Source organism: Sphingorhabdus sp. Alg239-R122, assembly GCF_900537065.1.
Taxonomy (GTDB): Bacteria; Pseudomonadota; Alphaproteobacteria; order Sphingomonadales; family Sphingomonadaceae; genus Alg239-R122.
On the sequence record NZ_UNRC01000007.1, the window covers coordinates 111512 to 155767 of the forward strand.

At 54.2% G+C, this 44256-nt stretch carries 44 protein-coding genes (1 of these 44 running past the window's edge); 27 read left to right on the plus strand and 17 right to left on the minus strand.

Annotated elements, in window-relative coordinates; all coding sequences use genetic code 11:
• On the minus strand, window positions 1–1108 hold the 5' portion of the coding sequence (locus G6Q15_RS08860; RefSeq protein WP_164117863.1) for a mechanosensitive ion channel domain-containing protein. Its footprint begins 254 nt before the window's first position; 1108 of the gene's 1362 nt are visible here — the first part of the coding sequence; it begins with the start codon at window positions 1106–1108; the stop codon falls past the left edge of the window.
• Window positions 1105–2313 (minus strand): cystathionine beta-lyase, encoded by a 1209-nt coding sequence (gene metC, locus G6Q15_RS08865; RefSeq protein ID WP_164117865.1) that lies wholly within the window; start codon window positions 2311–2313, stop codon window positions 1105–1107. The genes G6Q15_RS08860 and metC overlap by 4 nt, the downstream gene beginning before the upstream one ends.
• 174 nt (window positions 2314–2487) lie before the next feature.
• Here metC and dinB point away from each other — a divergent pair, with 174 nt between their 5' ends.
• Together dinB and G6Q15_RS08875 are read left to right on the plus strand one after the other, a co-directional pair.
• Complete coding sequence (gene dinB / locus G6Q15_RS08870; RefSeq protein ID WP_205518139.1) at window positions 2488–3609, plus strand: DNA polymerase IV; 1122 nt, start codon at window positions 2488–2490, stop codon at window positions 3607–3609.
• Window positions 3610–3736: 127 nt separating this feature from the next.
• Window positions 3737–5203 (plus strand): hypothetical protein, encoded by a 1467-nt coding sequence (locus G6Q15_RS08875; protein ID WP_164117869.1) that lies wholly within the window; start codon window positions 3737–3739, stop codon window positions 5201–5203.
• 27 nt (window positions 5204–5230) lie between these two features.
• On the opposite strand, the gene G6Q15_RS08880 is transcribed toward G6Q15_RS08875, so the two are convergent.
• The gene (locus tag G6Q15_RS08880) at window positions 5231–5710 is read right to left on the minus strand and encodes an NUDIX domain-containing protein (RefSeq protein WP_164117871.1); all 480 of its coding nucleotides are present in this window, start codon (window positions 5708–5710) and stop codon (window positions 5231–5233) included.
• Between the two features lie 62 nt (window positions 5711–5772).
• On the opposite strand from G6Q15_RS08880, the gene G6Q15_RS08885 reads away from it, so the two are divergent.
• Window positions 5773–6351 carry a DNA-3-methyladenine glycosylase I gene (locus G6Q15_RS08885; protein ID WP_164117873.1) on the plus strand — a complete coding sequence of 193 codons (579 nt, stop codon included), beginning with the start codon at window positions 5773–5775 and terminating at the stop codon, window positions 6349–6351.
• Here G6Q15_RS08885 and G6Q15_RS08890 read toward each other — a convergent pair.
• Entirely contained in the window at window positions 6348–6590 is a 243-nt protein-coding gene (locus G6Q15_RS08890) for a hypothetical protein (protein ID WP_164117875.1), read from the minus strand. The genes G6Q15_RS08885 and G6Q15_RS08890 overlap by 4 nt on opposite strands.
• A gap of 234 nt (window positions 6591–6824) precedes the next feature.
• Here G6Q15_RS08890 and ppk2 point away from each other — a divergent pair, with 234 nt between their 5' ends.
• Window positions 6825–7778: a polyphosphate kinase 2 gene (gene ppk2, locus G6Q15_RS08895; RefSeq protein WP_240330824.1), complete on the plus strand. Its 954-nt coding sequence runs from the start codon at window positions 6825–6827 to the stop codon at window positions 7776–7778.
• A gap of 18 nt (window positions 7779–7796) precedes the next feature.
• On the opposite strand, the gene gyrB is transcribed toward ppk2, so the two are convergent.
• Window positions 7797–10322: a DNA topoisomerase (ATP-hydrolyzing) subunit B gene (gene gyrB, locus G6Q15_RS08900; RefSeq protein ID WP_164117979.1), complete on the minus strand. Its 2526-nt coding sequence runs from the start codon at window positions 10320–10322 to the stop codon at window positions 7797–7799.
• 154 nt (window positions 10323–10476) lie between these two features.
• On the opposite strand from gyrB, the gene G6Q15_RS08905 reads away from it, so the two are divergent.
• The 5 genes from G6Q15_RS08905 (at window position 10477) to G6Q15_RS08925 (ending at window position 14445) form a co-directional block, all read left to right on the plus strand.
• Window positions 10477–10839: a cupin domain-containing protein gene (locus G6Q15_RS08905; RefSeq protein ID WP_164117877.1), complete on the plus strand. Its 363-nt coding sequence runs from the start codon at window positions 10477–10479 to the stop codon at window positions 10837–10839.
• Window positions 10840–11074: 235 nt separating this feature from the next.
• The gene (gene guaA, locus G6Q15_RS08910; protein ID WP_164117879.1) at window positions 11075–12679 is read left to right on the plus strand and encodes a glutamine-hydrolyzing GMP synthase; all 1605 of its coding nucleotides are present in this window, start codon (window positions 11075–11077) and stop codon (window positions 12677–12679) included.
• Between the two features lie 34 nt (window positions 12680–12713).
• Entirely contained in the window at window positions 12714–13106 is a 393-nt protein-coding gene (locus G6Q15_RS08915; RefSeq protein WP_164117881.1) for a VOC family protein, read from the plus strand.
• A 43-nt stretch (window positions 13107–13149) separates the two neighbouring features.
• Window positions 13150–13899 carry an endonuclease III gene (locus G6Q15_RS08920; protein ID WP_164117883.1) on the plus strand — a complete coding sequence of 250 codons (750 nt, stop codon included), beginning with the start codon at window positions 13150–13152 and terminating at the stop codon, window positions 13897–13899.
• 186 nt (window positions 13900–14085) lie between these two features.
• Window positions 14086–14445, plus strand: coding sequence for an ArsC family reductase (locus tag G6Q15_RS08925; protein ID WP_164117885.1), 360 nt, complete (start codon window positions 14086–14088; stop codon window positions 14443–14445).
• A gap of 49 nt (window positions 14446–14494) precedes the next feature.
• Here the strand turns inward: G6Q15_RS08925 and G6Q15_RS08930 are convergent, their stop codons facing one another.
• A complete protein-coding gene (locus tag G6Q15_RS08930) occupies window positions 14495–15316 on the minus strand; it encodes a hypothetical protein (protein WP_164117888.1) in 822 nt (273 codons plus the stop codon).
• Between the two features lie 103 nt (window positions 15317–15419).
• Between G6Q15_RS08930 and G6Q15_RS08935 the strand changes: the two genes are divergently transcribed.
• Window positions 15420–15947: a metal-dependent hydrolase gene (locus tag G6Q15_RS08935; protein WP_164117890.1), complete on the plus strand. Its 528-nt coding sequence runs from the start codon at window positions 15420–15422 to the stop codon at window positions 15945–15947.
• Here G6Q15_RS08935 and G6Q15_RS08940 read toward each other — a convergent pair whose 3' ends face one another.
• Together G6Q15_RS08940 and G6Q15_RS08945 are read right to left on the minus strand one after the other, a co-directional pair.
• The gene (locus tag G6Q15_RS08940) at window positions 15948–16274 is read right to left on the minus strand and encodes a TfoX/Sxy family protein (protein ID WP_164117892.1); all 327 of its coding nucleotides are present in this window, start codon (window positions 16272–16274) and stop codon (window positions 15948–15950) included.
• A 42-nt stretch (window positions 16275–16316) separates the two neighbouring features.
• The gene (locus G6Q15_RS08945; protein WP_164117894.1) at window positions 16317–17570 is read right to left on the minus strand and encodes a TCR/Tet family MFS transporter; all 1254 of its coding nucleotides are present in this window, start codon (window positions 17568–17570) and stop codon (window positions 16317–16319) included.
• 80 nt (window positions 17571–17650) lie between these two features.
• Here G6Q15_RS08945 and G6Q15_RS08950 point away from each other — a divergent pair, with 80 nt between their 5' ends.
• The 3 genes from G6Q15_RS08950 (at window position 17651) to G6Q15_RS08960 (ending at window position 20580) form a co-directional block, all read left to right on the plus strand.
• Window positions 17651–17938 (plus strand): DUF427 domain-containing protein, encoded by a 288-nt coding sequence (locus G6Q15_RS08950; protein WP_164117897.1) that lies wholly within the window; start codon window positions 17651–17653, stop codon window positions 17936–17938.
• Window positions 17939–18036: 98 nt separating this feature from the next.
• A complete protein-coding gene (locus G6Q15_RS08955; RefSeq protein WP_164117899.1) occupies window positions 18037–19479 on the plus strand; it encodes a sodium-dependent transporter in 1443 nt (480 codons plus the stop codon).
• Between the two features lie 66 nt (window positions 19480–19545).
• The gene (locus G6Q15_RS08960) at window positions 19546–20580 is read left to right on the plus strand and encodes a glycerophosphodiester phosphodiesterase (RefSeq protein WP_240330825.1); all 1035 of its coding nucleotides are present in this window, start codon (window positions 19546–19548) and stop codon (window positions 20578–20580) included.
• Here G6Q15_RS08960 and G6Q15_RS08965 read toward each other — a convergent pair whose 3' ends face one another.
• A complete protein-coding gene (locus G6Q15_RS08965; protein WP_164117902.1) occupies window positions 20581–21825 on the minus strand; it encodes a multidrug effflux MFS transporter in 1245 nt (414 codons plus the stop codon).
• Window positions 21826–21910: 85 nt separating this feature from the next.
• On the opposite strand from G6Q15_RS08965, the gene panB reads away from it, so the two are divergent.
• On the plus strand, window positions 21911–22777 hold the full coding sequence (panB, locus tag G6Q15_RS08970; RefSeq protein ID WP_164117904.1) for a 3-methyl-2-oxobutanoate hydroxymethyltransferase: 867 nt from the start codon (window positions 21911–21913) through the stop codon (window positions 22775–22777).
• Between the two features lie 19 nt (window positions 22778–22796).
• Here the strand turns inward: panB and G6Q15_RS08975 are convergent, their stop codons facing one another.
• Complete coding sequence (locus G6Q15_RS08975; RefSeq protein WP_164117906.1) at window positions 22797–22997, minus strand: hypothetical protein; 201 nt, start codon at window positions 22995–22997, stop codon at window positions 22797–22799.
• A 201-nt stretch (window positions 22998–23198) separates the two neighbouring features.
• Between G6Q15_RS08975 and G6Q15_RS08980 the strand changes: the two genes are divergently transcribed.
• Window positions 23199–24377 carry a CoA transferase gene (locus tag G6Q15_RS08980; protein WP_164117908.1) on the plus strand — a complete coding sequence of 393 codons (1179 nt, stop codon included), beginning with the start codon at window positions 23199–23201 and terminating at the stop codon, window positions 24375–24377.
• A gap of 28 nt (window positions 24378–24405) precedes the next feature.
• Here the strand turns inward: G6Q15_RS08980 and G6Q15_RS08985 are convergent, their stop codons facing one another.
• Together G6Q15_RS08985 and dksA are read right to left on the minus strand one after the other, a co-directional pair.
• The gene (locus G6Q15_RS08985) at window positions 24406–24759 is read right to left on the minus strand and encodes a PilZ domain-containing protein (protein WP_164117910.1); all 354 of its coding nucleotides are present in this window, start codon (window positions 24757–24759) and stop codon (window positions 24406–24408) included.
• Window positions 24760–24833: 74 nt separating this feature from the next.
• Window positions 24834–25298, minus strand: a complete 465-nt coding sequence (gene dksA / locus G6Q15_RS08990) for an RNA polymerase-binding protein DksA (protein WP_164117912.1) — start codon at window positions 25296–25298, stop codon at window positions 24834–24836.
• A 213-nt stretch (window positions 25299–25511) separates the two neighbouring features.
• On the opposite strand from dksA, the gene serS reads away from it, so the two are divergent.
• Genes serS through G6Q15_RS09005 form a run of 3 tightly spaced genes read left to right on the plus strand, consistent with a single transcriptional unit; the run spans window position 25512 to window position 29027 of the window.
• Window positions 25512–26807: a serine--tRNA ligase gene (gene serS / locus G6Q15_RS08995; RefSeq protein ID WP_164117915.1), complete on the plus strand. Its 1296-nt coding sequence runs from the start codon at window positions 25512–25514 to the stop codon at window positions 26805–26807.
• Between the two features lie 54 nt (window positions 26808–26861).
• Window positions 26862–27950, plus strand: coding sequence for a peptidoglycan DD-metalloendopeptidase family protein (locus G6Q15_RS09000; protein WP_240330826.1), 1089 nt, complete (start codon window positions 26862–26864; stop codon window positions 27948–27950).
• Window positions 27951–27974: 24 nt separating this feature from the next.
• Window positions 27975–29027, plus strand: a complete 1053-nt coding sequence (locus tag G6Q15_RS09005) for a potassium channel family protein (protein ID WP_164117917.1) — start codon at window positions 27975–27977, stop codon at window positions 29025–29027.
• A 24-nt stretch (window positions 29028–29051) separates the two neighbouring features.
• On the opposite strand, the gene G6Q15_RS09010 is transcribed toward G6Q15_RS09005, so the two are convergent.
• Complete coding sequence (locus tag G6Q15_RS09010) at window positions 29052–29465, minus strand: DUF1761 domain-containing protein (RefSeq protein WP_164117919.1); 414 nt, start codon at window positions 29463–29465, stop codon at window positions 29052–29054.
• Window positions 29466–29595: 130 nt separating this feature from the next.
• Here G6Q15_RS09010 and rimO point away from each other — a divergent pair, with 130 nt between their 5' ends.
• The 7 genes from rimO (at window position 29596) to argC (ending at window position 39334) form a co-directional block, all read left to right on the plus strand.
• Window positions 29596–30951, plus strand: coding sequence for a 30S ribosomal protein S12 methylthiotransferase RimO (gene rimO / locus G6Q15_RS09015; RefSeq protein WP_164117920.1), 1356 nt, complete (start codon window positions 29596–29598; stop codon window positions 30949–30951).
• A 91-nt stretch (window positions 30952–31042) separates the two neighbouring features.
• Window positions 31043–31381, plus strand: coding sequence for an MmcQ/YjbR family DNA-binding protein (locus G6Q15_RS09020; RefSeq protein ID WP_164117921.1), 339 nt, complete (start codon window positions 31043–31045; stop codon window positions 31379–31381).
• A gap of 147 nt (window positions 31382–31528) precedes the next feature.
• Window positions 31529–34246, plus strand: a complete 2718-nt coding sequence (locus G6Q15_RS09025; protein WP_164117923.1) for a TonB-dependent receptor — start codon at window positions 31529–31531, stop codon at window positions 34244–34246.
• Window positions 34247–34419: 173 nt separating this feature from the next.
• Window positions 34420–35937, plus strand: coding sequence for an NAD(P)/FAD-dependent oxidoreductase (locus tag G6Q15_RS09030; protein ID WP_164117925.1), 1518 nt, complete (start codon window positions 34420–34422; stop codon window positions 35935–35937).
• Window positions 35938–35999: 62 nt separating this feature from the next.
• The gene (locus tag G6Q15_RS09035) at window positions 36000–37391 is read left to right on the plus strand and encodes a leucyl aminopeptidase family protein (RefSeq protein WP_164117928.1); all 1392 of its coding nucleotides are present in this window, start codon (window positions 36000–36002) and stop codon (window positions 37389–37391) included.
• Between the two features lie 96 nt (window positions 37392–37487).
• Window positions 37488–38396, plus strand: coding sequence for a C40 family peptidase (locus G6Q15_RS09040; protein WP_240330827.1), 909 nt, complete (start codon window positions 37488–37490; stop codon window positions 38394–38396).
• A complete protein-coding gene (gene argC, locus G6Q15_RS09045) occupies window positions 38396–39334 on the plus strand; it encodes an N-acetyl-gamma-glutamyl-phosphate reductase (RefSeq protein WP_164117930.1) in 939 nt (312 codons plus the stop codon). The genes G6Q15_RS09040 and argC overlap by 1 nt, the downstream gene beginning before the upstream one ends.
• On the opposite strand, the gene G6Q15_RS09050 is transcribed toward argC, so the two are convergent.
• From G6Q15_RS09050 to cysQ, 3 genes are read right to left on the minus strand one after another with little or no spacing between them, the layout of a single operon-like run.
• Complete coding sequence (locus G6Q15_RS09050; protein WP_164117932.1) at window positions 39331–39780, minus strand: GNAT family N-acetyltransferase; 450 nt, start codon at window positions 39778–39780, stop codon at window positions 39331–39333. The genes argC and G6Q15_RS09050 overlap by 4 nt on opposite strands.
• Window positions 39781–39826: 46 nt before the next feature.
• Window positions 39827–41005, minus strand: a complete 1179-nt coding sequence (locus G6Q15_RS09055; RefSeq protein ID WP_164117934.1) for an acyl-CoA dehydrogenase — start codon at window positions 41003–41005, stop codon at window positions 39827–39829.
• Between the two features lie 18 nt (window positions 41006–41023).
• Complete coding sequence (cysQ, locus tag G6Q15_RS09060) at window positions 41024–41833, minus strand: 3'(2'),5'-bisphosphate nucleotidase CysQ (protein ID WP_164117935.1); 810 nt, start codon at window positions 41831–41833, stop codon at window positions 41024–41026.
• An 80-nt stretch (window positions 41834–41913) separates the two neighbouring features.
• Between cysQ and gloB the strand changes: the two genes are divergently transcribed.
• The gene (gene gloB, locus G6Q15_RS09065) at window positions 41914–42678 is read left to right on the plus strand and encodes a hydroxyacylglutathione hydrolase (RefSeq protein WP_164117938.1); all 765 of its coding nucleotides are present in this window, start codon (window positions 41914–41916) and stop codon (window positions 42676–42678) included.
• Window positions 42679–42793: 115 nt separating this feature from the next.
• Window positions 42794–42982: a hypothetical protein gene (locus tag G6Q15_RS09070; RefSeq protein WP_164117940.1), complete on the plus strand. Its 189-nt coding sequence runs from the start codon at window positions 42794–42796 to the stop codon at window positions 42980–42982.
• A gap of 18 nt (window positions 42983–43000) precedes the next feature.
• On the opposite strand, the gene G6Q15_RS09075 is transcribed toward G6Q15_RS09070, so the two are convergent.
• A partial coding sequence (locus G6Q15_RS09075) for an MFS transporter (RefSeq protein ID WP_164117942.1) occupies window positions 43001–44256 on the minus strand: 1256 nt, incomplete at its 5' end.

Here is a 44256-nt window from a genome sequence, read left to right on the forward strand (position 1 = left end):
TGTCGCCAAATTCGAGCATCCATACGACGGGGGCGGGGCGTTTGAGAACGCGTTTTGACTCGCGTACGGCCTGATACAAGAGTTCCTGCACCTTGCGCATGTCGCTGTTATAGGCAACGCCGACATCGATTTTCATGCGGACATTGGGGTCGGAATAGGACCAGTTTTCCACCTCGTTAATCATCAGGTTTTCGTTCGGGATCAGGTGTTCCTTGCCATCGCGGGTCAACACGGAGACGGCGCGTACGCCGATTTTATTGACCCAGCCAAAACTGTCGCCGACCACGATCACGTCACCCGGCTTGATCGACCGATCCATCAGCAGGATGATACCCGCGATCAGGTTACCGATCGTTTTTTGCATACCGAAACCGATGGCAAGGCCGAACGCGCCGGAAAAGAAAGCGAGGGCGGTAAGGTCGATGCCAAGCACGTCGATGCCGACGAAAAAGGCGATGATGACAATCACGATGGTCGCGATTTTCTGGCCCAGCAGTTTTTGTGTGGCGTCAAATTGCGAGGAACTGCTGATCGAATGGCTGACAATGCGTCCAACAATGCGCGCCACCGCGAAAAGCAATACGCCAGTAAAGATCACGGTAACGATTTTCAGCAGCGATATGCGGCCTTCGCCCAGATCAAAACCTACCTGGTCAAGTGCGACGGTGATTTCTTCTATGCTGCCGACACGGCTGGCCATGACAGCGAGCGCGACACCCACACCCATAAGGGTGCCCAACCAGTTGGGCATGCGCACACCGCGGATAAAATCATTGGTGAGCAGGCCTGACGCGATAGCCAGCGTGCTGGCGAAGATCACGTTGGCGATCAGTGTCCAATCCCATAATACCAGCACCAGTGCGATGATGACGACTTCGGTCAGCCGCCGCACCATGTCCCGGATGCGCCTGCGTGCAAGTTCGCTTTCATAACCTGCGCGTGTTTCCCATATTTCCGCCAGTTTGGGCGCAATTATACGGCTGAGCGTCCAGCCAAGCAGGATGCTGCCCAGCACGAGCGCGGCGGCGATGCCGGCCTCTGTATATTGCAGTTGAGTCTGGCTCTGTGCGAATTTTTCGGTAAAGTCAGTGATGAGCTCATTTATCATTGCGCCGCTACCTTAAACGCTTTCAGCCCCTCTGCAAGGTCGGCGATCAGGTCATCGGTATCTTCCAGCCCGATTTGCAGGCGGACCAGATATTGCTCATGCACGCCATAATCAGCGGGCGGCCATGCGCTGGCCGTGCGGTGCTGCTGCGGCGAAATCGGAATGGCCAGGCTTTCAAATCCGCCCCAGCTATAGCCGATGCCAAATAGTTCAAGTGTATCTATAAAAGCCGCGCGTGCGTCATCGCTGCCGCCGTTCAGGACGAAAGAAAACAGTCCTGATGCGCCTTTGAAATCGCGTTTCCATGTCTCATGGCCGGGGCAGTCTGGCATTGCAGGATGCAGCACGCGTGCCACTTCATCCTGCGTGTTCAGCCAATAGGCGATTTTGAGCGCAGACATTTCATGCTGACGCAGCCGCACGTCGAGCGTGCGTAACCCGCGTGCGGCAAGATAGGCATCATCAGGTGACACCACCTGACCCAGCTGCTGTGCGGTGCTGCGCAGGCGTTTCCAGTATTTTTCCGTCGCGGTGACGCTGCCCATCATCACATCGCTATGCCCTACAATATATTTTGTCGCGGCCAGAATTGTCATATCAACGCCTTTTTCGATCGCGGGAAAGAAAAACGGCGTCGCCCATGTATTGTCCAGCAGGGTGACAACTCCGCGCGCCTTTGCGGCCTCACAAATAGCGGGAATATCCTGTACCTCGAATGTCAGGCTGCCCGGGTTTTCCATCAGGATCGCGCGCGTTTTGTCGCAGATCAGACTGGCAATGCCCGCGCCTATCATCGGATCATAATAGCGTGTTTCCACGCCCATTCGCTTCAGGAAAGTTTCGGCAAAACCGCGGCTGGGATCATAGGCATTGTCGGTAATAAGCAGCACGTCACCGGGCCTGAGCACCGACAGCAGGGCGCAGGAAATAGCCGCCACGCCGGATGGATAGAGCATGGTGCCACACGCACCCGGTTCCATTTCGGTGAGCGCATCGGCCAGCGACCACTGTGTGGGTGACCCACGCCGGCCATAGAAAAACTGGCCATCCTCGTTGGTCTTTGGTCCTTCACGCAGCGCCGCAACATTGTCATATAAATGCGTGCTCGCGCGCCACACCGGTGGATTGACAATCGCGCCTGTCCATTCCTTTTTACGGCCAGCGGTGACGGATTGCGTGGCTGGTTTATCGCTTTTTTTGGTCAAACTTGGGTCCAGACTTTGGCATGCCTTTCGCCCTTCGACATGCTCAGGGTCTCAGGACAAACGAAATTTATTTACTGCGCTTATAGCCGCTTACCGTATGCTTGTCGAAGGGTCTGTAAGAGGGCAGGTCAAGATATCCTTGTTCCCGAGATGTTCCATGCCTATGGTGCCGCCATGTCTGACGAGGCAGAATCGGATGCGCTGCAGCGCAAGATTATCCATATCGATATGGATGCGTTCTTCGCGAGCGTGGAACAGCGCGACCATCCTGAACTGCGGGGCAAGCCTGTCGCCGTGGGCGGATCCTCCAAACGCGGTGTGGTTGCGGCGGCCAGTTATGAAGCGCGCAAGTTCGGCGTTAAATCGGCCATGCCGTCGGTTACCGCGCAGCGCCGCTGCCCCGACCTGATATTCGTGAAGCACCGGTTTGAAGTGTACCGCGAAGTCTCCCGGCAGATCCGTGAAATATTCGCGGAACATACCGATCTGATCGAACCATTGTCGCTTGATGAGGCCTATCTGGACGTGACCGATGACAAGCAGGACATTGGTTCGGCCACTCTGATTGCCGAGGCTATACGTGCGCGGATCAGGGAAGTGACACGGCTAACTGCCAGTGCAGGCGTGTCGTATAATAAGTTTATTGCCAAAATTGCGAGCGATCAGAACAAACCCGATGGCATCTGTGTGATCCCACCCAGACATGGTCCGGCCTTTGTCGCGAGCCTACCGGTGCGGCGCTTTCATGGTGTTGGCCCACGCACGGGGGAGAAAATGGCGCGGCTTGGTATTGAAACCGGCGCTGACCTGGCGGGCAAGAACGAGCAATGGTTATGCGAAAAATTTGGGTCATGGGGCGGCTATCTCTATCTGGCCGCGCGCGGGATCGACCACCGCGAAGTCAAACCCAACCGCATCCGCAAGTCGATTGGCGGAGAGCGCACCTATGGCGAGGACAAATGGACCGAGGCCGAACTGCGTGAAGCGCTGGATGCCGTGGTCGATATTGTCTGGGAGCGAATCGAAAAAAACGAGGCGCGCGGCCGCACCGTGACGCTGAAAATGAAATTTGCCGATTTTGTGCAGATCACCCGCGCGCGGTCACTGGATCGGTGGGTGAAAGACAAGCGGGAGTTTTCCGAAATCGGTCATGTTCTGCTGGGCGACCAGATCCCGGTGGAAAAAGGCGTGCGTTTGATGGGTATTACACTATCGGCACTCGAAGGTGTGGATGATGAAGAGGGTGAAGATGAAGTGGAAGAAACAACGCCCGTTCAACCGGCGTTTGAGTTTTAGCATTTAATTTATTGGTTCGCTCTGGCTGACAAGCCTGTTCAGCCTTCGCACAGGCTTGCGAGCGAGAGCGAACCAATAAAGACTCCTTACCTTGCCAATCTCGCCTAAATGTTCCTATTATGTTCCAATGTTTATTCTTGATGATTCGCACGCCATGGATGGCGAAGGGCTTGCGCTAGCCAGCCATGCATCGGGCATGCGGTTCCTGTTCGTTGATTTTAACGCCTATTTTGCGAGCGTCGAACAGCATGACGATCCATCCCTTCGCGGCAGGCCGGTGTTGGTCACACCGCTGGACTCCGAACATAGCGGGGCGATTGCGGCGAGTTATGAGGCCAAGGCCTATGGCATCAAGCGCGGCACGACCGTAAAGGAAGCACGGCAGCTTTACCCGGGCATCATTGTGCGCGCGGCGCGGCACGACCGATATGTCGCGGTGCATCATATGTTGATGCGTGAAATTGAACGACATCTGCCGATCCACCGCATCTGCTCGGTTGATGAATGTGTGTGCCGCCTCAATCCCGAAGAAGCGGGCATTGGCGCAGCACGTGCCAAGGCGATGGAGATCAAACGCGGTATCTATAAGAATGTGGGGCCCGCGCTGCGCTGTTCAATCGGGCTTGCCTCTTCCAGCCTGCTCGCCAAACTGGCCAGTGATTTGCAAAAACCCGATGGTTTGACCGTAATAGAGACAGAGACATTGCCTGAAGCATTAGCGGACCTGCCGCTCCGCGCCATTCCAGGTGTCGGGGCGGGTATATCCCGTCGTCTGGAACGCTCGGGTATCACGACATTTACGCAGCTGTGGAATCTGCAACCCAAGCGTGCACGGGCGATATGGAATTCGGTCAATGGAGAGAAATTCCTCTACGCGCTCAAGGGTTATGACATTCCCGATCTTACTGAACCCAAAAAAGGGATGATCGGGCATAGCCGGGTGCTTTCAGGTGTGCATCGGAGCCCGCAGGGTGCGCGCATCGTAGCACGGGCCCTGCTGCTCAAAGCCGCGAGCCGGTTGCGGCATACCGGCTATTATTCAGGTGCGATGACAGTGTCGGTGAAGCTCTATCCCGCCGGGCGGATTGCGCATGAAATGCAGTTTCGCAGCACGCAGAATAGCTGGGTGTTCCTGAAAGAACTGGATGCCCATTGGCAGCCCATGATAAGCGCATTGATGCGGCAGGCGGAGCAGTCGAAACTGCGCGGGCCGGCAAATGACCACGGGCAGGGACGTTATCAGCGGCAGGCACCAGCGCTGTCGCTGAAAGGCGTGACAGTGTACCTGCATAACCTGCGCGATAGCCCGCCCGATCCGGACCTGTTCGTGCCAAGGGCCGCCGACCGGCGTGACACGGTGGAGGCGATGCTGTGGAACCGGATTGATGCGCTCAACCGGCGATATGGCATGGAAACCGTCATGCCTGCTTCGCAAAAGGGGCTGGACCTCAATTACCTGGGTGTGAAGATCGCGTTTAGCCGGGTGCCCGATGCATCTGAATTTGCCGATCGTGACGGCATTAAAAAAGCTGTGGGTGTGGACGAATTTGCGCATGAATCGCGGACGCAGAACCCGGCACGTGCGCTATATTGATGCCCCCTGTGCTTGCCAGTCGGATGTTTACCAGTTTGGCGTTTCCGGTCCGCCGCACTGCATGTCGGCGAGCCGCCGCCGCACCGATTGCGATGTACGCGCGGGCAGGGCATCCAGCGCGAAATAGCGCGCCTCCAATATTTCGCGGCCATCGGCTTTGGGTGTGTCCTGCGTGCGCGCCGTGTATACATGCACATGGTTCTGTGCGCCGCGGCTGGTGTCCAGATATTCGCCGAGAAGTTTTACGTCATGCGCGGTGCAGCCGGTTTCTTCGCGCAATTCGCGCACGGCAGCATTTTCCGGGTCTTCGCCGCGATGCACACCGCCCCCCGGCAGCATATAGAGATGGCTTTTTCCATAGCTGTGCCGGATCAGCAGCAGTTCACCCGCATCGTTGAACGCCATGATCTTCGCGCCATACAGCGCAGGTTTTGCGATGTGCCAATAGGCGAGCCGTAACTGCTGCGCGATGCGGTAGGCAAGGTGGATGGGTTTTATCGAATGCATAGAGCTTCACTTGTTGAACGGAAAACCAGCCTAGCATAGGTCAGCGCAAAGGAGAGATATAAATGATTGAGAGCACGGACGGAAAAATACGCTGTTTCGGCGGCGGGGTGGGCAAGGAATTTTACGCCGATTATCATGATCATGAATGGGCCGTGCCGTGCCATGATGACCGCAAACTGTTCGAAATGCTGATCCTGGAAGGTGCGCAGGCGGGGCTGAGCTGGGAAACGGTGTTGAAAAAACGTGACGGATACCGCGCCGCCTTTCATGGGTTCGATATCGTAAAGGTAGCCGCCATGACAGATGATGAGCTCGAAGCGCTGCGCGAAAACCCTGACATTATCCGCAACAGGCTCAAAATCCATTCGGCGCGCAAAAATGCTCGGGTGTTTATGGAAATGCAAAAAGAGTTCGGGTCGTTTGATGCATGGCTATGGAACCATGTGGATGGCAAAACCATCGATAATCGCGGTCAGGACTGGGGCGATGTTCCGGTTTCTACCCCGATTAGCGATGTTATATCGAAAACGCTCAAGAAACGCGGGATGAGCTTTGTCGGGACGACGATTATCTATGCTTATATGCAGGCGGTGGGCATGGTGAATGACCATGCGAAAGGATGCTGGAAGAGCGCGGATTAATGAGAATGGCCGGGCAGGGTACTGTTGCGCGATGGATGTAGTAGGGCGATGGTGCGATCTGAGTGGCAATGCGCCATGCCCGCCATGGAGACGGCATAATGCACGCCCCGCTTGCCGTTTTCGGTGGCTCCCATGATAGTGCCGACGCAAATTCCGGTGGTAAGTATTGCGCCAAGCACAACACCGTTGCGGATCAGCCGGAATCGGGGAAGCGAGGGCATTGTGAATTGTATCGACATGCAAACTCCACTTTCATCCTCAAGCGTCGGCACCCAGGGGTAATGCGGGTTACCATGGAAAACGCTACGGAAACTGGAGCACGCAGGTCAATGTACAGAGGCTTGATTTTCGGCCAACGGTCATATCCGTTCTACCAAATGGCAATTTTGCAGTTTGATACAGGTCAATGCACTATTGTGGGACTCGGATCACTATCGTGATCTGGAGTTTGGGTGAAGGATAGGTGTAAAGATATGACCATGCGTACAAACAGCAAATCAGTGGGCAAACGTGTAGCAAATGTTGCTGTTGACAGGAAACCCGAACAGGTCCCGCAACCTGTGGCGCCGCAGCCAGGGGACAGCGTACACCACCAGTTTGAACAGGGAAAATATCCCTATTCAAAGAAAATGTCGCGCAAGGAATATGAGGCGGCCAAGGCGAAACTTCAGGCCGAGCTTTTGAAAGTGCAGCTTTGGGCGCAAGAGCGGGGTGAGAAATTTGTGCTGTTGTTTGAAGGCCGTGATGCCGCGGGCAAGGGCGGCACGATCAAGCGTTTTACCGAACATCTCAACCCCCGTCAGTCGCGGGTCGTGGCGCTGGCAAAACCGGGTGAGCGCGAGAAAGGACAGTGGTTTTTTCAGCGTTATATCGAACATCTGCCCACCGCTGGCGAAATGGTTTTCTATGATCGCAGCTGGTATAATCGCGCGGGTGTTGAGCGGGTGATGGGGTTCTGCTCTCCGGCAGAATATCTGGAATTTATGCGGCAGGCGCCCGAGCTGGAACGGATGCTGGTGCGTTCGGGCATTCGCATGTTCAAATACTGGTTCTCGGTGACGCAGGATGAACAACACGCTCGCTTTGACGCGCGCAAGACCGACCCGCTCAAACGCTGGAAGCTTTCCCCGATCGATCAGGCCAGCCTGAACAAATGGGATGATTATACCGAGGCGAAAGAGGCGATGTTCTTCTACACCGACACCGCCGATGCGCCGTGGACCATCGTCAAGTCCAATGACAAGAAACGCGCGCGCATCAACTGCATGATGCATTTCCTGCACAATATAGATTATCCGGAAAAAGACACCGATCTGGTCGTCGCCCCCGACCCGCTGATTGTGGGCAGCACATCACATGTGCTCCATAATGACGACCATATCCTGGGCAAATCGCTCCACCCGGAATCGCGACATAAGGGGAAGTAGATCACCTAATTTGGTTAGCTACACATCCAAGTTCGCCACATTCAGCGCATTGTCCTGGATAAACTCCCGCCTTGGTTCCACGACGTCGCCCATCAGCTTGTCGAAAATTTCATCGGTAATGTCGCCGTCTTCGACCGTGACCTGCAGGAGCGAGCGTACTTCGGGGTCGAGCGTGGTTTCCCAAAGCTGTTCGGCGTTCATTTCGCCCAGGCCTTTGTAGCGCTGGAATGAAAGCCCACGGCGGCCGGCGGTGAGTACGGCCTCGAGCAGTTCGGATGGGCGTGAAATCGTGACACCCTTGGCCAATGCTGCACCGGCTTCTTCCCCGCTGTCATCGGTGCTGCCTTTGACGAGCGTGCTGCCCTGCTCGTAGATCTCGGCCTGTTCAGCCGAGAGCTTGTGCAGTTTCAGCGCTTCAGCTGAAGACAGGAATTTCGCCTCAATCATATGATGGTCGGTCACGCCGCGCCACATGCGTTCGATATGATAGCCGCCTTCTTCAGACAGGCTGCCTTTCCATACGCCGCCTTCATCGGCCGCTTCCATCCATTTCGCGGCTTTTTCAAGCGCGGCGAGACGGGTGTCATCGTTAATATCGGGATCAAGCGCGCCGGAGAGCGCCAGCGCCTCAATAATGCGCATGTCATAGCGGCGCGGGACATAGGACATGAGCGAGCGCATGCGCCGGGCATGGTTCACCAGTTCAATCAGCTCCTTGCCGCCGCGTGCGCCGCCTGCGGTTTCCAGGATGCGGCCATTCAGCCCCGCCTCGACCAGATATTCGTCCAGTGCGGTATCATCTTTCAGATAGACTTCGCTCTTGCCCTTGGCGACCTTGTAAAGCGGTGGCTGGGCGATGTAGAGATGACCGTTGCGGATAATCTCGCCCATCTGCCGATGGAAAAATGTCAGCAGCAATGTGCGGATATGCGCGCCATCAACATCGGCATCGGTCATGATGATGATCTTGTGATAGCGCAGTTTTTCAACATCGAAATCATCACGGATGCCCGTGCCCATCGCCTGAATCAGCGTGCCGACTTCCTTGGATGAAATGATACGGTCAAACCGCGCGCGTTCGACATTCAGGATCTTGCCCTTGAGCGGCAGGATCGCCTGATAATGGCGATCGCGGCCTTGCTTGGCACTGCCGCCCGCGGAGTCACCCTCGACCAGAAACAGTTCAGACTTGGCTGGGTCGCGTTCCTGACAATCGGCGAGCTTGCCAGGCAGCGAGGCGATATCCATCGCGCCCTTGCGGCGGGTGAGCTCACGTGCCTTTTTCGCGGCTTCACGCGCGGCGGCGGCGTCGATAATCTTCTGTACCACCATTGCCGCAGGGGCGGGGTTTTCCTCCAGCCATTCGGCCATCTTGTCGGCCATCAGGCTTTCGAGCGGTTGCCGCACTTCGGAGGAGACCAGCTTGTCCTTGGTCTGTGAGGAGAATTTGGGGTCAGGCAGTTTGACCGACACAATCGCGGTCAATCCTTCACGCATATCATCACCGGTCAGCTTTACTTTGCTTTTCTTGAGCGCGCCTGAGCTTTCGGCATAATTGTTGAGTGTCCGCGTCAGTGCGGAGCGGAATGCAGCCAAGTGCGTGCCACCATCGCGCTGCGGGATATTGTTGGTGAAGCACAGCACATTCTCATAATAGCTGTCATTCCATTCGAGTGCGACATCAATGGTGATGTCATCACGCGTGCCGGTAATCGCCACCGGATCGGGCATCAGCGCGGTTTTGTTGCGGTCAAGATACTGCACAAACGCCGCAATCCCGCCTTCATAGAACAGGTCATGGGTGACAGCTTCCTCACCGCGTGCGTCGGTCAGGATGATGCGCACACCGGAGTTCAGGAATGCAAGCTCGCGGTAACGGTGTTCGAGCTTGTCAAAATCAAATTCGGTAATTTTAAATGTGTCAGGGGAAGGCAGGAAGGTGACCTTTGTGCCCTTTTTCATTTTACCATCCACTTCGGGGGCATCGCCAATGATGCCGAGCGGCTGTGTTGCCTCACCAAAGGCAAAGCGCATATAATGTTCTTTGCCATCGCGCCAGACATTGAGGTCGAGCCATTCCGACAGCGCGTTCACCACCGACACGCCCACGCCGTGCAGACCGCCAGAAACTTTATAGGCATTTTCATCGTTCGTATTGTCGAACTTTCCGCCTGCGTGCAGCTGCGTCATAATGACTTCGGCGGCCGACACGCCTTCTTCCTTGTGCATGCCCACAGGAATGCCGCGGCCATTATCCTCGACAGAGACAGAACCATTGGGATTGAGTGTGATCCACACTGCATCGCAATGCCCGGCCAACGCCTCGTCGATCGCATTGTCGGACACCTCGAACACCATGTGATGCAGGCCGGAGCCATCATCGGTATCGCCAATATACATGCCCGGACGCTTGCGCACGGCATCCAGCCCTTTAAGGACCTTGATCGAATCCGCGCCATAGTCATTTTTATTGGGATTTTCGGCCGAATCCGGTGCACGTTCGGTTTGTTGTTCTTGTGGTGTATTCTCAGGTGTTTCTGTCATCATTGCAATATAGGCGCTGGGGGGCATATCCCCAAGCAAAAAGGCCAAGTTTTCCCCAGTCTTTTATGATTGTATTTCAAAGACTTCTTCTCTTTGCGGCTTGCGTCTTTGCGCAGAAAACATGTAACGTGCGAAATGATAGGAGCAAAAGAAAATGAAAAAGGTAAATTTTACTGATGCCTTTGCGCAAATTAATGAATACTGGCAGCCGCATATTGCGGGGTCGGTGAATGATGCGCACGTGAAACTGGCGAAGTTTTCCGGCAAGTTTGACTGGCACCATCATGACAATGAAGACGAGCTGTTCCTGGTGGTCAAGGGCCGGATGCGTATGGGCCTGCGCGATGGGGATATCGACCTGGAAGAGGGTGAGATGATCATCGTGCCGCACGGGATGGAGCATTGTCCGGAGGCACTGGACGGGGAATGCCATGTACTGATGCTGGAGCCGAAGACGACGCTGAACACCGGCAATATAGTGAACGAGCGCACGGTGGCCGAGCTGAAGAGAATATAACCCAAACCCGTTCACGGATTTTATCCCTCACGACTGTTTTTTCGCTTTGCGAAAAGCCTGCGGGAACGCGGCACCGGCCCTCTCCCCCGCCCAACCTCCCGATATACTAGCGGGTCACACTATCGGGAGGTTGGGCGGGGGAGAGGGCCGGTGCCGCAATATACCCGGGAGGGCATCAAACAAAATGCGCCCGCCCACTGGACTCTCGTGCCCACCCAAACTATCGCATGGGCGCATGAGCAGCACCGCATTATCCTCCGAACTTGCAACCCCCCAAAACGGGTCTGAATCCATCCTGATCATCGACTTTGGCAGCCAGGTGACACAGCTGATCGCGCGGCGTGTGCGTGAAGCGGGCGTCTATAGCGAAATTGCGCCGTTTACCAGTGCCGAAGAAGCATTTCACCGGATGCAGCCCAAGGGCATTATTCTTTCAGGTGGGCCAGCATCGGTGACCGATGCGGACAGCCCGCGCGCGCCTGATGTCGTGTTTGAAAGCGGAGTACCGGTGCTGGGTATCTGTTATGGGCAGCAGGTGATGATGGAGCAGCTGGGCGGTAGTGTCGTTGGCGGTGACAGCGGTGAATTTGGCCGCGCCTTTATTGATATCAAGCAGCGCTGCACCTTATTTGATGGCCTGTGGCAGGAAAGCGAGAGCCATCAGGTGTGGATGAGTCATGGCGACAAGGTCGACACGTTGGCGCCCGGTTTTGAGGTAGTAGCAACGTCCGCCGGGGCACCTTTCGCAGTGATCGCCAATGAAGAGTGCCGCTATTATGGTACGCAATTCCACCCCGAGGTGGTGCACACGCCCGATGGCGGCAGGCTGGTCGCCAATTTCGTGCGCCATGTCTGCGGCTGTGCGGGCGACTGGACCATGGCCGAGTTCCGCAAGACCAAAATCGCCGAAATCCGCGCGCAGGTTGGTGTTGGAGAGAATGGGGGCAAGGTTATATGCGGGCTTTCCGGCGGCGTTGATAGCGCGGTCGCAGCGGTGCTGATCCATGAAGCAATTGGTGAGCAGCTCACCTGTGTTTTTGTAGACCATGGCCTGATGCGGCAGGGTGAAGCGGACGAGGTCGTGCGATTGTTCAAGGGGCATTACAATATCCCGCTGGTGCATGTGGATGCGGAGACACTGTTCCTCAATGGGCTGAAGGGCGAGACGGATCCTGAAAAGAAACGCAAGTTTATCGGCAAGACATTTATCGATGTGTTCGAGGATGAGGCGAAGAAGATTGGCGGGGCCGAGTTTCTGGCACAAGGAACGCTCTATCCCGATGTGATTGAAAGCGTGAGCTTTACCGGTGGCCCGAGTGTCACCATCAAGTCGCATCACAATGTGGGCGGCCTTCCCGAACGCATGAATATGCAATTAGTGGAGCCACTTAGAGAGCTTTTTAAAGACGAAGTCAGAGATTTGGGTCGCGAGCTTGGACTACCCGACGTGTTCGTTGGGCGCCATCCATTTCCGGGGCCAGGCCTTGCGATCCGCATTCCCGGCGAAGTCACTAAAGAGCGCTGCGATATCCTGCGCAAAGCCGATGCGATTTACCTTGAAGAAATCCGCAATGCAGGGCTGTATGATGCGATCTGGCAGGCTTTTGCCGTGCTGCTTCCCGTCAAGACGGTGGGCGTGATGGGCGATTACCGTACCTATGACAGCGTATGCGGCCTGCGCGCTGTCACCAGCACCGACGGTATGACAGCGGACGTCTATCCGTTCGACGCCGCCTTCCTGACCCGCACGGCCACGCGTATTGTCAACGAGGTCAAAGGCATTAACCGCGTGGTGTATGATTATACCAGCAAACCGCCCGGGACGATTGAGTGGGAGTAAGTCAGTCAACAGCGGGCACAATCAGGAGAAAGACATGACCAAATGCTATATTACACTGGGCAGCAGTGACCTGGACCGGTCGCGCGCATATTATGACGCGGTGATGCCCGCACTGGGCGCGAAGCTGGCGGATGACTATCCCGGCATGACCTACAGCTATGCCATGCCCGACGGGTTCATGATTTGGATTACGCGGCCGCAGAACGGCGAACCACAGGCGTGTGGGAACGGGCATACGGTGGGTCTTTATACGGACAGTCCTGAGCAGGTGGATGCGGCGCACAAGGCGGCACTGGAAAATGGCGGCAGCGACGAAGGCGCGCCGGGACCGCGCCCCATGTATGGCCCTGAATTTTACGGCGGCTATGCGCGCGACCCCGATGGCAACAAGATGAGCTTTGTCACCTATGTCAAGGTGAAGGAATAGACACAGAGCTTGTCCTAGGCGGCGTGGCTCCCATATTCTTTCCATGCAGTTTGACCTTGGCCCGGACCCGCGTACCGAAACGCTGGAGCGTATACAGGCGCGCCTGATCGATCATTTCGGGCGTGTCCGCCGCCCGCCGGAAAAACGCCGGGATCCGGTCTGGACACTGGTGCAGGGCGTGATTGGTGCGCGCACGAAAACGGCGGTGTCGAACGAAAATACCGACCGGATGCTGGCGCGGTACGGGACATGGGAAAAGGTCGCCGACGCACCGCTCGAAGAACTGACAGGCATGCTCCGGACCGCGACTTTCCCCGGGCTGATGGCGGAGCGGCTGAAAGCCTGCCTCACGGAAATCATTGCGCAGCGCGGCAGTGTCATGCTGCATCACCTGGACAACCTGCCCACCGAAGAAGCCATGGCGTGGCTCGAAACGCTACCCGGTGTTGCGCGCAAGATCGCGGCCGGGGTAATGAATGCCAGCACGTTCAACCGCCGCACGCTGGTGCTTGATACCCATCACCGCCGCGTCATGCAGCGTATGGGATTGGTCCCTGCAAAAGCCGATACGGCGCGCGCCTATGATGCGTTGATGCCGGTGCTGCCCAAAGCGTGGGCGCCCGAAGATGTGGATGAACACCATCTGCTGGTAAAGCGTATCGGCCAAAATTTCTGCCGCCCGAAACGAACGGATTGTGTATCCTGCCCGGTGCGTGAGGATTGCCAAATGGGGCAATGTGAAACCCAACATTCCTTCAAATCCAACAGGATTATCCAACAATGGCAGATTTGAAGGCTTCCTAGGTGCGAAGCTAAGGGAAGTTAAGGACTGTTTGCGTTGCCCTATAAGGGGATGAGGGATTGAAATAAGGCGCCTGACAGTGGATCAGGCTTGCCTACCGCTAGCTTCCTGCCTATCTGATGCATCAAGTTTGACGCACAGGACATGTGCGGAGCATATCAGAAAAGAGACAATACCATGCCGACATTATACGGAATTTCCAATTGCGACACGATCAAGAAGGCCCGTAAGTGGCTTGAACAGCGCGGTGTGCAGTATACGTTTCACGATTACAAGAAGTCGGGCGTGACGAAGGATATGCTGGAAAACTGGGCGCTCGAAATTGGCGAGTGGGAGCCTCTGCTCAACCGCCGCGGAACAACCTTTCGCAAGCTGCCTGAAATCGTCCGTGACAATGTGAATGAAAATACAGCGCTGCAGCTGATGGTGGAAAACCCGTCAATGATAAAGCGCCCCGTGCTTGAATATGATGGCGGCGTCATGGTCGGTTTCAAGGGCACGGACTATGAAACCGTGCTGGGTCTGAATCAGGACTGAGCGCAGGACAGGGCCGCGTGGCAACGCGGCCCTGGTTCATATGTCTGTCTTAACGGCAGTTACGACGGCGCATCGAATTGATTGCATTGACATATCCACCACGCGTATTGACGGAAATGCACTGTTTTGACTGCTGGCGCCAATATGTGGTGTAGCGCCCCTGGTCGTCGGTGCGGTAGCTTTGCAGCATTCTGAAACCACGCCGCCCTGTCAGCCGGGATTCTGCGTCTGACCTTGTACGGCCGATCAGGTCGTTTACCCGTACAAACCCGCGATAACCGCCCTGGCCGCCATAGCCGGGCCGATAGGATGTATTGTGGTCGCGTTGTTCGACACCGGCTGAATAGCCACTGGAATAGGCATCCGAGCGGTTATAGTTGTGATAAGGCTTGCCATACAGGCCGTCACGATAGCCACGCTCATGGTCGGCCTCGGCCTGCTTGTCGCCGTGATGCTTGCCATCATCATGGTGATGCGATTTATGCGACAGGACCAGCGCACCGATTAGCGCAGCCGCGCCAACGGCAATGGCTGCACCGCTATTGTCCTTTTTTTTCTCCTGGTTCTGGTGACCGCAGTCAAAAGGCGGGGATTGGGTTATTGAATTATAGCGTCCCTGCATTGTCACAACGGAAATGCATCGCTTGCGCCGGTGGCTCCACCAATAGGACCAGGCGCGGTCATCGCCCTTGTGCGTGCTGATATGCGTATAGCCGCGCGAGATGAGCTGGCTTTCCCCCGAACTGCCACGTGCACCGACAAGGTCACGGACATCTGAAGGTGTTTGTGCCATCGCATTTGAACTTGCCGCCAAATATAATATGGTTGCGCCAGCAATGGTGCCGAGAGATTTTACGCTATTGATTCTCATATGATATCCTTCCCCAGAGTGTAGTTTGAAATAATCATTTTTATTAAACAAGTAATATCAGGTATATATTACATGAAAATATTTGTAAAATTACGGAGCTTTCATGCCAACAATAATGTCCCATGCCGCCGTTCCGATCGCAGGGGCGTTGGTGCTGGGGCATGGCCGGCTTACGACGGCGGTTGTGGCGACAGGCATCGTCCTAGCGATGTTGCCTGATCTGGATGTCATCGGTTTTGGCATGGGGATCGAATATGGCGAAGCATGGGGGCACCGCGGTGCCAGTCATTCACTTTTGGTAGCAGCAATATGTGGCCTGCTTGCTGCAGCGCTGTTACGGCCTGCGCATTTCAAGACGGTGGCGCTCTATCTGTTCACATGCATGGCTTCGCATGGCATACTTGATGCCTTTACCAATGGCGGGCTAGGTGCGGCCTTGCTCTGGCCCTTTGATGATGCACGCTATTTCGCGCCTTACAGACCAGTTGAAGTTTCTCCTATCGGGAACAGTTTTTTTACGGGCAGGGGACTGGCGGTATTGTGGTCGGAATTTTTCACCATATGGCTTCCGCTCGCAGGGTTTGTGGTGCTGGTATTGGCTATGAAGCGCGTGCTGGCGCGGCAGGAATAGCTATTTGGCGGGCAGGGTCCTTACAAAGCGTTCGGCCAGCGTGATCCAGTTGTCCAAACCATAGGCCAGTGCGTCTTCTTCCCGTACCCACAATATCCCGCCCATCTTGCGGCCGTTAAAGGCGACAATTTCTGCGCCCGGGTTTTTGAGCGCTGCGTCCTGCTGGTCCTTACCGACGCGGAACATGAAACGGCCTTCGCCATCGCCGCACAGCATATTACCGTTCAATAGCCAGCAATTGCCGCCAAACATCTTCTTGCGTTCAATATCGCCGCGGTTTTTGAGCGCGCCTGCGAGCATGTCTGTGATATGCGGGTCTGATGCCATGTCTGTCTCCTGATAAGGCAGACCATAGCCTGCAAGAGCGCTTTATACCAAATCATCCTGATACGTATGCGGCGGCGGGCCGTAATATCTCTTTACGGCAAATAGGAATGCTCCAATCGCCATTACCAGTAATCCGCAGCTGAGCAGGAAAGGCGCACCCGGGAAGTAAAGTCCTGTATCGTCGGCAAAATGTTCAAATGTCATTGCCATCATCACCGGGCCGATAATCGAGGTGAGGCTGACGGCACTTGCAATTGCGCCCTGTAATTCGCCCTGCGCATCATCGCTGATCCGTGCGCTCATCATCGACTGCATGACTGGAAATGCCAGTGCAGTTGCCGCACCCACGACAATGCCTGCAACCATCCACCACTGGTTTGGAGCATAGGCGAATATCAGATAGGTCGGGATCCCGAAAAGCAGGCTGACAAACACCGTGCGCACCTCGCCCAGCCATTTCTGCACAGGACTGACCAGGCCGCCTTGGACAATGGCGAATAACAGTCCCCACAGCGTCACACTCAAGCCTATCTCACGTGGCCCCCAGTCAAACTTCAGGCTACCATAATAGGCCCAGACGGATATTTCCGTTTGTGCGGCCAGCTGCAGCAGGAAAATGACTGCAATCATGCCGATCACCAGCGGGAATTTTGACATGACGATCAGGCTGCCGAGCGGATTGGCGCGCAGGATCGAAAAACTGCGGCGTTTTTGAGGGGGTAAAGTTTCTCTGAGCCAGAAATAACCGAGCAGGGTGGTGAGAAAACACAATATACACGCTGCGATAAATGGCATGCGATCACCATATTCACCCAGGAACCCGCCAATACCCGGCCCGATGACAAATCCCGAACCGCCTGCTGCACCCATAATGCCGAAATTGCGCCCGCGTGTTGCGAGGTTGCTGATATCTGCTACGCAGCTGTTGGCCGCCGCCCATGTGCCGCCCATAATACCCGCTATGGCGCGACCTAGAAACAGCCATACCAATGTTGGAGCCAGCGCCATTAACGCATAGTCTATGCAGAGCGCCCCCATGGCAAATAGCAGGACGGGCCGCCGTCCAAACCGGTCGCTCAGGCCGCCTATGACGGGAGCAAAGAAAAACTGCATGACGGCAAATGTGAAAAGCAGCCAGCCGCCGATGGTTGCCGCCTGGGCAATCGAATAGTCACCCATGCCTGTTATAAGCGAAGGCAGGACAGGCACGATCAGTCCAAATCCCGCCATGTCGATAAATACGATCATGGCGACAAACCAGAGTGTGGTTGTTTTTCTGGGCGCTGTGTTGGTCATATTGAATTTATTCTGCCATGCTGAGCGGGTGATAGAGATGCGTTGCTAACGCATGTTTGAAACTTGATGAAGGAAAGAAAATGCCCACCGCCAAATGGAACGGGACTATAATAGCCCAGAGCGATAATACCCAGATTGTAGAAGGGAACCACTATTTTCCACGCACTGCTGTGCACACGGAATATCTGAAAGCTAGCGATACGACAAGCCATTGTCCGTGGAAAGGAAGTGCCTCTTATTATTCGGTTGAAGTGGACGGTAAGACCAACGATGACGCGGCATGGTATTATGCCGTGCCCAGTGATCGGGCGGCACATATCAAAGACCATATTGCCTTTTGGAAGGGTGTCGATGTCAGTGATGCGTAAAAGCGTTTATTAACAGCCTGATTGCCAAGAGTCTGGCGGGAGCGCGTGCAACGCGCTAGAACTTCCCGCAAAATATAATTTTAGGGGAGATTCGCAGCATGGTTGCAGGCGCTCAAACAGATACAGCAGAAGGCTGGTCATCACGGACAGCTTTTGTATTGGCAGCGGTGGGCGCTGCGGTTGGGTTAGGGAATTTATGGCGGTTCCCGACGCTCGCCGGTGAAAGCGGCGGCGGTGCATTCGTGCTGGTATATGTGGGTTGTGTAATCTTGATCGGACTGCCGCTGGTCCTCTCTGAAATCCTGATCGGCCGGGCCGGTCGAAGCGATGCGGTTGATAGTGTCCGTAACGTGGCAAAAGCATCGGGCATCAGTGAAAAATGGCAGATATTCGGCTGGTTTGAGATTATTGCCGCTTTCTTTATTTTGACATTCTATTCGGTCGTGGCCGGCTGGGTGATTTATTATATCGGTGTCATGCTGGGCGATTTTCTCAGCGCACTGGGGGCGGGTGAACCGCTACGCGGCGCACTTGCAGGCGAAACATCGGAACAGATAACGGGCCGTATGGGGGCTCTGTTTGAAAATGTGCCGATGCTGGTCGCCATGCACACACTGTTCATGCTGATAACGATTGGTATTGTGGCACAGGGCGTAACAGATGGCATTGAAAAAGCCGCGATGTTCCTGATGCCCGCCTTTTTCGTACTGCTGGTGTTAATCACCATTTATGGTGCGTTTACCGGCGACTTTGGACGTGCTGCCGAGTTCCTTTTTACTCCAGATTTCTCCAAACTGAGCGCGCCGGTCATCAATGAGGCGTTGGGACAGGCCCTGTTCTCGATGAGTCTAGGTTCAGCGGCGCTCATGACCTATGGCGCTTATGTTTCACGCGACACGAAACTGGGACCGACGGCGGGTATGATCGGTTTTGCAGATACCGGCGTGGCGATTATCGCGGGCTTGATGATTTTCCCGATAGTGTTTGCGGCTGGACTTGATCCTGCAGGTGGCCCGACGCTGGTGTTCCAGTCGCTGCCGATTGCTTTTCAGAATATGCCAGCAGGGTCGTTGATCGGGCTGCTGTTCTTCGTGCTGATCTTCTTCGCCGCGCTCACCAGCTCAATCTCGCTGCTGGAAGGCCCGACAGCTTGGGCGAAAGAGGCTTTTGGCTGGTCTCGGTCAAAAACTGCATGGACTGTTGGCCTCTTCATTTACGTTGTTGGCATTGCCTGTGCATTGTCGCTCAGCATATGGAGCGATGTCCGTCTTTTACCGTTTTGGGACATATTCGCGGATCAGAATATTTTCGACACGATTGATGGTTTTACAGGCAAGATATTGCTGCCGACATCGGCGTTACTGACCGCGATATTTGTCGGTTGGCGTGCCGATAGAAAGCTGGTTGATACCGAAACTGGCCTGGAAGGCAGCACGCTTGTGGCATTCCGCTTCCTTGTGGCGTGGGTGTGCCCGATTGCCGTTGGGTTGATCTTGCTATTTGGTATCTTCCCCGAACTGCTGACTGCCATAGGCGGGTAATATTCCGGAGGTAGGGAAATGCGCATGTTTCGCTTTTCCATTCTTCCACTTGTCCTGATAGGTGCTATGATGACTGAACCTGCCATAGCCGCACAGCTCTGTGAGCGCGATGTGGTTGTCATCGCGCATCGCGGGGCTAGCGGAGAACGGCCCGAACACACACTGGCATCCTATGACCTCGCCATCGACCAAGGTGCGGATTTTGTCGAACCTGATCTGGTGATGACCAAGGATGGTGTGCTGGTGGCGCGGCATGAAAACGACATATCCGAAACCACCGATGTCGCGGACCGGTCCGAATTTGCGGATCGTAAAGCCACCAAACAGATAGACTATCATGAAATAACCGGCTGGTTCACCGAAGATTTCACATTGGCAGAACTGCGTACCTTGCGCGCCAAGGAGCGCCTGCCACAGCTACGCGGTGCCAACACTGCCTATGACGGGCTATACCAGGTGCCGACACTGGACGAGATTATTGCGCTGGTGCGGGCGCGGGAAGCTGATACCGGACGGCGGATTGGTATCTACCCTGAAATCAAACATCCGACTTATTTTGCCGGTCTTGGCCTGGCGATGGAGCAAAGGCTGGTCGATACGCTGCATGCGGCAGGGTATAAGGATGCGCATGAGCTGGTTTTTATCCAGAGTTTTGAAACCGGCAATCTGCGCGCATTGGATAAAATGACCGAACTGCGCCTGATCCAGTTAATTCACCCACTCGTGCCGCCCTATGACATGCGCGACAGCATAACGCAGTTCGACATGGTGCGGCCGGAACGCCTGACCGATATTGCGAGCTATGCCGATGGCATTGGCCCTGGTACCGACTTGATTCTGCCGCGTGACAGTGAAGAACGCTCGCTTGAGCCCACGGCATTGATAGCCGATGCGCATGCGGCGGGGCTGAAGGTGCATCCATGGACATTCCGCCGTGAAAATTACTTCCTGCCTGCGGAAATGCGCAAAGGTGCCGATCCGCGTGATGCAGGTGATCTGGCGGCGCAGATAGCGCTGTTTATCAAACTGGGCGTGGACGGTGTGTTCAGTGATAATCCGCGCGAAGCCGTGCAAGTGCGCGACAGGGTCTGCGGCAAATAATTACACTGCTTCGGGTATCTTGCGCTGGAACAACCTACCTTTTTCGGCCCAGAAGAGCACTGTGAGCGAGGCCATGCTGCACAGCAGGAAACCGGTGGTTAGCGGGACATTAGTTCCATCGAACAATTGCCCGATCAAAGCGCCCAGCAAGGCCGAGACGATTGTTGTAGAAAATGCCTGAAATGATGACGCTGCACCCGCCATGCCGCCGAACGGTTCCATCGCGATGGACGAACAGTTGCTGTTGATAAAGCCCGTCATGCCAAGCGACAGTGCGGTTATTATTACGAAAGGTACGAGCGACATACCGCCAGTACTGGCGCCAATCGCAAGGCCCATGGCTGACAGGACGATAACGGTGAGTATGGCGCTGTGTGCAATACGCCGCGCGCCGAAACGCATGACAAAACGCGCATTCAGAAACGCGCTTAGCGCAAGATTGGCGGTAATGATAGCGAAGATCAGCGGGAAATAATCCCCCACGCCATAGGCGGTATCGAAAATCTGCTGTGCCGAGGCGACAAACCCGAATAACGGCCCCATGCTGAGGCCACCGGCGAGCATGTAACCGCTTGCCTTGCGGTGGAAAATAATGGTCTTCCAGGTTGTCCATATCGTATCCCGGCGGATCGGGATGACGTTTTCAGGGGCCAGCGTTTCGGGTAAGCGTATCCATGTCCATGCCAGCAGCATGACGCCCAGCAGGGCCAGTGCGAAAAATATCCATGGCCAGCTTGCCACCAGCAATATCCCTGCGCCCAGTGTAGGCGCCAGCATAGGCACCAGTGTGAAGACGATAAAGGCAAGCGACATGACACGTGCCATCCGATCACCGACAAAACGGTCGCGTACCACCGATGTCACAACGATGCGCAGTGCGCCCGCCGCCAGCCCTGCACAAAAACGCAGCGCAACCAATATGCTGAAATCAGGTGCAAAAGCGGCCAGTACGGCGAAGAAGGCGTAAAATGCAAGCGCGGGGAGCAGCACCACTTTTCGCCCGAAGCGGTCGCATAAGGGGCCATAGAAAAGCGATCCAATACCGAACCCGCCAACAAAAGCGAGCACCACCCATTGCCGGTCATTTGCATTGGTCAACGAATAATCCTGTGCAATCATACCGAGTGCTGGCAGCATGGCGTCAATTGCCAGCGCGGTGAGCGACATCAGCGCGGCAATCATGGTCACGAATTCGCCGAATCCGAGGGGGAATTCCTTTTTTGCAACAGAGGTAGTGTTAGTCATGGCAGGCCTTATGGCGGGCTGGAACGGCTGTGGCCAGAAATTAAAACTACTTTCGTGGATAGGCGCGATACGCTAGGCAGGGCGCATGTCTACGACCTTTAAACTTGATACTTCGACCAGCCGCGCCAACCCGACGCCGGCTCCCATGAAACGCGTGACGGTGCCTGCAATCCGGAACCGCAAGGGGAAAGAGCCACTCGTCATGCTGACCGCATATACGGCGCGCACGGCACAGTTGCTGGATGCGCATTGTGACATGCTGCTGGTTGGTGATTCGCTGGGGCAGGTTATTTACGGCCTTCCGTCAACTGTGCCGGTGACACTCGACATGATGTGTGCGCATGGTGCTGCGGTCGTCCGTGGCAGCTATCACAGCCTGGTTATCGTCGACATGCCGTTTGGCAGTTATGAAGCTTCGCCAGAGCAGGCATTTGAAAGCGCTGCCCGTATTATGCAGGAAACGGGCGCTGCGGCGGTCAAAATGGAGGGCGGTGTGCATATGGCACCAACCATCGAATTCCTGTCTGCGCGGGGCATTCCGGTCATGGGTCATGTCGGTCTGACGCCGCAGTCGATCAATATGCTGGGCAGCTACCGCGCTCGCGGCAAAGGCAATGCCGAAACCGCCAATTTGCTCGACGATGTTAAAGCAATCAGCGAATCCGGTGCATTTTCAATGGTGGTCGAAGGTGTGATGGAAAGCGTGGCTGAGGAAGCCATGACGGTAGCGCAGATTCCGGTTATCGGCATTGGCGCATCGGCCAAATGCGATGGACAGGTGCTTGTGACCGAAGACTTGCTGGGTATGTTTGAACGCACGGCGCGGTTTGTGAAGCGTTATGATAATCTGGCTGAACGTATCGAGACAGCGGCTGCGCAATATGCTGAAGAAGTCAAGGCGCGCAGCTTTCCCGGCGAAGCGCAGACATACCGTCCGAAAGAAAAAAAATAGGGTAGGGGGTAATTTCTCCCTATTTCACAATATCGGGATCCTTGACCGCACGGTGATATAGCCGTTTCCAATGTCTGTGCGAGCGTTTGTCCAGGGTTCTGTCGCCGGCGCGCTGTTTCAGGATATCAATATAGTCATCGCCATAGCGCGCATAGAGGTTGCGAATCCCTGCAATGTCCCGCTGCTTGCCTGTATCGCTCCTGAAAAAATCTAGAAACACGGATATCCCTCTCATCCAGATATTGGTTTTACCCAGCTGATTATGCACATAAATAACAGATTTTGCACTGATATATTCCACATAATTTACCATATTATGTCGTAAAAAGCATCTTCTTCGGATTTAATCGTTGCGCTGGTGCGGGAAAACCATATCAAATGACCCGGTGAAACAGCCTGATTGGCTGAACAGGAGAGCAAAATGAACGACGGGGCAAATGGAAATACGGCTGCAACCGGGCCGCTTGCGGGCGTAAAAATCGTCGATATGTCGAGCGTCGTCATGGGACCTTTTGCTACCTTGCTGATGGCCGATATGGGGGCCGAAGTCATCAAGGTCGAAAATGAGGATGGCAAGATCAAGGGAGACATGATGCGCTATGCGGGCGAGTCACCCACAGGTGATCTTGGTCCTATCTACATGGCGCTTAACCGCAATAAGCGTTCGGTCACCATCAATGCCAAAAATGCTGATGAAAAGGCGGCTTTGCTTGAGTTGCTCAAAGACTGTGACATATTCTTCCACAATGTACGCCTTGCAGGCATGGAGCGGCTCGGTCTGGGTTATGAGGACGTGAAGGTGGTCAACCCCGATATCATCTATGTACACTGCGCTGGTTTTGGCGATGGCGGGCCCTATTCAACGCTACAGGCTTATGATGACCTGGTACAGGCGGCATCGGGTTATGCGGCGCTGGACCAGCTGCGTTCAGGCGGGGCACCTGCCTATGCACCATCATTGATTGCAGACAAGACAGTAGGCCTGTTCGCGACCTATGCGACTTTGGCGGCGCTGTATCACAAGGAAAAGACAGGTCAGGGGCAGTTCGTTTCGGTGCCGATGCTCGAATCCTTCACCTTTTTTAACATGGTTGAGAATCTTTATGCCGCAACTTTTAAGGAAGAGGGCGGTAAAATGGGCTATACCCGTTCGATAAACCCGCGGCGGCGGCCCTATCCCACCAAAAATGGCTATATATCGATTGTGCCCTATGCAGACGCGCAATGGGCGCGTTTTTTTGAGATTGGAGGGCGCCCTGGTGTGTTCGAGGATCCGCGCTTTTCGACTTATGAAGAGCGTACCAAGCATACCGGTGAATTATATGCGATAATTGAGGAAGTGGCGGCCACGAAGCCGACTGAGGAATGGCTCGATATATTGGCGCGTGAGAACATTCCTGCGATGCGGTTTAATGAGATGGAAAATGTGCTGACCGACCCGCATCTGGAAGCGGTCGGATTTTTTGAGAAACGCGAGCATGAACTGGCTGGCGCTTATCGTGCCATGCGGCACCCGGTTACGTTTGGAGAAACTCCTGTAAATATACGTTATAACCCGCCGACATTGGGGTATGACAATGGTTTGATCGGGAAGAAATAATCTTAGGTATAGGCTATAGTTATTTGTTTTAATACAATGATTTTATATGTGTTTTGATTGGACGCATGTGCCGCGGAATGCTGTTATCGGTTGGTACATGTGTCTTACGAGCCATTTTGGGTTCAATCAATTTATCGAAATTGACACCGAAGCTGTTTTCCTTCGCCCAAGCTACATGACCTGTCAGTTCTCCGATATTGTTGATGTAAATCTGCAGCTTCTCACCCGGCTGGACACACAGGTTGCCTTCAGCCTTCATGCCATTGGCGGACAGATTGCGCACGCGCACTTTGTACGCGCGTTTATTCTCCCCGACGACAATTTTGGCGAGGAGGAAAAGGCTATCGCGTATGCGGCCTCTATGATCGGATACATCTGACATAGCAGAGCTCGCTATATCAGGCCGAGGTAGAGAAAAGGTTAAAAGCCTGGAAAACCTGACCAGTGGACACCGGTTCAGTCGTCGCGGGAGATTTTTTCGCGGCGCTCATGCTGTTCCTGCGCCTCAACGCTCATAGTGGCAATTGGACGCGCGATCAGGCGGCCAAGACCAATTGGCTCGCCAGTAACTTCGCAATAGCCATATTCACCCTGATCAATACGGCGCAAGGCCGAGTCGATTTTGGAAACCAGTTTGCGCTGACGGTCGCGGGTGCGCAGTTCCAACCCCCATTCGGTCTCACTGGATGCACGATCGTTCATATCGGCTTCCTGGATCGGGCCGTCCTGCAACTGGCGCAAAGTGCCTTTTGCTGCGTCCAGAATTGAATTTTTCCATTCTTTCAGCAGGCTGCGAAAAAATTCTTGCTGTTTTTCAGACATATATTCTTCATCATCTGAAGGCTTGTAGTCTTCGCTGACGGCTTTGCGCGCTTTGGCAAGAATATCAATATCTTCAACGACGGTTGTCGCATGTACCATTGTTTGGCTCTCCAGGTCCGGAAATATGGTCTGGCATGTTTTTCATGTCCGGCCTTGTCCGAAGGGTTAATCCTCATAGTCTTTGGGCGCGCTATAGCTCTGCGTCTGCAGATACACAAGCGGCAAAACGGGTCATTTTACATGACGCATTTATATCTGCTGAATGCAGCAGGGGCTTGCACCGCTGACGCGCAAAATGCATAGGGTCAAACCATGCATGATATTAAGACAATACGTGAGAATCCGGCAGAGTTTGACGTGGGCCTGAAACGGCGCGGAGCAGAGGCTGTGGCGGACCGAATCATAGCCCTGGACAGTGCGCGCCGGGAAACCACCACGCAGCTTCAGGAAGGTCAGGCGCGCCGCAATGAAGCATCCAAGGCGATTGGCAAGGCCAAGGCTACAGGTGACGAGGAAGCAGCACAGGCGCTGATGGTGGAAGTCGGCGCGCTCAAAACCGAATTGCCCGCGCTTGAAGGCAAGGCCCGCCAAATTGGCGAAGAGCTGAATGCTTTGATGGCCGCACTGCCGAACGTGCCGATGGACGATGTGCCGCAAGGCGAGGATGAAGACGATAATGTCGAGCTGTCCCGTTGGGGCACGCCGCGTGAATTTGCGTTTGAGCCGAAAGAACACGCCGATATCGGCCCGGCACTCGGGCTGGATTTTGAAACAGCGGCGAATATTTCGGGCGCTCGTTTCGCCTTCCTGAAAGGTGACATGGCCCGGCTGCAAAGAGCCATCGGTCAGTTCATGCTGGACCAGCAAGTGCAGGAAAATGGTTATATGGAATGTGCGCCGCCGCTGCTGGTGCGTGATGAGGCAGTGTTTGGTACAGGCCAGCTTCCCAAATTTTCCGAAGATCTTTTCCAGACCACCGATGGCCGCTGGCTTATCCCGACTGCGGAGGTCAGCCTGACCAATTCAGTGCGTGAAACGATATTGGGGGCAGAGGCGCTGCCGATGCGGCTCACAGCGTTGACCCCCTGTTTTCGCAGTGAAGCAGGCGCGGCAGGTCGTGATACGCGCGGTTTGATCCGTCAGCACCAGTTTGAAAAGGTCGAAATGGTGACCATCGCGCATCCTGAAACAAGTGAAGCCGAACATGAGCGTATGACAGAAGCCGCCGCATCCATCTTGCAGGCGCTCGAACTGCCCTATCGCAAAATGCTGCTATGTACCGGAGATATGGGTGCGACAGCGCGCAAGACCTATGATCTGGAGGTCTGGCTGCCTGGTCAGGGCGCGTACCGTGAGATTAGCAGTTGTTCCAATTGCGGGGATTATCAGGCGCGGCGCATGAATGCACGTTTCCGTTCAGAGGGTGAGACCAAAGGCACCGATTTTGTACACACACTCAATGGTTCGGGTCTCGCGGTGGGTCGCACCTTGGTGGCCGTTATTGAAAATTATCAGCAGGCCGATGGCAGTGTGACCATTCCTGAAGCGCTACGCAGCTATATGGGCGGGCTGGAAACAATTGATGTGATGGACGAAACCGGCAAGTAAGCATGGGCTAAATAAAACTGGCACATAGCCAGATTATCGCTAAAACCCATGCCCATGATGTTTTCGGGGGCAAGTCGAAAATTTGGGAATATGCGCATTGTCACTGCTTTATGCGCCGTGACCATTGTTGCTGCCTGTATCCCGGCAAAGGATAAGTCCCCACCACAGACTGCGCAAACCCCACCCCGACTTGAAACCGATATTAGCGTGCTGGAGCAGGATATAGCGCCACCGGTGTGGGAAAGGCGCAGTGTTCAGGCTAATGCACGGCGGGTGGAAGGCGGCATCTATACCGTGAAATCGGGGGATACGCTGCGCGGAATTGGCAACCGCATGGGTGCAGGGTCTGAAATTATTGCCCGCGTCAATAATCTTGCACCGCCCTATACCATTTATCCAGGACAGAAACTGACGGTACCATCAGGCCGCTATCACAGTGTGGCCAGCGGCGAAACAGGCATTGCCATTGCCCGCGCCTATGGGGCACCTTGGAGCCGTATTGTTAGGCTCAACGGATTGGAAGAGCCTTATATATTGCGCATCGGACAACGGCTTTTGCTGCCCGGCAAAAATCCCAGCAACGATAAAGTACCATCCACTGCGCCGGATCGGCAGGAACGCGCTGCGGCCTTCGATATCGGTATCGGTGACATTGTAAGCGGTGGTCAGCCGGCGCTTGCGGAGGGGCGTGCCGCAGCACGGCCCACGCGTGCAACTGCGCAGGCCGCGAGCACAAAGGCGATTGCGCTTCCCACAAAATTTGCAGGCCGCTTCCAATGGCCACTCAGAGGCAGGCTTGCATCCAGTTTCGGTAAAAAAGGCGGCGGCAGGGTCAATGAAGGCATAGACATTATCGCGCCACGCGGCACGCCTATACTGGCGGCAGCGGACGGCGTGGTATCCTATAGCGGGGATGAGATTGCGGTGTTCGGAGGGCTTGTCCTGATCAGCCATGGTGATGGCTGGGTCACAGCCTATGGTCATGCCGATCGCCTGGATGTCGTGCGAGGGCAGGCAGTTAAGGCTGGACAGGTTATTGGCATATCGGGCGATAGCGGCTATGCCAGTCAACCGCAATTGCATTTTGAGATCCGAAAACAACTGAAACCTGTTGATCCTATTGCACATTTGCCGGGAAAATAAGGCCTGATTGGACTATAAGAATATATGAGCGGACGCCGCAGCCTTGAAAAATTTACGACCCTGACCCGCCGTTCGGGCATGCCTTTATGGGTAGATATCGCATGGCGTGTCGGTTTTGTGCTGGCGCTTATCGGTATCGCAATCGCTGTGCACTGGTTTGATAAGGGCGGTTTGCGCGATAATTATGATGGTGATGTCAGTTTTCTGGACGTCATCTATTTTACAATGATCTCCATCACCACTACCGGCTATGGTGATATTGCGCCGGTGACAGAGCGTGCGCGCATGTTTGACGCATTGGTGGTGACTCCAATCCGTATTTTCGTGGTTTTGATTTTTATTGGCACGGCCTATAACTTTGTCTTCAAACGTACTTGGGATGTCTGGCGTATGAAAATTATCCAAAGAAACCTTCATGATCATATTGTTGTTCTTGGCTTTGGCACAAGCGGCAAAGAGGCGGTTGAAGAGCTGATTGCACGCGGTACGCCGGTGGAAGAAATCGTGATAGTCGACAATTCTTCTAGCAACTTGCACGAAGCAGAGAAAATGGGTTGTGCGGTGCTGACGGGCGATGCAACGCGCGATACAGTGTTGATGAATGCGAAAGTTTCGCGTGCGAAATCCGTGGTTGTTTCTGCCGGGCGAGACGATACCAGCATCTTGATAGTGCTCACTGTGCGGCATCTTGCCCACCATGTGCCGATCAGCGTGTCTGTGCGGGCTGCTGATAATGAACTGCTGGCGCGGCAGGCAGGGGCCACCACGGTTATTAACCCGGTCAGCTTTGCTGGCCTGCTACTCGCAAGTTCATGTCACGGTGCAAATATTTCTGATTATTTGAGCGATCTTGCCTCAATCCACGGCCGTGTGAAACTCAACCAGCGACCTGTTACCGAAGATGAAATTGGTAAAGGCCTTGGCCAATTGTCCAACGAGAGTCTGGGAGTTCGGATATACCGCGATGGCAAAGCATATGGCTTCTGGGAAGAACAGACCAAAGAGCTGCTTGAAGGGGATATCATTGTGGAGATTATTCCCGGCGCAGGCGCAGAGTTAACCCCCGAAGCTGCCTAAGCAGCCCCGGAGGCCCATATATTCCTAAGCCGCGTAAAAATAAGCCATGACTGTGCCCATAGCGGTGTAGAATAGCAGCCAGTAACCTGCATCAATCAGGAAAAGTGTCCTGCTTTTCTGTGAAAAAAGATAATTTGTGCCGATGGCAGGAATGATGAAACCTGCCGCAATACCCTGCGCGATCATGACAATGGTTGAGAAGCTGAGGCTACCATAGGTCTCAACGGTATGCGCGAGCACAAAAGCCGCGACCAGGCTGAGGAAAAAGGTGGTGCCGTAGATCAGGCCCATATTTGCGCCCTGCACATCTTCCTCGGTCAGGCCGACAGCGCCCAGCCATTTTTTGCCCATGATAGGTCCATACCAGATGCCACCTACAACAAAGCCAGACAGTGCAGCCAGAAATACCGCCAGCCAGTTTACATTAAAAAAATCCATTTTACCCTCCCTTAGTATGTAGTTGGGAACCTAGACCTGGTGGCCGCACCGCGTCAATATGAGGAGCTGTCAGCCATTATTGCGCAAATTGCGTGACATTTTGCGTATGCGGGCGTAAATGCGCGGCATTATGACAACACAAATTCCCGCTCCGCCCAAAGTAGGCATGGTTTCGCTCGGCTGTCCCAAGGCTCTGGTCGATAGTGAGCGCATCCTCACCAAACTGCGCGCTGATGGCTACGACATGTCGCCTGACTATGCGGGTGCAGATGTTGTGCTGGTTAACACTTGCGGCTTTCTGGACAGCGCAAAAGAAGAGTCTCTCGACGCTATAGGCGAAGCGATGGCAGCAAATGGCCGGGTGATTGTTACTGGCTGCATGGGCAATGAAGCCGATGCCATCCGCGCGCGCTTCCCCGATGTCCTGGCGGTTACGGGCGCACATCAATATGAGGATGTTGTGGGCGCTGTGCATGACGCGGCGCCGCCCGCGCGCGGCGAATTTGTCGATCTCGTGCCAAATCTGGATGCTGTGGGCGGGCTGAAACTCACGCCGCGCCATTACAGCTATCTGAAAATTTCTGAAGGCTGTAATCATCGCTGTTCCTTCTGCATTATCCCCAGCCTGCGCGGTGACTTGGCCAGCCGGCGTCCCGATGCGATCCTGCGCGAAGCCGAAAAGTTGGTTGCTGCTGGTACGAAAGAACTGCTTGTTATTTCGCAGGACACGTCAGCTTACGGCGTGGATATAAAGCATCAACCGCGCGATTGGCACGGGCGCGAAGTACGTGCGCATATGACGGACCTGGCGCGCGAGTTGGGCACATTGGGTGCATGGGTGCGGCTGCATTATGTGTATCCTTATCCGCATGTGGACAAGGTTATTCCGCTCATGGCTGATGGACTCATTACGCCTTATCTCGACATTCCGTTCCAGCATGCTGCACCATCGGTGCTGAAACGCATGAAGCGTCCGGCAAATGAAGCGAAAGTGCTTGAACGCCTGAAAGGCTGGCGCGAGATTTGCCCTGATATCACGGTGCGCTCGTCATTTGTTGTCGGCTTTCCTGGTGAAACAGAAGAAGATTTTCAGTACCTGCTCGACTGGCTGGATGAAGCGCAGCTTGACCGGGTTGGCGGTTTTCGTTTTGAACCAGTTGAGGGGGCCGCTGCCAATGCGCTGGATGGCGCTGTGCCCGAAGGGATCAAGGAAGAGCGTTATCAGCGTCTAATGGAAAAGACCGCTGCAATCAGTGCTGCCAAACTTGCCGCCAAGGTGGGACGTACATTGCCAGTCATTATCGATGAAGTTGGTGAGGCCGATGATGAGGGCAGCATTGGTGCGACCGGTCGGTCGCAGGCGGATGCACCGGAAATAGACGGCAATGTTTTCCTGCGCGATGTACCGGAAGCATTGAAGGCGGGCGATATTATTAACGTCAAGATAGAAGATGCTGACGCGCATGACCTTTATGGCGCGATGTAATAATGGAAGTGCCTGCCGTATCCTGATTTCGGCAATTTCTTGATTCTGGCAATTTCTTGATTCCGGGACCAGTTGGCGGCATGATGTGTCCATGAAAACCGGAAAAGCAACAGATCCGACAGAAGACATCCGCCTGAAAGCTAGCCAGTATGCAGATGTGGATGAAGGCACTTCGTGCACACAGGCAGCGTTCAAGACAGGAAACAAGGCCTTTCTTTATATCGGTGAACAGGGCGGACGTTATAAAGCCATGTTCAAGCTGGAAAAATCCCGCAAAGATGCAGAAGAGCTGGCAAGCAAGGCTCCAGATGATTATCAGGTTGGCAAAGCACCATGGGTAACGGCGCGGTTTACGTCTGAAAAACCGATGCCGCAGCCTTTATGGGAAAAGTGGCTGGATGAAAGCTATGCACTCACAGCTACCTTATAAAAACACCTGTGTAAGCCGCAGGTGTATGACATGAATGCCACAGGTTTCTGCATTCTTTTTACGTTTTGACACGTTCAGCTTGTTTTCGGCTGAATCTGCTATACACTCGCTCTTCTAAGAAAGATAAAATCTGAGGAGACGAGCCACATGAAATATATTTACAAGGCATCCGCCTGTGCATTTGCGCTATCTGCGATGTGCGCTGCGCCTGTTTACGCGCAGGACCAGTCAGCAGAGGCCGCCGCAGAAGATATTGATAGCGGTAATGTGATTGTTGTGCGCGCACAGGGCCGTGAACAGGAGCTTGCAGATGTTCCTGTCGCCATTTCCGCGGTGAGCGCCGATGATCTACAAAAAAGTGGTGCGACCGATATTCGTGAGCTTAACCAGTTAGCGCCTTCACTGCTTGTTTCCTCCACGGGCAACGAAGCCAATGGCTCGGCACGTATTCGCGGTATCGGCACAGTGGGCGATAACCCGGGCCTTGAAAGTTCGGTGGCTGTTTTTATTGATGGTGTTTACCGCTCACGTAGCGGTAATGCGCTTGGCGAAATTGGTCCGATTGACCGCGTCGAAATTCTGCGCGGGCCCCAGGGCACACTGGGCGGTCGTAACTCTTCGGCTGGCCTTATCAGCATTTACACGGCACCGCCTGAATTTACTTTTTCAGGATACGGCGCTTTTACTTACGGCAATTTTGATCATATCCGTGCAGAAGGCGGTATCAATGCCCCGATCGGAGACACGATCGCGGCACGCCTTGACGGCGTATATGTGAGACGTGATGGTTTTTATACTGACGTCACCAATGGCACGGATGTAAACAACAAGGACCGCTATCTTGTCCGCGGTCAATTGCTTTTTGAACCGAGTTCCGACCTGACGGTGCGTCTGGTTGGTGATTATTCGAAGAAGGATGAGGCATGCTGTGCAGCAACATTCGTGCAGCCTGACTTTGCGCCATTTGCACGCGTTAGTCCGGGGCTGAATGGTTTCATCAAACCTGTTGGCCCATCACCTGCGCTGACCAGTACGCAAAACCCGATCATCCCTGTACTTTTGGCTTTGGGGCAAGACCCGCGTGCGCTCAGCCAGAGCACTTTCGATCGCAAAATATATCCGACGCAAGGACGCTCTTATGAGGGCGAAACCGAGGATTACGGTGTGTCGGTGGAGGTTAATTACAACCTTGGTGCTGTCGATTTTACATCGATTACCGGTTACCGTGAATATTCGAACAACCAAGGGTCCGACACCGACTATACCGGTGTGGACATTCTTTATCGTGCGCCTGGTGACAATGCAGGTGCGCGTGCATTTAAAACATTTACGCAGGAATTCCGCTTTCAGGGCACGGCATTTGATGACAGGCTCGACTGGCTGGTTGGCGTGTTTTATGCAAATGAGAAACTCAGGGTGCGTGATAATATCCGCTTTGGATCACAATATGGCTCCTTTGCACCTTGCCGTATTATCAACGCAGTCAATCCTGCCCTGGCATCGCCAACTGATACAGGTTGCCTGAGCGCTGGAGGTAAGGCTTTGCTGAGCGGTCAGCTTCCTGGAACAATGCCAGCCTTTGGTGCTGCTACGCCGCTGCTCCTGGCTGGTCTGGATAATCTTGGCGGACTGAATGACCTGGGTACGGTCGAAGATCGTTACGGGCAGGATAGCGAAAGCTTTGCCATCTTCACCCATAACATTATTGAGATTACCGATGGTCTCGATCTGACACTTGGCCTGCGTTACACGAAAGAGACCAAGGACTTCAGCGCGTCATTTACCAATGACAATACAGTCTGTCCGACAAACCGTGCACTGCTGTCTAATTTGCTTGCGGTTCCTTCACTGGCGCCGCTTGCCGGCGGTTTGATTGCGCTGTCCTGTCAGGGCAATTCAACGTCCGAACTCAACGGCGTGTCGATATCCGATGATCGCGATGAAAGCGAATTCACCGGAACCGCGATCTTGTCATATAAAGTGACGCCTGACCTGCTGGTTTATGGTAGTTATTCACGCGGTTATAAAGCAGGCGGTTTTAACCTTGACCGCTCGGCGCTTTCCAATCCGCTCTTGCTGGATGTAACCAATCTGAATACTGCCAACCTGCAATTCGGTCAGGAAACAGTGAATGCATTTGAAATCGGTGCGAAATATTCGACACCTGAATTCACCTTCGGCATTTCGGCTTTCCGCCAGGAATTCACGAATTTCCAGCTGAACACATTCAATGGCTCGGTTTTCCTTGTCCAGAATGTCAATAGCTGTGGCACCGGACTTGGTGGCGCTGACCTTGACACCAGTGCAGCTACCGGCTCTTGCGCTCCTGGTGATGTTCAGCCGGGTGTTGTCGCGCAGGGCGTTGAACTTGAAGCGACAATGAGCCCAGTTGACTATTTCAACGTGGCGGTGGGGCTTACTTATAGCGATACCAGCTATGAGAATGACCTGATCGGTAATGATAGCGGAGCACCACTCGATCCTGCGCTTCGCTTGCTGCCAGGTGATAATCTGTCCAACGCGCCTGAGCTGACGGCTACCGCTTCACTGTCCTACACGCCGCCACTGGGCAATAGCGGGCTGAGCGGTCTATTCTACCTCAACGCACGTGCGACGAGTGATTATAATACCGGCTCTGACTTGCTATTTGGCAAGGAACAGGATGGCTATTTCCTAGTCAACGGACGGATCGGTATTCGCGGTCCGGAAGAGAAATGGGCGATTGAAGGCTGGGTGCAGAACCTGTTTGATAAGGATTACACACAGGTCGCGTTCAATACGCCATTTGTTGCGTCCCAGCAGACATATTCGGCGTTCCTTGCTGAGCCTCGCACATATGGCATCACGGTACGGGGACGTTTCTAAGTCCTTAAGCCGCAGAGGCAATAAAATCGACAACCGCGCAGTGCACCCCGGTGTTCTGCGCGGTTTTCATTTTGCGAGTTTGCTTTCAGCGCCAGTGGCGAGTTGCAATTTGCAACGATGTAAGTAAGCTATCTCCCATAGACCGAAATAGCGCAAAAGCAGATGGAATGGTTATGGGACAGGAAAAAACAGCCGACTATGTCGATGTGTTGATTGTCGGTGCAGGAATTTCCGGCATTGGCATGGCAGCGCACTTGCGTAAATTTTGCCCGGGCAAGAGCTTTGCCATGCTCGAACGGCGCGATAACCCGGGTGGGACATGGGACCTGTTCCGATATCCTGGTATCCGCAGTGACAGTGACATGCATACGCTGGGCTATAATTTCAAACCATGGACGCAGCAAAAGGCGATTGCCGATGGCCCGTCCATACTGAAATATCTCCACGAGACCATCACTGAATATGATCTGCAGGACCATATCCGTTTTGGGCATGAAGTACTGTCAGCAAGCTGGTCAAGCGCGGAAGCATGCTGGACGATCACTGCGCGGCGGACGGATGGCAGTGAAGCACAGCTTAAAGCCAATTTCCTGTTCATGGGTTCCGGTTACTATAATTATGATGAGCCCCATGACCCAGTTTTCGAGGGGAAAGAGGATTTCAAGGGACAGATTGTCCACCCGCAATTCTGGCCCAAAGACCTTGATTATGCCGATAAGAAAGTTGTTGTGATCGGCAGTGGCGCAACTGCGGTCACAATAGTACCCAGCATTGCGGATAAAGCCGGCCATGTTACAATGCTGCAGCGTTCACCCACTTATATGTTTGTCAGTCCGGCGAAAGACAGAATGGCCAATTTCATGCGCAGGATATTGCCAGACGCATGGGCATATCGGTTCACACGTTTCAAAAATGTCCGGCTACAGAATTTTATGTTCAAACTGGCACGCAACAAGCCGGAATGGATGAAGAGGCGCTTGCTCAAGAATATAAGGGAAAAGCTTACAAACGAAAGCGATATGGCGCATTTCAAACCGCGCTACAATCCATGGGAACAGCGCCTGTGCCTAGTGCCGGATAATGATTTTTTTGAAGCTCTGGCAGCGGGCAAGGCATCGGTTGTCACGGACCATATCAAACGGTTCGATGCGACGGGAATAGCGTTGGAGTCTGGCGAGCATGTTGGTGCGGATATTATTGTTACCGCGACAGGGTTGAAGCTTGCTGTGGCGGGCAAGGTCGATTTCACGGTTGATGGCAAACCTGTCAATTTCCATGACCATTTCTATTATAAGGGCTGCATGTTTTCCAACGTTCCGAACATGGTCATTGTGTTTGGATATCTGAATGCGTCCTGGACGTTGAAAGCCGATATAGTATCGGAATATACTACACGGCTTCTCAATCACATGGACGCTACAGGCGCAAAAATTGCCAACCCCTATCTGGCGAACCCTGCCGCTATGGAAGAAGAAGACGTTTTCGACTTTTCTTCCGGTTATATTCAGCGCTCTTTGGATGAACTTCCCAAGTCTGGCGCTGAGCTGCCGTGGAGGCTCAATCAGGATTATCTGGAAGACCGAAAAATACTGCGCACCGGGCCATTGGAGGACGGTGTCATGCATTTTGGCAATGCCGGTGAACTGACACCGACAGGCGATAATACCAGAATATTGGAAGCTGCCGAATAATTCCTGCTACTAAAAGGTGAAACAGGCTCGCGCGGCAGACAATCAGTCGCTATATAGCGGGGATGATAGATTTTACCGATATTTTGAAAGCCGATAAGGGGCAGGATGCCCGTGATATTCATGTTGTTGACAGCAACAGTTTCAAGGACTGGCTGAAAGACCAGTCGGGCCGTGTCCGTGCGATGGTGGAAGCACAGAAATTCACTGGTAAGGCGCATGAATTTGCTATCCTGTCCGGCGACAAGGTGGATGAATGGTCGGTGCTGGCTGGTGTTTCTTCTGAGAAAGCACTGAAAAGCTGGTGTCTCGCCAAAGTCGCGGAAAACCTGCCTGAAGGCGCATACAGACTGTTTGAAGATGTGGACGCGGGGGACGCCATGCTTGGCTGGCTGCTCGCGCATTACAGTTTCGACCGGTACAAGAAATCGGAAAACCAGACCGGCAAGCGACAGCTTTTGGTAAGCAGCCCAAGCCGGATTGATGCGATGCTGATAGAGGCGGAGGCTACGGCGCTGGTCCGTGACCTGGTCAACACTCCTGCCGAAGATATGGGGCCGGACCAGCTTGAGAAAACCGCAAAGCGTCTGTCCAAGGATTACAAGGCTGAACTTTCAATTATTCGCGGTGATGATCTGGAACAGGGTTATCCCATGATCCACGCAGTTGGCCGAGCGGCCAAACGGGAACATGCGCCGCGCCTGCTGGAGCTGGAATGGGGTAATAAAAGGCACCCGCGTGTGGCTATTGTCGGCAAAGGCGTGTGTTTCGACAGCGGTGGGCTCGACATCAAGTCGGCGGTCGGCATGCGGCTGATGAAAAAAGATATGGGCGGCGCGGCGCATACATTGGCGCTGGCAGAAATTATCATGCGCGCAAACTTGCCGGTGCGGTTGCACATGCTGGTACCAGCGGTTGAAAACGCCATAGCAGGCAATGCGTTTCGCCCCGGAGATGTGATCAAAAGCCGCGTTGGGCACAGCGTGGAAATAGGCAATACTGATGCCGAAGGGCGTTTGGTACTGGGCGATGCACTGACCAAGGCATGCGAAGCCGAGCCCGAGCTAATTATCGATTTTGCCACGCTGACAGGCGCCGCGCGAGTGGCACTGGGGCCGGATCTACCAGCGATGTTCGCGAACAACGATGACTTGGCCAACGGACTTTTGGAAGGCGGAAAGGCCGTGCATGATACGGTATGGCAAATGCCTCTTTGGGATACCTATGCCGAATATCTGTCGAGCGATATTGCCGATATCGGCAATAGTGGCGGCGGTTTTGGCGGCTCGATACAGGCTGCGTTGTTCTTGAAAAAATTTGTTACAGGCGATGCCGAATGGGTGCATTTTGACACATTTGCGTGGCGGCCGACTGCACGCCCAGGCCAAACTAAAGGCGGGGAAGCGCTGGGACTGCGGGCCAGCTGGGCTTATTTGCAAAAGCGTTACGGGAAATAGGACTTGGGCAACATGCTTGCAAAATCGGGTGATTTTGGACAGATGATAGAAAAGCCAGCATGTATAAAAGCGTGGCGGGGGATATAAGCTAGGAATATGTCAGATTCTTCATCCAGTAATAAGCAGCAGCGTTTTGAGCTGAACGGCCCGATGGGCGACTATGACAAACGCACAACGCATATCCGTGGCGATCTGGCCGATATAAAGCTGGCCGGAAAACTTTTCGCGCCACATTATGTCGTACCGCAGCCGCGCAGCTGTGTGATTGCGACAGCCACCATGCACGAACTGCCCATGGGCGATGCCAGGGCAGTCTCGCAGCTTGTCCACGGGGAAATATTCGCAGTCCTGGATATTTCCGGCGAATGGGCCTGGGGTTTTGGCACGCATGATGACTATCTGGGATATGTACGGCTGTCAGCGCTGGGTGAGGAAACGGAAGCCAGCCATGTTGTGGATGCACGTGCGGCGCTTATATTTGCAAAACCCGATATCAAGTCTGCCCTGCTGCAACGCCTGCCTATGGGCGCACGTCTTGAATGTACGGCGATGGAAAGCGAGGATGCCAATCCTGATTTCCTAAAAACCGGCAAAGGCTATGTACATGCTCGGCATGTGTCCGAACTGGGTTCCACAAAAGAATCTATTATCGACATTGCGCGAAAGTTCATGGGTGCACCCTATGTCTGGGGCGGCCGCAGCGGCGATGGCCTTGACTGCTCCGGCCTTGTGCAGATGGTGCTCGGCATGATGGGAATGGATGCGCCGCGGGATAGCGACCAGCAAATGGCCGCGCTGGGCAGTGACGTACCTGAAGGCGAAGCATTGCAGGCTGGTGATATCATATTCTTCCCCGGTCATGTCGGGATTATGACTAGCAGCGACAACATGATCCATGCGAACGCGCACTGGATGCAGGTGGCGGAAGAACCGCTTGCGGATGTTATTGCACGCTTCCCTGTTGATGTGGGGCACCCGGTCCTCGCGCGCAAGCGTCTGGCATAGTGACCGTTTCGGTATTTATTGATGGGGCCATCGGTACTACCGGTCTTGAAATAGGTGAGCGGCTGTCAGGGCGGGCTGGTCTTTCGTTGATTCGGCTTGATGATGCGGTGCGCAAGGATACAGCGGCCCGTGCGGAAGCAATGAATGATGCTGATTTTGTCATTCTGTGCCTACCTGATGATGCGGCGCGTGACGCCATGACGCTTATCCGCAATGAACATGTGCGCGTAATCGATGCATCGAGCGCGCACCGTGTCGTGCCGGGCTGGACATATGGCTTTGCCGAGATGCATGAGGGGCAAAGGCAGGTCATTGGCAACAGTTGGCGAGTGTCCAACCCCGGTTGCTATCCGACAGGGTTTCTGGCGCTCGTTGCGCCACTAGTGGAACGGGGCTTGCTACCTGCAAATCACGGATATACGGTCAATGCCGTGTCGGGCTATTCAGGCGGTGGAAATGCGCTGATTAATCGCTTTCGGATGGAGGAACCCGATATCGGTTTTCGCACATATGCGCTTGATATGGTGCACAAACATCTTGCGGAAATGCAGGTGCATGCCGCACTTGACCGTGCGCCTTTATTTGCGCCCTCGGTCGTGCGTGCGATGCGCGGGATGATGGTGGAGGTGCCGTTGTTTCTTGACAGTGATGCCGGGTTTGCCAGTGCCCGCGAACTGCATGATGCACTGAGCGCACATTATCTAGGCGAACCATTGGCCAATGTCATGCCGATGGAAAACACACCCGCCGAAATATTGCTGTCTGAAAATATGGTGCCGAGTGATGCGCTCACTCTGCACGTGCTTTCCAGCGCAGACGGTTCGCAGGTACGGCTTATCGCTGTGCTCGACAATCTGGGCAAAGGTGCCAGCGGCGCGGCGGTGCAAAACCTGAATATTATGGCCGGACTGGATGAACTTGCCGGGTTAAGGATCTAGGCTTCCGTACATAAACCAGCAGCTAGAGTCTTGGTCAGATAGTGGGAAGCGTGACCTTTTGGGCGACCGTGCAAAGTGGCGATATGTTCATATCCATTTTTCTCATAAAATGGCTTTGCCTGCCAACTGGTTGTTTCAACAAGGGCTTTTTCACATTTTTGCTCTACAGCAAAGATCTCGGACGATCTGATCAGTTCCTTCCCGATTCCTTTACCTCGGCACTCTTCTGACAACCATAAAAGTTCAATATGCAGTGTATTCCAAAAGCATGTAGCACGAATTCCGCCTATAATTTTGTGCGCGTCGTCCCTGGCGAAGACGAAGAATTTCTTCTCGTCCTCATTCGGTTCCAGATCAGGTATTTTTGAAAAATTATAATCCATTATTCCCTGGCTTAAAACATCCGAATCTTTTTTAGGAGGATCCGTGGTAACTTCAATGTTCATGGCTTGCCTATCCATTAGGCGCGCATGATCAGTGCCAGAGAAAGCATTAGAAAAACGCCTGTAGTCCTGTTTGCGCGCGCCCCAGTATCAGCGCGTGCACATCATGCGCACCTTCATAGGTATTGACCGTTTCCAGGTTCACCATGTGACGCATCACCTGATATTCCTCGCTGATGCCATTGCCGCCGTGCATGTCGCGCGCCATGCGCGCGATATCGAGCGCCTTTCCGCAATTATTGCGTTTGACGATAGAGATCATTTCGGGGGCAAAGCGGTTTTCGTCCATCAGGCGGCCGACGCGCAGCGAGCCCTGCAGGCCAAGCACTATGTCGGTCTGCATATCGGCGAGTTTTTTCTGGTAAAGCTGTGTCTGAGCCAGCGGGCGGCCAAATTGCTTGCGGTCCAGACCATATTGCCGCGCGGCGTGCCAGCAGAATTCGGCCGCACCCATCGCACCCCAGCTGATGCCGTAACGCGCACGGTTGAGGCATCCAAATGGCCCCTTCAGGCCTTCCACACCGTCCAGCAGATTTTCTTCCGGTACTTCAACTTCGTCCATCTGGATCATGCCAGTGGTGGATGCACGCAGGCTCAGCTTGCCCTCGATCTTCGGTGCACTCAGGCCTTTCATGCCTTTTTCAAGGATAAAGCCCTTGATCGCGCCGTCATGTGCGCCGGATTTGGCCCAGACTACGAAGACATCTGCGAAAGGTGAATTGGAAATCCATGTTTTTGCACCACTCAGCACATAGCCGCCATCAACCTTTTTGGCGCGTGTTGTCATGCCGCCGGGATCGCTTCCTGCATCGGGTTCTGTCAGTCCGAAACAGCCGATCAGTTCGCCTGATGACAGGCCGGGCAGGTATTTTTCGCGCTGGGCATCATTGCCGTAAGCGTTAATTGGGTGGATGACGAGTGAGCTTTGTACCGACATCATCGAGCGGTAGCCGCTGTCGACTCGCTCCACTTCGCGCGCGATCAAGCCATAAGCGACATAGGATGCTTCCGCTCCACCATATTGTTCGGGCAAGGTTGCGCCAAGCAGTCCGGCCTGACCCATGAGCGGGAACAGCTCCGGTGCAGAGACTTCATCACGGTATGCATCGATGACGCGGGGCTGCAGTTCGCCTTGCGCAAAGGCAGCGGCGCTGTCCTTGATAAGGCGCTCGTCTTCGGTGAGCTGGTCGTCAAGGAGAAAAGGGTCGTCCCATTGGAAAGGGGTCATATGAAACTCCGGTCGAGATTAGAATATCGGTTGCACATCGCCATAGACGATAAAATGCGGATTGTCATAGCCGCGTTCGGCCTTGTTATAGTTTAGATGTTCACCGGTTTCGGTCAGCACTTTGCCGCCTGCCGCCTGCACAACGGCATGTCCCGCCGCGGTGTCCCATTCCATGGTCCGGCCCATGCGCGGATAGATATCTGCTTCGCCTGCGGCCACCAGACAGAATTTAAGCGAGGAGCCTGCGGATTTGAGTTCGCCAACCGAAAACCTTTCAAGAAACGCATCGGTTTCAGGGGTGCGGTGTGACCGGGACGCTACGGCGGCCAGCTGGGCAGGGGCCTTGCGGATGGTAATGGGGCGGCGCGCGCCTTCGTCTGGCACTGCACTGCCCGGCTCCGCCTCGCAGCGCCAGGCACCTGTCATGCCTTCGGCGACATAGAGCATTTCAAGGGCAGGCGCGTACACCACACCGCGCATAGGTATGCCGTCTTCGATAATGGCAATGTTCACCGTAAAATCGGTGCGGCGGTTTATAAACTCGCGTGTGCCGTCGAGTGGGTCAACACAGGCGAACAGGTTGCCAAGTTCGGGTATTTTGCCTTCCGAGGCAGATTCTTCGGCCAGTACAGGCAGGGCAGGTGCATGTTCTTTCAGCCGCTTGAGAATAAGCGCTTCGGCTTTTTGATCCGCTTCGGTGACAGGGGAATCATCGCCTTTCTGGCCAATTTCAAAGCCTCGATCATAAATCTGCATAATAAGCGCGCCCGCTTCCAGCGCGATTCCTGCGAGCACATCTCCGGTCAGTTTTGATGCAGCATTTGCCATATGGCGATTCCTTAGCCTTTAACGTGGTTCGTCCTTCTGTTATTGCCAAAGCGGTATAATGCAAGTGCAAAGGTCCATTTATGCCGATAGAAATCCATCAGTTTCCATGTCTTTCCGACAATTACGGCTTTTTGGCCCATGATCCGGCAAGCGGGGAAACGGCAGCGATTGATACACCCGATGCCGATGAATATCTGCGGCAGGCGGAAAGTAAGGGCTGGACCATCACACAGGTCTGGAACACGCACTGGCACCCCGACCATGCCGGCGGCAATCTGGCCATTAAGGAAACAACTGGATGCACGATCACCGCGCCTGAGGGAGAAGGCGGGAAAATTGCTGGTGTGGACCGCGCAGTCAAAGCGGGTGACCGTGTTACGCTGGGCAGCATTGAGGCGGATGTGATGGACGTTGCCGGGCATACACTGGGGCATATTGCCTACCATCTGCCATCTGATCAGGTTGCTTTTGTTGGTGATTCCGTTTTTGCGTTGGGTTGTGGGCGGATGTTTGAAGGGACACCGCAGATGATGTGGGACAGCCTGAAGCGTATTCGTGCGTTACCGCCCGAAACCGTGCTTTATTGCGCACATGAATATACGCTCGCCAATGCAGAATTTGCCGAGAGCATCGATCCAGAAAACCTGATACTACGTGACTATGTGAAGAATGTTCGGGGCAAGCGTGCCCGCGATGAATGGACTGTGCCGACACAGCTCGGCAGGGAAATTGCCGCCAATCCTTTTTTGCGCGCGGATGACCCCGTGCTGCAACAGGCCATGGGCCATGCGGGTGACGAAGTGGCCACATTTGCAGCTATCCGGACAGCCAAGGATAATTTCTAATCTATGCAAGCACCGCGGCATAATTTCGCGGTAACCTGTCCCGTTCCGGCACAGCATCGCTGTTAACCATAGATAACAGTATCTTATATAGTGAAGATTCGGTTAACATGTCTGCATGAAAAACGCTGAAGCATATAATTTGCCGAATCCGGGTCATGATTTTCGCCGTGCTCTTCCCAAAGCAGTTCTCCATGTCGAATCCGAGGAGCAGCAGGAGCAGGCTGGCTGGGCAAGCGATGATAGCCGCCTTTTCTTTATGAGCTTTGTGGCATTTTTCCTGGCGATTACCGCCTTTATTTCCTGAACAACCAATCTGCCGCGGTTAGTGGTCGATTTTTTCGAGGAACATGGCGGGTTCATCATCGCAGGCCTTGTGTAATATCCAGCCAAGATAGGCGGAAAACAGGCACATTCCAGCAACAAGTATCAGCAGTCCGGCGGTCGTTACGCCCATTAGTCCAAGAGCGGATGCTGTTAGTGAACCCAACACCATACAACCGGAATTGACGACATTGTTGGCGGCAATTGTGCGTCCTGTCTCGCTGATATCGACGGTCGTGGTCAGAAATGCGTATAGCGGTACCACAAACATGCCGCCGGTAATGGCAATGCCTGCCAGTGCGGCAATAATAAACCAGCTATGCTTGAAGCTGATAAAATCCCAGAAATCATAAAGCTGTCCTTCTGGCAGACCCTGCCAGCCAAGGCACAGGAAGTAGAGCAGCAATGCAAAACCACCCATGGCGATCACACTAATCGGTGCAAACCTTGCTGATACCTTGCTTTTGAGAATCAGGTTGATGAGCACCGAACCAATGGCGATTCCGATGGAAAACACACCCAAAACGCCAGTGGCAACACTGGGATCAGCAGTCAGAACGTTTTTGACCAACGGTGGAAACAGGATGATCAGCACTGCACCAATCGTCCAGAAAAAACTGATAGCGATAATGGCCAGAAATACAGTGCGGTTTTTCATGGTGGCGCGGATGAGATTATAAGAAGCGCGAATGACGTTATAATCGATCTTCTCGCGCGCCATTTGCGGCGGTGCAGCAGGGATTTGCCGGGCAGATATCCAGCCGGCTATGGCGACAACCAGGACGGCGCCTGCTGCCAGTTTCGGGTCATATTCCCCGGGTACGGTTTCGGTGGCATAGATCAGGGCTCCGCCCAATATCGTGCCGCCCAGGATGGCAATATAGGTGCCGGCCTCGACAAGGCCTGTACCCGCCAGAACTTCTTCTTTTTCAAGGTGCTGGGGCAGGATGGCATATTTGATTGGCCCGAAAAATGTCGATTGCAGCCCCAGCAGGAACAGGGCTGTCAGCATCAGCGGAATGTTTTCGTATATCAGGCCAATGCCGCCGACTATGGCGAGCAATATCTCGATATTCTTGACCAGGCGGCTGATCCGCGCTTTGTCGAAATTGTCGGCAAGTTGTCCCGCCAGAGCGGAGAAGAGAAAGAATGGCAGGATAAAAAGTCCCGAAGAAACCGCGCTGAACTGCGCTTCCTGAAGCGGGTCGTTGTATATGCCATAGACTACCAGAATCAGCATTGAGAATTTGAAAAGGT

What these genes read in the sequence shown, in the direction of transcription:
- gyrB (WP_164117979.1), bottom strand. Translation starts at nt 10,322, where the DNA reads ATGACAGAAACACCTGAGAATACACCACAAGAACAACAAACCGAACGT.
- G6Q15_RS08950 (WP_164117897.1), top strand. Translation starts at nt 17,651, where the DNA reads ATGCCCACCGCCAAATGGAACGGGACTATAATAGCCCAGAGCGATAAT.
- G6Q15_RS09025 (WP_164117923.1), top strand. Translation starts at nt 31,529, where the DNA reads ATGAAATATATTTACAAGGCATCCGCCTGTGCATTTGCGCTATCTGCG.
- G6Q15_RS08880 (WP_164117871.1), bottom strand. Translation starts at nt 5,710, where the DNA reads ATGCATTCGATAAAACCCATCCACCTTGCCTACCGCATCGCGCAGCAG.
- G6Q15_RS09070 (WP_164117940.1), top strand. Translation starts at nt 42,794, where the DNA reads ATGAAAAACGCTGAAGCATATAATTTGCCGAATCCGGGTCATGATTTT.
- G6Q15_RS08875 (WP_164117869.1), top strand. Translation starts at nt 3,737, where the DNA reads ATGTTTATTCTTGATGATTCGCACGCCATGGATGGCGAAGGGCTTGCG.
- dinB (WP_205518139.1), top strand. Translation starts at nt 2,488, where the DNA reads ATGTCTGACGAGGCAGAATCGGATGCGCTGCAGCGCAAGATTATCCAT.
- G6Q15_RS09040 (WP_240330827.1), top strand. Translation starts at nt 37,488, where the DNA reads ATGTCAGATTCTTCATCCAGTAATAAGCAGCAGCGTTTTGAGCTGAAC.
- G6Q15_RS08885 (WP_164117873.1), top strand. Translation starts at nt 5,773, where the DNA reads ATGATTGAGAGCACGGACGGAAAAATACGCTGTTTCGGCGGCGGGGTG.
- guaA (WP_164117879.1), top strand. Translation starts at nt 11,075, where the DNA reads ATGAGCAGCACCGCATTATCCTCCGAACTTGCAACCCCCCAAAACGGG.
- G6Q15_RS08925 (WP_164117885.1), top strand. Translation starts at nt 14,086, where the DNA reads ATGCCGACATTATACGGAATTTCCAATTGCGACACGATCAAGAAGGCC.
- G6Q15_RS09010 (WP_164117919.1), bottom strand. Translation starts at nt 29,465, where the DNA reads ATGGATTTTTTTAATGTAAACTGGCTGGCGGTATTTCTGGCTGCACTG.
- rimO (WP_164117920.1), top strand. Translation starts at nt 29,596, where the DNA reads ATGACAACACAAATTCCCGCTCCGCCCAAAGTAGGCATGGTTTCGCTC.
- G6Q15_RS09055 (WP_164117934.1), bottom strand. Translation starts at nt 41,005, where the DNA reads ATGACCCCTTTCCAATGGGACGACCCTTTTCTCCTTGACGACCAGCTC.
- serS (WP_164117915.1), top strand. Translation starts at nt 25,512, where the DNA reads ATGCATGATATTAAGACAATACGTGAGAATCCGGCAGAGTTTGACGTG.
- cysQ (WP_164117935.1), bottom strand. Translation starts at nt 41,833, where the DNA reads ATGGCAAATGCTGCATCAAAACTGACCGGAGATGTGCTCGCAGGAATC.
- G6Q15_RS08920 (WP_164117883.1), top strand. Translation starts at nt 13,150, where the DNA reads ATGCAGTTTGACCTTGGCCCGGACCCGCGTACCGAAACGCTGGAGCGT.
- gloB (WP_164117938.1), top strand. Translation starts at nt 41,914, where the DNA reads ATGCCGATAGAAATCCATCAGTTTCCATGTCTTTCCGACAATTACGGC.
- dksA (WP_164117912.1), bottom strand. Translation starts at nt 25,298, where the DNA reads ATGGTACATGCGACAACCGTCGTTGAAGATATTGATATTCTTGCCAAA.
- panB (WP_164117904.1), top strand. Translation starts at nt 21,911, where the DNA reads ATGTCTACGACCTTTAAACTTGATACTTCGACCAGCCGCGCCAACCCG.
- G6Q15_RS08915 (WP_164117881.1), top strand. Translation starts at nt 12,714, where the DNA reads ATGACCAAATGCTATATTACACTGGGCAGCAGTGACCTGGACCGGTCG.
- G6Q15_RS08960 (WP_240330825.1), top strand. Translation starts at nt 19,546, where the DNA reads ATGATGACTGAACCTGCCATAGCCGCACAGCTCTGTGAGCGCGATGTG.
- G6Q15_RS09000 (WP_240330826.1), top strand. Translation starts at nt 26,862, where the DNA reads ATGATGTTTTCGGGGGCAAGTCGAAAATTTGGGAATATGCGCATTGTC.
- G6Q15_RS09050 (WP_164117932.1), bottom strand. Translation starts at nt 39,780, where the DNA reads ATGAACATTGAAGTTACCACGGATCCTCCTAAAAAAGATTCGGATGTT.
- G6Q15_RS09030 (WP_164117925.1), top strand. Translation starts at nt 34,420, where the DNA reads ATGGGACAGGAAAAAACAGCCGACTATGTCGATGTGTTGATTGTCGGT.
- G6Q15_RS08905 (WP_164117877.1), top strand. Translation starts at nt 10,477, where the DNA reads ATGAAAAAGGTAAATTTTACTGATGCCTTTGCGCAAATTAATGAATAC.
- G6Q15_RS08890 (WP_164117875.1), bottom strand. Translation starts at nt 6,590, where the DNA reads ATGTCGATACAATTCACAATGCCCTCGCTTCCCCGATTCCGGCTGATC.
- G6Q15_RS08945 (WP_164117894.1), bottom strand. Translation starts at nt 17,570, where the DNA reads ATGACCAACACAGCGCCCAGAAAAACAACCACACTCTGGTTTGTCGCC.
- G6Q15_RS08985 (WP_164117910.1), bottom strand. Translation starts at nt 24,759, where the DNA reads ATGTCAGATGTATCCGATCATAGAGGCCGCATACGCGATAGCCTTTTC.
- G6Q15_RS09020 (WP_164117921.1), top strand. Translation starts at nt 31,043, where the DNA reads ATGAAAACCGGAAAAGCAACAGATCCGACAGAAGACATCCGCCTGAAA.
- G6Q15_RS08965 (WP_164117902.1), bottom strand. Translation starts at nt 21,825, where the DNA reads ATGACTAACACTACCTCTGTTGCAAAAAAGGAATTCCCCCTCGGATTC.
- ppk2 (WP_240330824.1), top strand. Translation starts at nt 6,825, where the DNA reads ATGACCATGCGTACAAACAGCAAATCAGTGGGCAAACGTGTAGCAAAT.
- G6Q15_RS09035 (WP_164117928.1), top strand. Translation starts at nt 36,000, where the DNA reads ATGATAGATTTTACCGATATTTTGAAAGCCGATAAGGGGCAGGATGCC.
- G6Q15_RS09005 (WP_164117917.1), top strand. Translation starts at nt 27,975, where the DNA reads ATGAGCGGACGCCGCAGCCTTGAAAAATTTACGACCCTGACCCGCCGT.
- G6Q15_RS08940 (WP_164117892.1), bottom strand. Translation starts at nt 16,274, where the DNA reads ATGGCATCAGACCCGCATATCACAGACATGCTCGCAGGCGCGCTCAAA.
- G6Q15_RS08930 (WP_164117888.1), bottom strand. Translation starts at nt 15,316, where the DNA reads ATGAGAATCAATAGCGTAAAATCTCTCGGCACCATTGCTGGCGCAACC.
- G6Q15_RS08935 (WP_164117890.1), top strand. Translation starts at nt 15,420, where the DNA reads ATGCCAACAATAATGTCCCATGCCGCCGTTCCGATCGCAGGGGCGTTG.
- G6Q15_RS08955 (WP_164117899.1), top strand. Translation starts at nt 18,037, where the DNA reads ATGGTTGCAGGCGCTCAAACAGATACAGCAGAAGGCTGGTCATCACGG.
- G6Q15_RS08980 (WP_164117908.1), top strand. Translation starts at nt 23,199, where the DNA reads ATGAACGACGGGGCAAATGGAAATACGGCTGCAACCGGGCCGCTTGCG.